Origin of the sequence: Phytohabitans aurantiacus, from assembly GCF_027923225.1 — a bacterium.
In the GTDB taxonomy this organism is placed as follows: Bacteria; Actinomycetota; Actinomycetes; order Mycobacteriales; family Micromonosporaceae; genus Phytohabitans; species Phytohabitans aurantiacus.
Map to the genome: position 1 here is coordinate 1 of NZ_BSDI01000071.1, position 57,671 is coordinate 57,671.

Genomic DNA, 57,671 nt, shown 5'->3' on the forward strand with positions numbered 1-57,671 from the left:
TCGCCCTCACCCGCCTACACCTCGGCGGCTACCAAACCCCACTACCCGGCCGCAACTCTCCCACCTGACCCACACATCAGACAGGAGAGCCAAAGGCACGTGGTTGGATCTCTTTTGCGTGTGCGTTCGGCCTTGATCGTTGCAAACCGCCTTGATCGGCGGATCGCCGCCGATCAACGCCGCCGTGCTCACGGCGCTTTCCACGCCGTGGCCGCACAGCGCGCTCTCCGCGCGTTCCCTGCGCTGTGGCCGCACAGCGCGCTTTCCCCGCCGATCAAGGGCGAATGCTCGTGGTTGGATCTCAAATCCGCGTGTATTCGGCCTTGATCGACGCGATTTCCCTTGATCGGCGGATCGCCGCCGATCAACATCGCCGCGCTCACCGCGCTTTCCACACCGTGCCCGTACGGCGCGTTCCCCGCGCCGTGCCCGCACGGCCCGCTCTCCCCGCCGATCAAGGGCGAGTGCACGCGGAAAAGAGATCCAACCACGTGCATTCGCCCTTGATCGATGCGATTTCCCTTGATCGGCGTCCCGCTGAGCCGCGTCCTGCCAGGGCACGTCAGGCGGGGCACGTCCGCCGGGGCCGGCGTCCGCTATGCCGGCGTCTGCTATGCCCGGCGTCCGCTGGGGACGGGGGCGGGCCCTGCCGGGCGGCCAGTCGCGGTTAAGGCGGCAATAACAGGGAAATCGTGGCCTCAGCGGGCGTCTGATGCCGCAAAATCCCCGAAAATGCTGGTACGAAAGATCTTGAGCTGCCGCGGCGTGCGTCGTGGGCTAGGCCGTTGCTCCCGCGGCCTCGCCCTCCGCGGCACACGACCGGTGGACCTTGGGGTGGGGTGGTCGTGGGACGGCGGCGGGTGAGGCCGCGGGAGCGACGGTATGGAGCGCGGCGGGCGTCGCGGCAGCTCATTTTGCTGTCATTTGCCAGCTAGTCGTCGTCACCACCGTCGTCATCGTCATCGTCGTCGTCCTGGTCGCCGCCGGGGCATCCGGCGAGCCCCATCAGGGCGGTCGTCGCGCCGGCCGCTAGAAGGAGCCGGCCGAAGAGGGCGCGCCGCGCGATCGCTGGGCCTGTGCTCGGGGTGCGTGGAGAGTCGTCCATGCCAGCATTCTGGCACTCGCGGCGGGTCACGTCAGTCGCTCTGTCCAATGAGTACGGTCGGCATCAGCTTGGCATGTCAAGCGCTTCTCGGTGAAGCCGAAATGAAAGCGGACGGTGGTCTACTTGGAGATTGGCCCGAACAGTGCAGTAAGGCGTAAGGGGGAGCCCATGGCACGTCACGTTCGCCAGCCCGCACAACTCCGCAGTGTGCGAAGAGTGGCCATCGTGGCCGCGTTCGCCCTGACCGTTCCGGTGGCGGTCGCGCCGGCCGCGAAGGCCGAGTCCGCGGCCGCGCCCAACGCGGTCATCACCTGGAACAGGCACGCACAGACCGCCATCTACGAGGTGGCACGGCAGTCGCCGACGACGACCGCTCGCAGCTTCGCGATGGTTCAGGGCGCCGTGTACGACGCGGTCAACGCGATCGCCGGTAAGCCCTACAAGCCGTACCTGATCGCGCCCCGTACCAGGCCCGGCGACTCCACCGCGGCGGCGGTCGCGGCCGCGGCGTACAACGTGTTGCTTTCGCTCTTCCCGGGGCAGGCGTCGTCGCTGCGCGCCCAGTATGACGAAGCGCTCGCCGCGATACCCGACGGCCGTGCCGAGCGCGGCGGCGTCGCCGTCGGTGAGGCCACGGCCGCTGCCATGGTCGCGGCTCGGCAGAACGACGGCGCGTTCTCGAACGCGACCTGGCGCGTCGGCACCGAGCCGGGCCAGTGGCGGCAGACGCCGCCCGATTTTCTGCAGGTGGGCGCCTGGGTCGCGACCCTGAAGCCGTTCGTGCTCGACGACCCAGGCGACTTCGACACCCCGGGACCGCCGGCGCTGGCCAGCGCCGGCTACGCGCGTGACCTGAACGAGGTACAGGCCGTCGGTTCGGCGACCAGCACGGTGCGCACGCCCGAGCAGACCGAGGCGGCGATCTGGTGGGACGACCCCCGCCTGGTGGAGTGGGAGATCAAGCGCAATCTCGCCACGACGTACCGGCTCGGCAACCTGCAGGCGGCCCGCATGTTCGCGATGGCCGACCTCGCCGCGATCGACACGCTGATCGCCTGCTACAAGGAGAAGTGGCGCTGGAGCTTCTGGCGTCCGGTGACGGCGATCCCGCTGGCTGACACCGACGGCAACCCGGCCACGACCGCCGATCCAGCTTGGACGCCGTTGCGGATCACGGCGCCGTCGACGGAGTACCCGTCCGGGCACGCCTGCTTCACGTCGGCGACCTTGGGAGCGGTGCGGAAGTTCTTTGGGCGCGACAACCTGTCGTTCAGCGCGTCCAGCGTCGACTCCGGCACGACCCGCCACTACGACAGCCTCGCCGTGGCCACGGCTGAGCTGCTCGAAGCCAGGATCTGGGCCGGCGTTCACTACCGCACGGCGGTCGTAGACGGTGACCGCCTCGGCAAGCAGGTAACCCGCGAAGTCCTGAGCCGCTTCTAACCAGCCGCCAGCCGGCGCCGCTGCGCTCGCGCGCCCCGCCCGCCCCTCTCCGCCGATCAAGGGCAAACGCACGCGGTTCGATCTCTTTTCCGCGTGCGTTTGCCCTTGATCGATGCGATTCCCCTTGATCGCCGGCCTGCGGGGCCGGGGCCGGGACGGCCTGCGGGGGCGGCGCCGGGCCGGCCTGCGGGGGCGGCGCCGGGCCGGCGCGAGCCTGGCCCACAGAGAGCCTTCAGGATCAAGTTCAGGATCTTTGAGCTACCGCGACGCCCGTCGTGCGCGAGACCGTTGCTCCCGCGGCCTCACCCTCCGCGGTTACACAACCAGTTCGCCGGCCCGGCATCGCCGCCGGCAGCAGATCGCCACAGTCGCCGCCGACCTCGCTCCACCAGCGCCGCATGGCCGCCGATCCGGCCAGCCGGCCACCTATGTGGACGGACGGACCCGCACCGCGAAAGCTTCTAGAAAGAAAGACGCGAGCTACCGCGACGCTCGCCGTGCTCCGTGCCGTTGCTCCCGCGGCCCCACCCGCCGCCGTCGCACGACCAACCCCGACGAGGGCAGGTCGTGGTGCCGCGGAGGGCGAGGCCGCGGGAGCAACGGGCATGGCGCACGGCGGACGTCGCGGTAGCTCAGAGCCTGGTCCTGAACCTGACCCTAAAAGGTCTAGGCCGGCTGGGAGCGGCGATGTCGTTGTCAGGCGTCGAGTGCTTGGTTTTCGGAACCAGCCCGACGCGGCCGTCCGGTACGGACCTGTCAACCATCACGGTGAAGAACAGGGACCATCCATCGCCCGGCTGAACGCGTTGATCGAGGCGAAGCTGCGGGCGGCCGGCATCGACATCCCGCGGGGATGACGGCGGCCCGGCGTAGGCTGGAGGCGCGAAAAGGGACGAAAGGGCGCGGTATGAGCTACCGGGACCGGATCGAGTCGATGATCGAGGCGCGGATCAAGGCGGCGCAGAGGGACGGCGAATTCGACGACCTGCCGGGTGCGGGCAAGCCCATCCCGGGCAAGGGCGAGCCGTACGACGAGAACTGGTGGGTCAAGGATTTCATCCGGCGCGAGGGCATCGGCGAGGTCATGCTTCCGGCGTCGATCAAGCTGGCCCGCGACGTCGAGCAGCTTCCCGAACGCATCCGCAAGCTGCCCTCGGAGCAGCGGGTCCGGGAGACGGTGGCCGAGCTCAACTCTCGCATCACCGACTACCACCTGCGCCCCAGCCACCCCTTCGTCAGTGTGCGGAGGGTCGACGCGGACGAGATGGCTGCGGCCTGGCGCGCGGCGAAGGGGCTTTGAGCTACCGCGATGCCCGTCGCGCGCGAGACCGTTGCTCCCGCGGCCTCACCCTCCGCGGCTACACAACCAGACCTCGCTCCACCAGCGCCCTCCCGAGCGCGCCTTTCGAACACTCTCTGAAAGGTTCCTGAAAGGCGTTACCGGCGACACTTGCGCTCGTCTGTCGCCGGCCGTCGACGAGAAGTCGTTGGCGTGCCGGCCGAGCGGGGGAGATGCGGATGCGACAGTTGTCGTTGCGGTACGCCTTGCGCCGGTGGTTGATGCCGGCGCTCGTCCTGGTTTTGGCGGCGTCGCTGCTGCCGGCGTCGGCCGTCGTGACCTCCGCACCGCCGCAGCGGCGGGCGGTGCCGATCCGCGAGGCGTCCGATCTGGACAGTGCGGTGCGCGCCGCCGCCGTCCAGGGCAGCCCGGTGCGGGTGGCCGAGCTGACGACCCAGACGCGGACCGTGGACGCGCAGCCGGACGGCACGATGAAGGCGCGGCTGAGCGCCCGGATCGAGCGGGTCCAGCGGGACGGCCGGTGGGTGGGCGTCGATACGACCCTGGTCCGGCGTCCCGATGGCAGCGTGGTGCCCCGCGCGGTCGACGTCGACCTGGTGCTGTCCGGCGGCGGTGCGAAGGTGCCGCTGGTGCGGTACGGCCGCGAGGGCAAGCACATCGGGCTGACCTGGCCGGGCCGGCTGCCCGCCCCGACGCTGTCCGGCCCGACGGCGACGTACGCGAACGTGCTGCCCGGCGTCGACCTGGTACTGCGCGCCAGCGTCTCCGGGTACGCGCAGTATCTGGTGGTCAAGGACGCGAAAGCGGCCCGCAACCCCGCGTTGCGGCAGGTCCGGCTGGGCCTGGCGAGCACCGGGCTGCGGTTGGCGGCCACCCGGACCGGGGCGCTGGAGGCGCGCGACACCCGCGGTGCGGTGCTGTTCGCCGCGCCGCCATCGGTGATGTGGGACTCGCGTCCCGGTACCCGGCGCGAGGCGCGGGTGGGCGTGGCGGTCGGCGGCGGCGCGCTGACGCTGCGACCGGACCGCGGCATGCTGGCCGATCCCGCGACGGTGTATCCGGTCACCATCGACCCGGTCACCGACTGGCTGCCCAAGAGCGCGTGGGCGACCATCCTGAGCGGTCTCCCGAACAACTCGTACTGGAACAGCAGCGCCGACCCGGGCGGCAACGCGCAGGTGGGTAGGTGCCACACCGGCCGGGGCAACTGCAACGGCATCGGCGTCGCGCGCTCGTACTTCCAGTTCGAGACCGGTTTCCTGGCAGGCAAGCAGCTGTTCGGCGCCGCGGTGAACATCACGGCCGTCCACAGTGCTCAGTGTGGTGGCCACGTGCACCAGCTCTTCCGTGCCAACAACACCATCAACCCGGGCACGACGTGGAACAACCACCCGCCGGGATGGCTGGTGCGGGACGTGGGCCAGAACGCCTGCACGTCACCGGCGTTGGGCTTCGACGCGATGGGATCGGTCAACACCTCGGGCGCGACGACGTACTTCATCAAGGCCGCCGACGAGAACAACATGGACGCCTGGCGGCGCTACGACGCGAACTCGGTGTCGCTGTACGTCCACTTCAACAGCCGGCCGGACGTGCCGTCGAACCTGCGCACCGACCCGCCCCTGCGCGCACCCTGCACCTGGTGCGGCGGCGTCTCCTATGTGGGCGACGCCAACATCCGGCTGATGGTGACGCTGACCGACCCGGACCGCGACATGCTCCGTCCGATGTGGAGGTACTCCACCGGCGTGGAGACGGCGTGGAACGGCGGGATGCAGGTCAACGGCGCGACACACGACGCCAACATCCCGCTGGACGACAAGGACGGCAAGTACGTCGGGTGGTGGGTGCACGGCTCGGACGACTCGTGGGGCAGCGACCCGGCGCACGGCACACCGTTCGTTGTGGACCGCAGGCCGCCGGCAACGAAGCCCGGCGTGACGGGCATCCTGTACCCGGCCGACAACCGGTGGCACGGCGGCGTGGACGTGCCGGGCGAGTTCACGTTCGACGCGGCCGGTGTGTCCGACATCGACCACTACCTGTACGGATGGCAGGACCCGCCGGCGACCAAGGCGGTGGCGTCCGCGCTGGGCGGGCCGGCCACGTTGAGCCTGACCCCGCCCGGCGACGGCCCCCGCACCCTGTACGTGCAGAGCGTGGACAGGGCCGGCCACAAGAGTCCGACGACGGCTCACCGCATCTACGTGCGCGCCGGCAACGGTCCGCTGGCGCAGTGGTCGCTGGACGGCAACGCCGAGGACACCGCGTTTCTCGGCGACCGGGACGGCACCCTGACCGGCGGCGGCGTCTACCAGCCGGGCGCGGTCGGTACGGCGCTGAAGCTCGACGGCGCCGGCCACGTGTACGCCCCCAACACGGTGCGCACCGACGCCAGCTTCACCGTCTCGGCGTGGGCCCGGCTCGACGCCCTGGACGACCAGCACCGCACGGTCGTCAGCCAGCACGGCGCCAACACGTGCTCCTTCTGCATCCAGTACCAGGGTGACAAGAAGGCCTGGGTGTTCGTGATGCCGCAGGCTGACTCGGCCAACCCGCCGGGATGGGACCAAGTGCTGTCGAAGGAGCCGGCGGTCGTGGGGGAGTGGACCCACCTGGCGGGCGTGTACGACGCGGCCAGGAAGGAGATCCGGCTGTACGTCAACGGCGTGCTGGCCGGTACGGCGCCGCGCGTGCGGAGCTGGCACGGTGCGGACGCGCTGCGGATCGGCGTGGGCCTGATCGGCGCCGTCGACGAGGTCAAGGTCTACGACCGTCTCCTCAGCGACGCGCAGATCCGCGCCGAGGTCAGCACCGACAATGTCCAGGTAGGACACTGGAAGCTGGACGAGACGGAGGGCGCCTCCGCCGTCAACGCGGTGCCGGACGGGCCGGCCGCGGTCCTGCACCAGGGCGCGACGTTCACGAAGACCGGTGGCGCGGTCGGCGGGGCGGTCCAGATCGAGGGCACCGGCCACGCGACGACCGCCGGGCCGGTGTTGCGCACCGACCGCGCCTACTCGGTCGCCGCCTGGGCGCGGCTGGGCGAGTTGCCGCCGGCCAACGACACGTTCACGGCGCTGTCCCAGGACGGCAACGTCGTCAGCGCGTTCCACCTCGGGTACCGCAACAGCAACGGCGGGCGCTGGGAGCTGTTCTCGAACCTGGCCGACACCCTCGACCGGCCGGCGGGCGTGCCGCTGCAGAGCAGCCAGGCGTACGTGCCGCGGCCGGACGAGTGGACGCACCTCGCCGCGGTGTACGACCCGGTGGCCAAGCAGGTGCGGCTCTATGTGGGCGGGCAACTGGCCGGCGTCGCCGCCCGGGCTACCGCGTTCCACGCCACCGGTCCGTTCGTGATCGGCCGGGGCAAGTGGGACGGTGTGGTCGGCAACTACTGGCGCGGCGCGATCGACGAGGTGCGGGCCTACAGCCGGGTGCTCTCCGACGCCGAGATCCAGGGCATCGTGGCCCAGAGCGGGGTCACGGCGGGCGCCTGGCGGCTCGACGGCGACGTCAAGGACGCGACCGGCGGCGTGGCCGGCGCGGTCTACGGCGGCGCCGACTGGACCGGCGGCCAGAGCAGCGTCCCGGACCCGTCCGACCTGGCCCTGCGGCTGGGCGGCGAAACCGCCTACGCCGAAGTGCCACGGCACGCGGTGAACACCAGCCGGAGCTTCTCGGCCACCGCGTGGGCGCGGCTGGACAAGGTCGGCGGCCACTACGGCGTGGTGTCCCAGGACGGCGCCACGACCAGCGCGTTCAAGATCGAGGCAGACCCGGGCGGCGCCTGGTCGTTCGCCATGTTCACCCAGGATGTGAACGGCGGCGGCGAGGCCCGCCGGGCGATCGGCGGCACCGCGCAGGTCGGCGTCTGGACCCATTTGACGGCCGTCTACGACGCCGGCAAAGGGCTGATGTCCCTGTACGTCAACGGGGTGCTGGCCGCCAGCCGCCCGCACACCAACGCCTGGGACCACCCCGCCGGCAAGCTGCAGATCGGGCGCAACAAGTGGCAGGGCGGCCCGGTCGACTACTTCCCCGGCGCGATCGACGACGTGTCCGTCTACAACAGACCGTTGTTCGTGGACGAGATCCGTACCCTGGCGGGCCGGGATCTGACCCTGGTGCACAACTGGGCGCTGGACGAGTCCAGCGGCACCAGCACCGCTGACGTCGTCGGCGGCCGGCGCGGCACCCTGTCCGGCGGTGCGTCCTTCGCTCCGGGCCGGGTCGGCAACGCGGTGCGGCTCGACGGCAGGGACGACGCGGTCTCGACGGCGGGTGTCGACCTGCGCACCGACGCCAGCTTCACCGTCACCGCGTGGGTCCACATCGGATCCGTCGGGTGCGACCTGGAGACGGTGTCGCAGTGCAAGTCGGACGCGGTGACGCTGGACGGCGAGCGGGCCAGCAAGTTCCGGATGGGCCACATCGTCGACGACAGCCAGCACCCGTCGGGCGCCTGGTTCTTCGAGATGCCCGAACCGGACGGCCGGGTCACCAAGGCCGTCGTCAGCAGCGACCCCGAGGAGCTGATCGGGTGGGCGCACCTGACCGGAGTCTATGACGCGCCGTCCAGGAAGATCTGGCTGTACGTCGACGGCAAGCGTATCGGCGACGGCACGCTGGACACGCCGTGGCATCCCGACGGTGGCCTGCAGATCGGGCGGGGCAAGGTCGCTGGCGCCGCCGCCGAGTTCTGGCCGGGTCTGGTCGACGACGTCCGGCTGTACACCGGCGTGCTGGACAAGGACCGCGTCCTGGCCCTGTACCGGTCGTACCCGGCCGAGGACGGCCCGGCGGAGCTGCCCGTCGCCGACGCCGGCCACTGGCGCTTCGACGAGGCGACCGGCACCACCGCCGCGGACGCCAGCGGCAAGGGCCGCACCGCGACGCTCAAGGGCGGCGCCGGTTGGAGCGTGGGCCGGCAGCTGCACGCCGCCTCGCTCAACGGCACCAGCGGGTACGCCGACACCGCCGGCCCGGTACTGGACACCAGCCGCGACTTCTCCGTCGCCGCCTGGGTCCACCTCACCAATGCCGGCACCGCCAACAAGACGGTGCTCGGCCAGGACGGCGCACGGGTCAGCTCCTTCCACCTGATGCACGAGGGCGGGACGAACACCTGGTCGGTCGCCGTGCCGGACCAGGACCGGGACAACCCGAACACCGTCGTCCTGCGCTCGTCCGAGCCGGCGGCGCTCGGCGACTGGACCCACCTGGCGGTGGTGTACCGGACCGCGACCCGCCAGCTTCGGCTGTACGTCAACGGAGTGCTGTCCGCGGCCCGGGTCGACGCCACGATCTGGTCGGCGACGGGCCCGCTGAGCATCGGCCGGAGCAAGTGGAACGGCGCCAACAGCGCGTTCTTCCCCGGCGGCGTCGACGAGCTGCGCGCGTACGGGCGGGCGCTGTCGGACGGTGAGGTGCGCCGGGTCCACGACGACGTCGCCGCGCCCCGGATGAACGCGTGGCGCTTCGACGACCGGACGGGCCGCGACTACACCGCGCAGCAGAACAACCTCACCGTCACCGGCGCCACCTACATGGCGGGCGTGGACGGCACGGCGCTCACGCTGGACGGCGTGGACGACGCGGCCGCCTCGGCGTCGGCGCCGCTGACCATGCGAGACAGCTTCACCGTCTCGGCGTGGGCGCGGCTGTCCCGCACCGACAAGGTGTCCACTGTGGTCGGCCAGGACGGCGCGCGGATGAGCGGGTTCGCCCTGCAGTACCGGCCGGGCCTGAAACGCTGGGTGTTCGCCGCGCCGCTGCAGGACGCGGACTCCGCGGAGCTTGTCTACGCGGCGTCCCTGGCGCCGGCGCAGCTGGGCCGGTGGACCCACCTGACCGGTGTGTACGACTATCCCGCACGCCAGTTGCGGCTCTATGTGGACGGCAAGCTCGCCGAGATCCAGGAGGGCGTGACGCTGTGGAGGGCCACCGGCTCGCTCACGGTCGGCCGGGGGCGGTTCAACGGGGCGCCGGCGGACTTCTTCCCCGGTGAGATCGACGAGGTGACCGTGGCGGTGGGCCGGGTCGCCGACGCTGAGATCGCGCGCCAGGCCGGCTGGCCGGCGCCGGTCGAGGGCCAGCTCGGCCGGTTCGTCAACGGCGCCGGCGAGCACTACACCGGCAGCACCAGCGCGCCGGTGCGCGACGGGTACCGGTTCGAGGGGACCCTGGGCACGCTGGTCACCGCCGAGCACCCCAACACCCTGGTCCTCTACTCGTGCCGCGTGCAGGAGGACTACTTCACCTCGCGCGACCCGGCGTGCGAGGGCCAGACGGTGGTGGGCGAGATCGGCCGGGTGTACACCCAGCAGCCGACGAACCTGCCCACGGTCGCGGTGTACCGCTGCTGGATCAACTACGACCACTTCGAGACCCGGCGCTCGGACTGCGAGGGCGGCACCAACGAGGGAGTCATCGGCTACACCCTCGCCTACGCCCCGCTGCCGCGCTACTACTACGACTACGCCGGGCCGGTCGACCACCTATCCACTGTGGATGGCGCACCGCCGGGGTACCAGCAGGAAGGACCCGCCGGCCTGGTGGCGCTGTCCACGCAGCCGGGCACGGTGACGCTGATGAGCTGCCTGGACGGCACCGACTTCTTCGTCTCCACCGATCCGGCGTGCGAGGGCAAGCAGGCGCTGGCCAGTACCGGCCGGATCTGGACGGCCGCGCCCGACGGGGTGCCCAGCCGGCCCGTCTACCGGTGCGTGTACGCCGGCCAGCGGTACGTGTCGCTGTCGGCCACGTGCGAGGGGTACACGATGGACCGCCTCATCGGCCACGTGCTCGTGGCCGCGCCCGACACCGCGCCGGTGTTCGGCTCCTGAGTTCCGGACGGGGAGGAACGATGAAGACGCTTCGCAGGCGGATCGCCGCGGCACTGACCGCGGTCCTGGCCGCCACACTGCTGACCACCGTGGCGGTGCCGGACGGCGCGCTCGCGGCCGGTGGGCCGTCACAGCCGCTGCCGGACACGCCGTCCACTCCGGTGACCCAGCAGGAGATGACGGCCCGCAACCAGGACCAGGCCAGCCGGAACGCGCTGACCGGTAACCAGCAGCCCGGCAGTACCCCCAAGAAGGCCGGCGGCGGCACGCCGACGGCGACCGCCCTGTCGCCGTCGGCGTCCTGGCAGGTGTCGCCGCAGACCGGCGACTTCACCTGGTCGTACCCGCTGCGCGTGCCGCCGGCGCCCGGCGGCCTGGAGCCGGACCTGGCTCTGTCGTACGCATCTTCGGCGGTGGACGGCCGGACCAGTGCCACGAACAACCAGGCCTCGTGGGTGGGGGACGGTTGGGACCTGTCACCCGGTTTCGTGGAGCGTGCCTACGGCGCGTGCGCCGAAGACGACATGGGCGGCACCACCCCGCCGAAGGTGGGCGACCTGTGCTGGCGCAGCGACAACGCGACCGCGTCGTACAACGGCGGCGGCGGCGAGCTGATCTGCTGTGACGGTGCTGGACGGTGGCGGGCACGCAGTGATGACGGGGCGCGGATCGAGCGGCTGACGGGCGCCGGCAACGGCGACGACAACGGCGAGTACTGGAAGATCACCACCACGGACGGCACCCAGTTCTTCTACGGATCCCGCCCGGAGGCCAAGTCGACGTGGACGGTGCCGGTCTTCGGCGACGACGCCGGCGAGCCGTGCCATGGCGCCGCTTTCGATTCCTCGCATTGTGTGCAGGCGTGGCGGTGGAACCTGGACAAGGTCGTCGACCGCAACGGCAACACCATCGTGTACGGGTACGAGCCGGAGACCAACTCCTACGGCATGAACCTCAAGGACGCGGCGGTGTCCTATGTGCGCGGCGGCACCCTGCGCGCGATCGAGTACGGGCTGCGGGACGGGCACGCGGCCAGCGGCCGGGTCGAGTTCACGGTCGCCGACCGGTGCGTGCCCGGCAGTAACTGCGTCGCCACTCAGCCGCTGAACTGGCCGGACGTGCCCTGGGACGAGAAGTGCGACACGGCCACCTGCAAGGACAAGCACTCACCGACGTTCTGGTCCACGAAGCGGCTGAGCAAGATCACCACGCAGGTACGCCGGCCGGCGGGCTTCGCCGACGTGGACTCGTGGACGCTCGACCAGCAGTTCCCGAAGACCGGTGACGGCGAGGACCCGACGCTCTGGCTCAAGGGCATCGTCCACACCGGACACGTCGGTGGCGCCGCCGCGATGCCACCGCTGACGTTCGAGGGCTCGCTGCTGCCCAACCGGGTATTCAAGATTGACGGCCTGTCGCCGCTGAACCGGTACCGCGTCACCGGCGTGATCTCGGAGACCGGCGGCTACCTGTCGGTGAAGTACGCCGGCGCGGAGTGCGTCGCGGGCGGCACCATGCCGGCCGACGCGCACAGCAACACGCTGCGCTGCTTCCCGGTGCGGTGGGCCAAGGACAACCAGCCCGAGCGCACCGACTACTTCCACAAGTACGTGGTGGAAAGCACCGTCCAGTCCGATCGGATCAGCGCCAACACCCAGCAGGTGACCGCGTACGAGTACGTTGGCGGGGCGGCCTGGCACTACGACACGTCCGAGTTCACCAAGGCCGACAAGAAGACCTGGGACGAGTTTCGTGGCTACGCCACGGTGCGGATCCGCACCGGCACGGTGAACGACCCCGCGGGACCCATCGGCAAGACCGAGCAACGCTTCTACCGCGGCATGCACGGCGACAAGCAGCCGTCAGGCAACCGGACCGTGGCCGTGCAGCCCAGCGAGGGCCCGGCCCGGGTCGACGAGGACTGGCTGCGCGGCCTTCCACTGGAGACGATCACGTACGACGGCGACACCGACCGGGTGGTCGGCAAGTCGATCCAGACGCCCACCTGGGGCGAGCCGACCGCCACTCGCGGCGACCGCAAGGCATACATCGTGCGCACCGGCGCCACCGAGTCGTGGACAGCGCTGTCGGGCGGCGGGTGGCGCACCACGCGCACCGAGTCCACATACGACGACCGCGGCCTGATCGAGAAGGTCAACGACCTCGGTGACAAGGCCGACGGGGCCGACGACCGCTGCACCCGCACCTGGTACGCGCGCAACACCGACCGGTGGCTGATCGCGTTCCCCGCCCGCGTCGAGACGGTCGCCGCCGGGTGCGGCGAGACCCCTTCGTTCCCGGACGACGCGATCAGCGACGTGCGCACCGGGTACGACGGCCAGCAGCCCGGCGCCGCGCCCACCCGCGGCAACATCACCCGCGGCGACGAGCTCAAGGCGCGCCCGGCGAGCGGTCCGGAGTACCTCACGACGACGACGTCCAGGTACGACCCGCACGGCCGCGCGGTCGAGATCGCCGACGCGCTCGGCCGGGTCACGACGACGTCGTTCACCCCCGAAATCGGCGGGCCGGTCACGCAGAGCGTGATGACCAACCCGCTCGGGCACGCCGTCACCCGCACGCTCGAACCGGCGTGGGGCCTCACCGTGGCCGAGGTGGACGCCAACCGGCGCCGCACCGAGACCGCGTACGACCCGCTGGGACGCACCGTCGAGGTGTGGCTGCCCAACCGTGAGCGGGCAAGCCAAGGCGGCAACGCGACGTTCACCTACCTGATCCGCGGTGACCGCCCCAGCGTCGTCACGACGAACCGGCTCAACCCCAACGGCAGGTACACCACCACCAAGGAGCTCTACGACGGGCTGCTGCGGCTGCGGCAGACCCAGGCGCCAGCGGTCGGCGGTGGCCGGCTGCTGACCGACACCCGCTACGACTCGCAAGGTCGCGCGTACAAGAGCACCCAGCCGTACTTCAACGACGCGGCCCTCGACGACGAGCTCTGGGTGGCCAGCGACGTCGAGGTGGCCGGCCTGACGGTCACCCGCTTCGACGGCGCCGGCCGCGCGGTCGCGCAGATCTACCAGGCCGGCGCGCAGGAGCGGTGGCGCACCACCACGGCGTACGGCGGCGACCGGGTGCACGTCACCCCACCGGCCGGCGGCACCGCCACCACCGCCATCAGCGACGCGCACGGCCGGGCGGTCGAGGTGCGCCAGTACCGGGGTGGTGCGCCGTCCGGCGCCTACGACGCGACCACCTACACCTACACCAAGGCCGGGCAGCGGGCGTCCACAAAGGACCCAGCTGGCAACGAGTGGCGCTTCCACTACAACCTGCGCGGCCATCAGGTGCGCGTCGAAGACCCCGACAAGGGCGCATCGACAATGACATACGACGCGTCCGGCCGGCCGCTGACCGCGACCGACGCCCGCGGCGTCACGCTCGACTACACCTACGACGGCCTGGGGCGGATGCGGACCGTGGCCTCCGGCGGCACGAAGCTGGCTGAGTGGACCTACGACACCGCGACCAAGGGCAAGGGGCAGCTCGCCTCGTCCACCCGGTACGTCGACGGCGCCGCCTTCACCCGGACGATCGCCAGCTACACCGCGCTCTACCACGCGTACGAGACTCGGGTCACCATCCCGGAAAGCCCGCGGACCCAGACGCTCGCCGGCACCTACACCACGTACAGCACCCTCAACGACGACGGCAGCCCCTACCTCACGACGCTGCCCGCCATCGGCGACCTGCCCAAGGAGACGATGCACCAGGAGTACGGCGATCTGTCCAACCCGCTCCGCCTCTCCGGCGGCCTGGACCAGGGCGGGACCGTCGAGTACGTCACCGGCACCGAGTACACCCGGTACGGGGAGGTGGCACGAGTCCAGCTCGGCGAGACCGGCAAGCGGGTCTGGTTGTCGTACTACTACGAGGACAGCACGCGCCGGCTCAGCCGATCCATTGTGGACGCCGAGGTGTCCCAGCCGATGCAGTCCGACGTCAACTACTCCTACGACCCGGCCGGCAACATCCTGTCCGTCGCCGACACGCCCAAGGACCTGCCGCACGACGTGCAGTGCTTCCGGTACGACCACCTGCGCCGGCTGACCGACGCGTGGACGCCCGCGTCGCAGTGCGCATCCGCCCCTGACACCGCCACGCTGGCCGGCGCCGCGCCGTACCGGCACTCCTACACGTACGACACGGTGGGCAACCGGCTCACCGAAACCCAGCACGCCGCCGCCGGCGACACCGTCCGCACGTACGCCTACCCGGCGGCCGGCGCGCACCAGCTCGCCTCGGTGACGACCACCGGCCCGTCCGGCCCGTCCGGCGTCCGCAAGGACGAGTTCACCTACGACGCCGCCGGCAACACGCTCACCCGGCCCGGCCAGAAGCTGGACTGGGACGCCGAGGGCAAGCTGGCCGCGGTCACCGCGGGCGACAAGACCAGCCGGTTCGTGTACGACGCCGATGGCGAGCGGCTGCTGCGGGAGGACCCGGCGAGCATCACCGCCTACTTCGACGGGCAGGAGCTGCGGCTGGACAAGGCCACCGGCAAGCTCACCGGCACCCGGTACTACCAGCACGGCGGATTGACGGTCGCCGTGCGTACCGGTGCCGGAGTGACCTGGCAGGCGGGCGACCATCAGGAGACCGCGCAGGTCGCGGTCGACGCGGCCAGCCAGCAGGTCACCAAGCGGCGGCAGGCGCCGTTCGGCGCACCGCGCGGCGCGCCGGTGCCCTGGGTTGGCGACAAGGGTTTCGTGGGCGGCACCACCGACGCGTCGACGGGCCTCACGCACCTGGGCGCCCGCCAGTACGATCCGCTGCTCGGGCGGTTCGTCTCGGTCGATCCCATCATGGACACCTCCGACGCCCAGCAGATGCACGGGTACACGTACAGCAACAACAACCCGGTCACCTTCGCCGACCCCACCGGCATGCTGTTCGGCTGGATCAAGAAGGCGGCCAGCGCCGTCGCCAACGCGGTGGTCAACACGGTCAAGGAGGCCATCAACCACCCGCTGGACTTCATCGCCAACGTGGCCGTCGGCGTCGCTATCGGCGCGCTCGTCGCCGGGGCGTGCGCCGTCACCGTGGGGGTCGGATGCGCGGTCGCCGGCGTCATCATCGGTGGCGCGGCCAGCGGCATGGTGGGTGCCAGCCAGAACGCCAACCGGCAGGGCCGCGCGGCCACTCCCGGCGAGCTGGCCACCGGCGCTGGCGTCGGGGCGGCGGTCGGCGGCGTCCTGCACGGTGCCGGCGCCGCGATCGGCAAGGTGGTCCAGAAGGCTCGCGGCGGCTCGGGCAGCGGATCCAGCGCCGCGGCACCCGCGTTCGCCACCCGGACGTACGCCCAGAACCGCGGCCTGGAGAAGGCGGCGGCGGCCCGCGACGCGGAGATGGACCGCTGGTACAACGAGAGCGGGCCAAACTGGCCGACCGAGCGCGAGAAGAACCGCACCTTCACGGCCGGCATCGACCCGAACAACCCGGACCGCATCGCGGTGGGCATCTCGTCCGGCGAACACGGCTGCGCGGAGTGCATGGTGGCGGAGAAGTTGAACCTCTCGACGGACCAGGTGCTGTTCACGCACGCCTACGGATACCGCCGGACCTACCCGGAGAAGGACGGCGCCAAGTACGGCATCGACCCGAGAGAGGGCGGGGGCGTCATCGACGCCTGGATGAAGCGGGAGATCCCGATCTGCGTCAAGTGCCAGGGCCGGTCGACCAAGGAGCAGTACCCGCGGGACGTGAAGTTCGAACCGGGTGGCGCGTGGAGCCAGACCTACACGACCCGCGACGGGCGCGTCTGTAACCGCGGCGGCGGGCTCTGCGCCATCTAGCGCACCAGCCCCTTCGTGATGGTGGCGTCCCCCAAGTCGTTCCGGCGACTTGGGGGACGCTTGCTTCATTGTCGCCAGTGGCACGGTAATGAGACGATGCAGGACATGTCCGCAACACCGCTTCGTCATCCGTTCTATGTGGACAACCTCGGCGTCAACCGGCCACCCGGCCCCGACAAGCACCCTTACTACAGCCAGTTCGCCGCCTCCGGCTCGAGCCTTGTACCGGTAGTGCGCACTGTTCACGGCCGCCCTGTCGACGCTTTCCTTGTCTGCCGATACATGGACGTGAAGGAAGTGTTCCGCAGGCAGGAAGTGTTCTCGCGCACGGCTGCGGCCCTCGCGGATCACATCGACGTGTCTGGGACCTTGCTCGGCTTGGACGGTGAGAAACACGCAACGGTACGGGGCACAGTCAAAGACGCGTTTACCGCGTCAGCCGTCACCGCGCTGCGCGACGTGGTCGACCACGCGGCCGCCGGCCAACTGGCCGCTATGACGAACAAGGGGCGTCCTGCTGACCTGGTCCAGGATTTCGCGCTCCCGTTCACCCTGCACGTGATCTGCGACATGCTGGGCCTGCCCGGCGAAGACCGGATGAAGTTCCGCAAGTGGGGTGACACCTTTCTCGCCACCGGTGGCCTCACCCGTGAGGAAGCGGCTCAGTCGGCCATGGAGATGGGCGCCTACCTGTGGCAGCAACTGGAGCAGCGACGCGGACAGGCGACCGGCGACGTACTGACACGGATCGCGACGGCCGCCGCCGACCAGCCAATGGACGTGCAGATCAAGCTGGCCATAGCCCTGGTTGTCGGAGGCTGGGAAACCACCGCCACCTCCATAGCCACCTTCGTCTTCGTGCTACACACGCGGCCATATCGCACGTACAAGACGGGATGGGACTACCTGCTCGACCACCCGGAGCAGCTCGGCTCCGCCGTCGCCGAACTGCAACGGCTGTATTCCACCGCTGCCGGTGACGAACTGCCGCGCCGGGTCATGGCCGATGTCGAACTGCCGAGCGGCGCGCGACTGTCCAAAGGCGACATCGTCATTCCATCGCCGGACGCCGCCAACCGCGATCCCAGTGTCTTCCCCCGCCCGGACGAGATGGACTTCGAGCGGAATCCCAACCCCCACCTGACCTTCGGCCATGGCCCGCACTACTGCGTCGGAGCCCACCTGGGCGCGTTGGAGTTGCGCACGGCCATCGGCGTACTGCTGCGGGAACTCCCTCAACTGCGGCTCGCGGTGCCCGCTAGCCAGGTTCCTTGGAAGGCGGGACATAGCCTCCTTGGTCCCGAAGAGCTGCCCGTCGAGTGGTGAATGCTCAGAGTCGATAAACGGCGAAAGGGGCGTCCGGGTGTATGCCGGTCCGGCCCTCGACAAGTCCGTCACGCCGGATGATCCCCGCGGCGAGCGCCGCCCGGCCAAGCTCCGTGACGTAACCGCCGCCCGTTCGTGCGTCGCGCACCGCCCAGCCAAGCTCGAGCATCCAGCCCGGTCCAATACGCGACTAACGGATCGCTGTACAACAGGGCCAGGTCATCGACATCGTCGCGACCAACCGGTGTCAGGACGAGCCGCCGCGTCAAAACCGGATCGATCCGCTTCGCACGCGTCGACTCAGCTTCGTCCCCCCAGCCGTTATCCACGTTTGATCGGATGGGTGCGTCGCTCGGCGGCGTCGAACGCGGGTGCGAGCGGGGCCAGCGCCGCGCGGAGCTGGTCGGGTAGTGAGCCGGAGGGCACGACCAATCCTCCGGCGGCCTCCGCGCTTCCGGCCGGCCGGAGCCAGCCTTCCAACGCGATGCGGATGGCCGCGGCCACGCTCGCCGCGAGAACGCGGGCCGTGTGCGCTCCGGCGTCACCTATGCGTTCGGCGATCACCGTCGTGAGAGGAGGCCCGATACTGGCGGTGGTATCGAGGAACGCGTCGCGCAGCGCGGTCCGGGTGGTGATCAGCAGCAGCGCCTCCTGTTCGCGTTCACCGGCGTTCGTGTACTGCTCGACCACTGCTTCGGTGACGGCGTCGGCCAGGCGTGCCCCTGCGGGCCGGGCCGCGACCGCCGCTGCGATCCGCGCCTCCCGGTCCGCGGTAACAGCGGACACGATCGCCTGCTCACGGCTGGCGAAGTAGTTGTTGTAGGTGCGCGGCGATACCCCGGCCGCCTCGGCGATGTCCTCGACCCGCACCTGGTCCGCTCCGCGCTCCACGGCCAGGCGCAGGGCCGCCTCGCGTAGCGCCTCTCGCGTGGCCTGCTTCTTCCGCTCCCGCAGCCCAGGCGATGGTGTCGTCACGGTGCCAGCGTGCCACATAATGATGCGTGCGCGCAAACTTGCGTGCACGCACTTTTTCTGTCAGCCTCGACCCGACCGAGACCGACAGAGAGGACGTCACCATGCGAGCACGAGGAATGACCTACGACACCGGATTCGTCGTACACGGCCAGCTGTCCCGCGAGCACCTCGACCCCGCGGTGGTCCGGCGCGAGCTCGCCATCATCCGCGACGACCTGCACTGCAACGCGGTCCAGATCATCGGCGGCGACCCGGACCGACTGGAGCTGGCCGCCGGTGCCGCCGCCGAACTCGGCTTGGAGGTCTGGTTCTCGCCCTATCCGCTGGAGCTGGATCCGGAGCAGATCCTCACGCTCTTCCGCGACTGCGCCGAGCGAGCCGAACGGCTCCGGCGGCAGGGGGCCACAGTCGTGTTCGTCGCAGGGGTCGAGCTGAGCGTGATGAACCGCGGGTTCCTGCCCGGAGAAAGCCCCGAGGAACGAGCCGAGCAGCTGATGAGCCAACCCGAGCGGCGCGCCGAAGCGATGCGTGAACTCGGCGTGCGCGTCAACGCGTTCCTCCGCGACGCCGCGGCCACCGTCCGCGAGTGCTTCCAAGGCAGGCTCACCTACGCGGCCATCCAGTTCGAGCAGGTCGACTGGACCCCCTTCGACATCGTGACGTTCGAGCTGATCCGCTCCGCCGAGGTCGCCGACCGGTTCCGGGACGCGGTGCGCACCCTGGCCCAAGGCCCGAAGCCGCTCGCCATCACCGGGTTCGGCACCGCGGCCTACCGCGGCGCGGGAGACCGCGGTGGGCGAGTGCTGGAAGTCGTCGAGCACGACCCAAAGACCAAGGCCCCCGTACGGCTCAACGGCGTATACGAGCGCGACGAGGCCGGCCAGGCCGCATACCTGAGCGAACTGCTGGAGATCTTCGAGACCGAGGGCGTCGACAGCGCCTTCGTGTTCCTGTTTGCCCTGCCTGGCTACCCCCACCGCCCGGACGGCGACCCCAGGGACGACTTGGACCGGGCCGGCCTGGGCATCGTCAAACTCCTCGAAGGGCGCCGGGGGCAGACCTACCCCGACATGGAATGGGAGCCCAAGGCCGCCTTCGCGGCGGTGGCGCAGCGGTATCGGAGGTGACAGGCCCCCAAGAAAGACGCGAGCTACCGCGATGCCCGTCGCGCTCCATGCCCGCTGCTCCCGCGGCCTCACCCTCCGCGACTACACAACCAGTTCGCCGGCCCGGCATCGCCGCCGGCTGTAGATCGTGGCGGACGACCCGCACCGCGAAACCTATCTAGCCTGGCTCACGGAGTGAAATACTGCTCGGCAAGGTCGCGGATCACCAGGGAGCCCCAGACTCTGGCGACGGCTCCGATGTGGACGCCGTCGTACCGGATCGGCACCAAGTCGTCGAGTTCGAGCGGCCTGTTCCCGAGCACTTCGCCACCCGTGCGGGTGATCGCGTCGAACCGGGATTTGGCCTGCTCGAGAATCTGGTGACCGGCGATCCGGTCAGACGTGGGCGGCTCGTCGCCGACCCAATCCATCAATCCAATGACGACACCGACCCGGTCCTTCTCGCCGAAGGCCGGCACCGCCATGACTCGCCCGCATCCGAACCGTCCGTTCGACAGCGGTATCGCCCAGTACTGGCCGGCCGCGAGAAGCCTGTTCGATCGCGGAGCAAAGGGGTAGCGCCTCTCATTGGCCATGACGCCGATGGTGCCAGTTCGCACGCTGTCTCCTAGCGCCGTTCGAGGACGGAGTCGGTGAAGTCTTCGACCGCCCATGCCACCTCGGTGGGTGCGGTCAGATGTGCGGCGTGTCCATGGCGGCGAAGTACCACGACCGACCGCACGCGGGGTAGCACCTTCGCCAGCGCCTCCCAGCGCTGGCGGAGGTTGGCGGGGCTGCGGTCGCCGCCGAGCAGGCACGTGGGCACCTCTACGGCGGCGTAGCGGGCAAGTCCCACGCCGAGTGCCTCGATCGCTTCGTCGTCGCTGATCTGTGCCGGTGCGAACGCCCGCAGCCGGCGCCACACCGACGGAGCCAACCGGACGCAGGTGACCAGCCACCGGGGCGCCTGGACGATCTCCCGCAGATGGATGGCCATGGCTCGGCCCGGCAGCCTACTGGCACCGAGCTCCCGCACCGGCGGCCCGACCTGTTCTTCGACAAACGCCACACCTCTTCTGCCGCTGCCAGCGGCTGGCTCGCCCCGTCGCGCTTGTGGGTTAACGTGTGCGCCGTGCGTGCCCGCCTACTTGCCGAGTTCCAGCTGTCATCGCAGACGTCGATGGAGTGGACGGGCACCGGCTGGCTCAACACTGACGCGGAGGCTGGGCTACTGCGATCGTTCGATACCCGGTTACGGCCGTGTTGCCAGATACCGGTGCCCGACCTCGATGGTGACGTGCATGCCTCGGCAGCATCGGATGGTTCTCGGTTCGCGCTGGTCGGCGTCGACGGCGTCACCGTCATCAACGAGGCCGGCAGGCCGCTGTGGCACCGGCCGGAGCGGATCGCCGCGCCGTATCAACGACGTCAACCCAGTGGCCACTTCGACTCCCAAGGCCGGCTATGGGCATACCTGCCTGGCCGCGACGATGAACTGGCTGTCCTCGACCCGGTCGACGGCTCCCTGATAGCCAGAACGCGGCTGGACACGTACCAGGGCGCCGCCACGTTCCTGAATCATCCTGACGGCTGGCACATCGGTGTGACGGTGGCGATGGGCCAGGACGGCACGACCAGCTTCTGGGCCCGCCTGGACGGTGACCGCATCCACCTGCGCTCCGTGTCGGGTGAGATCCTGGCCGATATCGCCAGCACCGGCGACTGGTACATCGACCTGCCCCACCGCGGCGACCAGATCGCCGTACGAGACGTCGCTGACGGCACGGCGCGGATCAGCTGCTTCGCCCGAGATGTTCCCAGGTTCGTACACCCGGTGGGCTACATCCTCAACAGCGCTGCCACCCTTGTCACCGACGAATACCTGCTGGTCGGCGTTGAACCCGACGACTGCGACGGCGACGAACAGCATCTATTGCTGGCCACCGACACCCTCACCCATCTGGCGACGATCGACTACCCGCAGCCCATGTTCCTCAATTCGATCACGCACGCCGGCGGCAACGGACGCTGGCTGACCCACAACTGGACAACCGGTACCAGCCAACTTTGGTCCCTGCCCGCCACAAACACTGCGCGATAGACGCGTCCACCACGACCCGAGCCTGCCCGAGCGCGACCCGCAGCACTCAGTCGAACCCCGCGACCTGCCGGATGGCGCCCCAACCGATGCAACGAGCCTGCTCGGTCGATGAACCAACATGCCGCTGACAGAGTTTTGGCCAGGGTGGACAGCTGGGCCTGGGGCGGCTCAGACTTCCGAGGTGGACTCCGTATCCCGGCGCGAGCAGCTTCGGGACGCCTTTGCCAACCTGGACGGGCTTGTCAATGCGGAGGGATACGTAGCAACACCGTGGATCCTGCGGATCAGGACCGCCCTGGAGTACTTACGCGACGTCGAGACTGGCGACTCCGAGGCGGTAGGTCATGCTCGCCGGATCTTCCTCGACATGCACTTGGGAGGACGGAACTTCGGCGACTTCTTCTTATGGCGTGTAGGCGAGCCGAGCCTCCGCCTTGCAAACCAGGAGCTCGAGAGCGCGAAGAATCGAGTATGGGCACTGTTGGAAGACTGAGCTGTTCCAGATAGGCACCCTGCCGGACTACCTACCTGATTCGCGGTCCGCGTGGGCCCGTCGCGTGCGTCGCTAAGGTGTAGCGAGGTGCCACGTCGCTTCGATGACGTTGTAGACCGCCGTACGGTGGACCTTTTCCGGGAGCGGCTGGGCGAGCCGCCATTCCTGCGTGGTGGCGGACAGGCTTACGGTTACCGCGTCCGGGGACACGGCAGCAAGCATTCCGACCCAGTGACGACTCTCTTCGATCAGGGCTTCAACCAGGGCGTGTGGTGGATCCGACACCTCTACCGGTGCGGCATCGGCCAAGGCTGAGCCTGCTATCAGGGCTAGCAGGCGGCCCAGGATGGCCGGGGGAACTCCTCGATCGGCGGATTCCACCCAGACATAGCAATCGTCGTGCCCGGAGTACCACAGACAGCAGCCGGGAAGCGTAGGCAGGATCGGCTGGCCATGATGCGCGGTTGCGATGGCAAGCGCGATCTCGTCCAACTGCTGCGCGTTCGGCTTGTTCGGAAGGCCGACAAACGTCAGTTCGTATGGGTGCCAGCCGGCCAGGAAGCCGGGCACGTCGTCGCGCCGCATCACCAGTGCCTCGTCGCTGAGACCGACAACGCCCGCGGCCAGTGCAGCCCAATCGTGCGCCGAGCAGTCGATGCCCTGCGCTGCGGCAACCTGCGACGGCTTCCACTGAACGTACTGCTCGTCCAGGAAGCTGTTCGTCGCGACGTCTGCCACGACGACGGTATCGCTCGCCGCTTTCACCAGGACATCTGCTAGCTCTGAAGCCCGGGCCGCGGTCGCCTGGACTGACCAGCCGCCGGCGGCCTCGCGGACGCTGAAGCTCAGCGGAAACGGCGCGCAGTTGAGGCCAATGCCGTTGACCGAGAACGCGCCGTCATGCCGGACCTCGACCACCACCGCCCCTTTCAACAGAGCATGACCACAGTGCAGCGTGAAGGATCGCCGCGACCGACATCGTAGATCCAAAGCACTTGCGACAAGACCTCGACGAACGTCCTGATCTGGCTGCGGTCACACCAGGAGCGGCTTGATGGCGAGCCAGGCGCGGAGCCGGTGGGCCAGGTCTGGATCCTCGAGTTCGTTCAGGTGCGGTCCGGCGGCGTTGATCAGGTTCTTGGCGCGTCGCGAATCAAGCATCTCCTGGTGTCCCAAAACGAACAGGCTCTTTCGGTCGGTGAGCGTGGCGACCTGCTCCAGTGCGACGGGTATGGCGTCCAAGCACTCCCGGACGACAGTGTCCGCCGATGGCAGGAGCGCAGCTTCGATGCCCGCGCCTCGCATCCGCGACACGAAGTACGCGACGCGCTCTGCGACGTCGTCCCGACTGAGCGTGGAGCGCTCACGCGCCTGCGCCAGCAGCCATATTTTCAGCTGGGCCCAGGCCACCAGGTTCGCCGGCTGATGCGCCAATCGGTGATCGAGCAGGGTCAGCAGGTGCAGCCACCAGTTCCCCTCCGGGAGCGCCGGCTGATGGCGGTCGAGCCATTGCCGCCGTGCACCGTCGCTCAACGCCAGCAGCTCATCGAGCTCCTCGACCGTTACTGTCTCGCCTCGCACCCCACCAAGAGTGACGTCGCCGGCGACGACGAACAAGAAGGCAACGACGTCCAGAATCCGCACACGACCGCTGCCGGGACGAGCGCTGTCCGGTCCGAAAAATGAGCAGAGCCGGGCCACCCCAGTGCGGTTGGATGGCTACCAGCGGCCGTCACGCGGGCCCGCGGATATGGATGAAGAGGAGTGGACGATGCCGATCGCCATGCTGCGAGGCGTGACCCTGGACTGCGCCGATCCGCAGGCGCTGGCCCGGTTCTACCAAGAGATGACAGGCATGGACCTCGGGTACGACGCCGACGGGTTCGTCGTCCTGACCGGCGGGTCCGGCAGTGACCTGGGTTTCCAGCGGGTCGACAGATACCGAGCGCCGCAATGGCCCGGCCAGATTGTGCCGCAGCAGTTCCACCTGGATCTCGGGGTCGAAGACCTCGACGCGGCGGAGAAGCTGGCGCTGAGCCTCGGCGCGGTCAGGCCGGATCACCAGCCCGGCGGTGACCAGTGGCGGGTGCTCCTGGACCCGGCCGGTCACCCTTTCTGCCTGGTCACCGGCTGACCACCGAACCGGCCCGAGGTCGCCTCGGTAGATCTGGACCGCCTGCACCAGCAGTTCGGCCGCCCGGACGACAACCAACGCACGCAGTCACGCTGGTCGGTACAGTCGCGCGGTGACCCAGGCAAGACGGTACGGCTATGTCGGTCCGGTCGAGATTCGCGACCATGCGATCGCATCGGACGCTGTGGCTGGCGCCGCGTCGCAGCGAACATGTCGCACTTGCCGGCGGTCAGGACGTCCTCGCCGCCGGGGAGATCACCTTCGCCTCAGCCGAATCCGGCTGGTGTGTCGTCGCGGTACCAACCAGTCAACGGGGTACTGCCCCGATCCGGACAGCTGGCCCGCCGTGGCGCGGGCACTGGACCGCGTGGGCGTCCCGCATCCGGGTGCCTTCACCGACGCCGTCATTTTCCGTCGTTGTCCCACGTGCGGCGAGCGCAACGTCGTGCGGGGCGACGATTTCGTCTGCGCCGTATGTGACAGCGCATTGCCGACGCGGTGGAACTTCGCGCCTGACTGACCAAACAGTTGACGGAGTAAGGAGCTGTTCGTGCGCCGGGTAGGTTCCGCTGGATGAGCACGGAGATCAGGTTCACGAAGTGGGGCGGTCGCAGGCATTGGCGGTACCCGATGCAGCCCTTGGGTGAAGACCGGCACGGGCGCTGGTTTGGTGCGCGGGCGGGCATCCTGCTGCGGCGGGGCTTCGAGGAACCGATCGTGCAGCCACATGATTTCGTCGTGTTGGTTCCAGCCGACGGATGTTGGATCGCGAGATGGAACGGCCCTGGTGAGTCCGACATCTCGATCTACGTCGACGTGACGAGTAAGCCGACGTTTCAGCCGGGCGTGGTGTCCGCTGTCGACCTGGACCTGGATGTCGTGCAGCATCGCGACGGCACCGTCCGGGTCCTTGACGAGGACGAGTTCGCCGAACATCAGGTGCGTTACCACTACCCGGCCGCAGTGGTGGCGCAGGCACAGGCCACGACCGACGATCTGGTCGCACGGCTCACGGCCGGAGCGGAGCCGTTCGGCAAGGCTGGGTCGGCCTGGCTGCAAAGGTTCGTCGAGAACGGCTGAGCCCGGTGACTGGCGAGCTCTAGCATCACGGTGACCTCGGAGACGAGCGACCGGCTTGGCGCTGCCGCCGGGTACGAATACCTAGTCCGGCGGGCACGCCGACTCATTCGCCGGTCCGGGAGGGGTTCGTATGATCGAGCCGTGAACGCGATAGTGCCCGGCGGGCGTCGGTTGCGCGGCACCATGGCGGGACGCCACACCGCGGCTGCGCTCGTAGGCGTCGTCGCGGTGGCGGTCGCGGCGATCGCGGTGGCGGCTTTGCTAAACCGGCAGAGGTACGTGCTGCTTCTGCCGATGGCGACGTGGCGGGCAAGGGCCATCCTGGTCGTCGTCGCGCCGGGGTTGCTTGGGCTCGCATGGTGGCTGCTGGCCCGGACTCGCAGATCCGCCATAGCCGCCGCGTCTGCGACCGTGCTGGCGCAGGCGGTGGCCTGCGTTGGCGGATACTGGCTGCTGGCCTGGTCCGCTCTCATCGAGGAGATTCCGAACGAAGGGCCTGAGACCATCGCGGTTTCGCCGGCCGGCGACTTCGAACTCGTCCGAACCGTCTACCGAGATGGGCTCGGCGAGGGATCGTACGAGGTGGTGCGTGTCAGGTCACGGGACGGGGCGGCCAGCAGGGAATCGGCGGCCGCCGTCGTTCGCTGCCGCACCTCGTACTACGAGTCGCCGGAGATGGTCACGTGGCACGTCGTCACCGCGCGCGACGTCGTTTTCGTCGACGAGACGACCATCGACACGAGCCATACCGATCGGCTTGTCCGCTTCGATCCGGACACGCTTCGGGTGGACGGCGCCGTCCAGCTACCCGTCTGCCCGACCGAGCGACAGCGTCCGACTACCGGTGGATAGCCAATGGTGAATCGGCGTCCATCGTGACTGACGGGGGAGCCAGCACTGGCACAGGACAAAGAAATACGCGAGCTACCGCGACGCTCGCCGCGCTCCATACCGTAGCTCCCGCGGCCTCACCCGCCGCCGTCACACGACCAACCCCGACGAGGGCAGGTTGTGTGGCCGCGGACGGTGAGGCCGCGGGAGCAACGGGCATCGCGCACGGCGAACGCCGCGGTAGCTCGAAACCCGATCCTGAACCTGACCCCAAAAGGTAGCCCTGGCCAGGGTAGTCCACTGTGGCCTGGCAAGCGGCGAGACCAACCTATCCTGGCGCGGCGCCCAGCCGGGCTGGGAGTACGAGCCGGACGTGCACAACGGGTTGCGGCATCCGTGCAACGGGATGGGCCCGTAGCTTCGTGTAGGGAGGTGATGGGGGAGGGGTCGGTTGACATTCGAGGAGTACGTCGCGGCGCGGTTGCCGGCGTTGTTGCGGCAGGCGACCGCGCTGGCCGGTGATCCGCACGTGGCCGAAGACGTCGTGCAGGACGTGCTGATCAAGGCACAGCCGAGGTGGTCGCGGATCCGCGAATACGACATCCCGGACGCCTACCTGCGCAAAATGATTGTGAACGAGTTGCTGTCGGCGCGCAGGCGGGTCGCCGCCGCCCTGCGCCGGGAAAGGGTGCAGTACGCCGCGCCGCAACCGGACGGCGCCGACGAGGTGGTGGTGCGGCGTGAGGCGCTCCTCCAGGTGATACGCACGCTTCCGGCCCGCCAGCGCGTCGTGATCGCGCTGCGGTACTTCGAGGATATGGCCGACGCCGACATCGCCGGTGTACTTGGCTGCACCGAGGGGACGGTGCGCAGCCAGGCGTCCCGGGCGCTCGCCAAGCTGCGCGAGGTTGCCGCGCTGCAACCGGTACTGGAGGAAGAATGATCGACGCCGAAGCGATCCGCGACGCTTTCGCGGCTTTGGCCGACGAGGCTCCGGACGCGGACCGCATCCGTGCCGCGCTGGCCGGTCGCACGCGGCGGCATCGCCAGCGCCGGTTGGTCCTGCGGCTCGCCGGTGCCGGTACCCTCGCGGCCACCACGGGGGTGGCCGCGGCCGGCGTGTGGCGCCTGACCCGCCCGTCAGATCCGGATTTTCCCGCCGTCGACGGCGGTCCCGGCGGCGGCTGGCTGGAGGTGCCTCTCCGTTTCCGCCCGACGTGGCTGCCGCACCGGTACGGCGAGGCCGCGCGCTCGTTCATTGTGGACGGTGGCCAGGTGCCGGTGCTCTCGCGGGAGTACCAGAAGGGCTCCGCCGAAGAGGTGATTTCGCTGCTGATTGGCCAGCATGAGTCGATCGAGGCGGACCGGCCCAACGGTGAAACGTCCATAGTAGATATCAACGGCTCGCCGGGTCGGCTCGTGCGGGTGACGGATATCGGGCTTGCCACCCACGTCAGTTGGCAGCGGCCGGGCGAGCCGCCGCTGATCGTCAGCGTGCTGACCGCGGGTGGCGCGGACGTCCAGCGAGACGTGGCGCTGCGCGTCGCGCGATCGGTGCGGCCCGATCCCGGGCTGACGTGGGTCGGCCCGCGCCTCGGCTGGCGGCCGCCCGATCTCGCGACCGCGCCGTGGCGGCTGCGTCAGGGATTCTATGGCGCCGACTGGACGCAGGACGTGACGGTCGACGGCGCCGACGGGCGGCAACTCATCATCGGCATGGGGCCCGGTGTGTCCCAGCGGTTCGAGACCACCTTCGCTAGCGAGCCGATCCGGATCCGCGAGTGGAGCGGCCTGCTGATCCGGGAGAACGGGCAGCTCTTCCTGAGTCAGCCCGACGGCGTCGAGGCGTTCGTCCAACTGGACAGCGAGTCCGTCGACGAGATGGTCCAGATCATGGAGGCGTTCGACAGTGGACCGTGGCCGGACATGAGCTGGGTCGGCGGGCGGTGAGCCTCGCATGATCGGTGACGAGTATTCCACCTTCGTCTATCTTGACGAGCATCGATGAGTGGCGGAGTGTTCGGAGCATGACACGTCGCCAGCTCGTCGTGGCACTGCTCGCCACCGTGGTCGCTTCGCTGACGGTGATCGGTGCCGTCGCGCTGGTCGTGCCGCGCGCCGACGCGGGGATGGTGTCGCCGACGCTCACCGTGACGCCGCCCAGCACGACGCCGTTCCCGCCGGGCGCGACGACCAACCTCGTCGCCTCCGTCGTGCGCACCGGATCGGTCACCCTGACGTGGACGGCCGCCCCGCGCGGCTGCTGCGTGATCGCGGCCTACGACATCACGTACACGCAGGCGTTCAACGACATCGTGTGGCAGACGAGCGTCGCCGGCACCGCCACCACCGCCACGATTTCCACCCTGTCGCGGGCGTCGGAGTACCGGTTCTCCGTGTCGGCGCGCGACGACCAGGGGCGCCGGGGCGGAGCGGCGTCGGTCACGTTCGTCACGCCGGCCACCGACACCGGCCCGGACACCACACCGCCCAGCAAGCCGGCGGACTTCGCCGCCAGCAACGTCACCGCGGCGAGCGCCACGCTGAGCTGGTCGCCGTCGACCGACGACGTGGGCGTCACCGGTTACCAGGTCTACAAGTTCGACGGGCTGTGGGCCTCGACGCTGGTCGCCACGGTGACCGGCACCAGCTACACGGCGCTGCTGTCGCCCGGGCGCAACCTCTTCTACATAAGGGCGCGGGACGCCGCCGGCAACGTGTCGCTCGCGGCCGGCACGATCAGCGTCAACGGCACGGGTACGCCCACGACGGGCCCGACACCGTGTCGGGTCGTCTACACCGTCCAGTCACAGTGGACGGGTGGCTTCGTGGCCGCGGTGACCGTGCACAACCAGTCGTCGGTGGCGTTGAACGGCTGGACGCTCGGCTTCCGGTTCACCGGTGACCAGCGGATCACCTCCGCGTGGGGCGTCTCGGTGTTCCAGAACGGCGCGGTCGTGACGGCCGACAGCGCGGCGTGGAACGGCGCGATCCCGGTCGGTGGCAGTGCGTCGTTCGGCTTCCAGGGCTCGTGGGTGGGCGGCAATCCCGCGCCCACCGCCTTCACCCTGAACGGCGGCCCCTGCACCGCGTGATCAGATAAGGCTCCTCGCCACCTGTAGGTCGGTGATGAGCACGTTGACCCAGCCACCAGACAGCGCCGCCCGGATGGCGGTGGACTTGCGAGCCCCGCCGGCGACGGCGACCCGGCGGGGCACCGCGCGCAGCTTCGCCGCGCTGATGCCGAGCACGCGATCGTCGAATGTGGACTCGATGTGCTGTCCCTTCTCGTCGAAGAACCGCACGCACACGTCGCCGACCGCGCCCGCCTCCCGCAGCGCCGGCAACTCGCTTTCGGCGAAGGCGTTGCCGCTCTCCCGCAGCAGCGGCGACGGCTCGATGCTGCCGACGCCGACCAGCGCCATCGTGAGGCCGTCGCAGGCGCGCAGCGCCGGCTCGATGTTGGGGTCGCTGACGAACATCTGCCGCATGTCGCCGGAGGCCAGCAGGCCAGGCGCGGGCAGGTACACCGCTTGCGCGCCGGTTACGGCGGCCAGGCGGCCGGCGATCCGGGTGGCGTGGTTCTGAGCGGTCACGTTGCCCACGCCGCCGAGCATCTGCACCACCTGCTCGGCGACCCGGGTCGGCCGGGGGCGCATGGCCTCCACGGTCGCGAGGATGGTGGCGCTCCACGAGGAGACGCCGATGCGCTCGCCGCCCATGAGGGTGGTCTCCAGGTAGACGGCGGCCGCCGCGCCGAGCGCGCGCAGGATCTGGTTTTCGTCCGCGTGGTCGTCGGTGTCGGCGACGATGACCTCTGTGAGGCCGTACTCCTCCTCGATCCGCTCCTCCAGTTCGGCGTACACCCCGCGCGGGGTGACGACGGTGGTGCGCACGATGCCCAGCTCGACGGCGCGCTTGAGCAGGCGTGACACGCGTGGCTGCGAGATGTGCAGCTGCTGTGCGATCTGCGGCTGCCGGACGCCGCGCTCGTGGTACATCCGGGCGACCTTCGTCAGCAGCCGGATGTGGTCGGTAGCGAGCTCATCCACGTCCGCAGAATAGCCATTCAATCCTTGAATGTGTAGTCAGAGCTGCCTACGGTGGTGTTATGTCAGATCAGCGGCGAATAGATATGCAGACCCCGGTGTTCGGGGCCGGCATCTGGCACTTCGGTCGGTACGTCGACCGGTACGCCACCGACGGCTACGGGCCGCCGGTGAACACCCTGGCGGCGATCGGCCTGGCGGGCCAGGTCGAGGACCTGTCGGTGGTCGACATGACGTACCCGTTCGACCCGGCCGGGTTGACCGTCGAGGAGGTCGGCGCCGCGCTCAAGCAGCACGATCTTCGGGCCATCGCGGTGACGCCGGAGATCTACACCCGCCGGTTCAGTCGCGGCGCGTTCACCAACCCGGACGCCGCCGTGCGCAGGGCCGCGATCGACCTGGTCTCGCAGGCGGCCGAGGCCGCCCGTGTGCTCGGCTGCGACTACGTCAAGCTCTGGCCCGGGCAGGACGGCTGGGACTATCCGTTCCAGGCCGACCACCAGCAGCTCTGGCGGTACTCGCTGGAGGCCGTCGGGGAGTTGGCGTCCACGTTCCCCGACCTGAGGTTCGCCATCGAGTACAAGCCGCGCGAGCCCCGCAACGCGATGGTCTTCTCGTCGGTGGCCAAGACGCTGCTCGGCATCGAGGAGATCGGCCTGCCCAATGTGGGCATCCTGCTCGACTTCGGCCATTCGCTGTACGGCGGCGAGTCACCGGCCGACGCCGCCCGGCTGGCCATCTCCCGTGGCCGGCTGTTCGCCATCGACGTCAACGACAACTACCGCGGCTGGGACGACGACATGGTGACCGGGTCGATGCACCCGATCGAGACGTTCGAGTTCTTCCATGCCCTGCACGACGCCGGCTGGGACGGGGTCTGGCAGCTCGACCAGTTCCCGTTCCGGGAAGACAGCGTCCAGGCCGCCCGCGACGGCATCGCGGTGATGAAGCGGATCCACCGCGCCCTCGGCCGGCTCGACCGCGACGCGCTCGCCGCCGCCCAGCAGGCCCAGGACGCCCTCGCCGCGCAGCGGATCATCCAGGCCGCCCTGTACGGGGACGCCTGATGCTGCCCGCTGATCCCGACCGCGCCATCCGGTACCGCGACGCGGTCGCCCGGATCCGGGGCGCCGGCGCCGAGGCGGCGGCCACCGAGCTGGCCGGTATCGCCCGCGAGGTGCGCCGCAGCATCGTCCGGATGATCGACCGCGCCCAGCTGGGGCACATCGGCGGCGACCTGTCGGTGACCGACATCCTGGTGACCTGCTTCTGGGGCGCCCTCACGCTCGACCCGCAGCGCCCCACCTGGGAGCAGCGCGACCGGTTCATCCTCAGCAAGGGGCACTGCGCCGCTGCGCTCTACTCCACGCTGGCGCACTCCGGTTTCTTCCACACCGCCGAGCTGGACACGTTCATGGCGCCGCTGTCCGCGCTGAACGGCCACCCCAACAAGATCAAGGTGCCCGGCGTCGAGACCAACACCGGCGCCCTCGGCCACGGCTTCCCGGTGGCGACCGGCTGCGCCATCGCCGCCCGCCTGGCGGGGCAGACCTGGCGCACCGTCGTCGTCCTCGGCGACGGCGAGATGCAGGAGGGCAGCAACTGGGAGGCGGCGATGACGGCGGCACACTACGGCTTGTCCTCGCTCACCGCGATCGTCGACCGTAACCGGCTGCAGCAGGGCGCCCGCACCGAGCAGACCAAGAGCCTGGAACCGCTCGGCGACAAGTGGCGCAGCTTCGGCTGGGAGGTGCGCGAGGTCGACGGGCACGACCATCTGGCTGTACTGGAAGCACTGGCACCGTCGACGAATGGTCAGCCCGTCGCCGTCATCGCCAACACCGTCAAAGGCAAGGGTGTGTCCTTCATGGAGGATCGGGTCGAGTGGCACCACAAGGTGCCCACCCGCGAACAGGTCGCCCTCGCGCTCGGGGAGCTGGGAGCATGACCGTCGTCGACGAGGTGGTGACGTACGACTGCCGGCAGGCGTTCGCGGAGGAGCTGCGGGCGCTGGCCCGGGCCGACGACCGGATCGTGGCCGTGTGCAACGACTCGGTCGGCTCCAGCAACCTGGTCGGGTTCCGGGAGGAGTTCCCCGAGCGACTGATCAACGTCGGCATCGCCGAGCAGGACCTGGTCGGCGTGGCCGCTGGGCTGGCCAACGCCGGCAGGATACCGTTCGTGTGCGCGGCCGCGCCGTTTCTGACCGGGCGGGCGCTGGAGCAGATCAAGGCAGACGTGGCATACAGCGAGGCGCATGTTGTCCTGTGTGGACAGAGTCCGGGGATGGCGTACGGTGAGCTGGGCCCGACGCACCACTCCATCGAAGACCTTTCCTGGATACGGGCGGTGGCGAACCTCGACGTCATCGTCCCCGCAGACCCGGCCCAGACCCGGGCCGCGGTGCGCTGGGCGGCCTCTTCCGGACGCCCGGCGTACCTGCGGACCCCCCGGTTCAAGGTGCCGGCGGTCACCCCGGCAGACGCCCCGTTCGCACCCGGCCGGGCTGTCCGCCTCACCGACGGCGACGACGTGACCGTCATCGCGATCGGATCGCTCACCTCCCGCGCGCTGGAGGCGGCCGCACGGCTGCGCGCCGAGGGGATCGGCGTGCGGGTGCTCAACATGCCGTTCGTCGACCCGATCGACACCGGCGCGGTGCTCGCCGCCGCCCGTGAGACGCGCGGCATCGTCACCGCCGAAGAGGCGACCACCAGCGGGGGACTGGGGGCCGCGGTCGCCGCGACCGTGGTGACCGGGCACCCGACCGCGATGCGCATCCTGGGCATCCCGCGGGTGTTCGCGCCGACCGGCAGCGCGGCCTTCCTGCTCGACCACTTCGGACTGTCGGCCGATGGCATCGTCGACGCCGTCCGCGATCTGTTAGCGGGCAATGGATAGCGGGCCGCTCGTCCTCGCCGTCGACCAGGGGACCAGCTCCACCAAGGCGCTGCTCGTCGACGCCGAGGGCCGGGTCGTGGCGCGGGCGACGGCGCCGCTGTCGGAGGCACAGCCGCAACCGGGCTGGGTCGAGCAGGACGCCGAGGAGCTGTGGCAGAGCGTACGGGCGGCCGTGGAGGGCTGCGTCGACGCGGGCGTGGCGCACCGGATCGAGGCGGTCGGCCTGAGCACCCAGCGGGAGTCGCTGGCGCTGTGGGACCGCCGTACCGGCCAGCCGCTGGGACCGCTGGTGAGCTGGCAGGACCAGCGCACGGCCGGCCAGTGCCGGGAGCTCGCGGCGGCCGGCGCCGGCCCGCTCGTCCGTGAGCTCAGCGGGATGCCGCTGGACCCGATGTTCTCGGCGCTGAAGGCCCGCTGGCTGCTGGACGCGTACGACCCGTCCCGGCGGCGCGCCGAGGCGGGGGAGCTGTGCCTCGGCACCGTCGACTCGTGGCTGCTGAGCCGGTTCGGCGGCGACCACGTGACGGAGGTCGGCAACGCCTCCCGCACCCAACTGCTCAATGTGGACACCCAGCGGTGGGACGAGCGGCTGCTCGACCTGTTCGGCGTACCCGTCGAGGTGCTGCCCCGCGTGCTGGCCTCATGCGCCGAATTCCCCGCGGCGCGCGGACTCGGGCCCGTGCCGGACGGTACGCCGGTGCGGGCCGTGCTCGGCGACTCGCACGCGGCCATGTTCGCCCACGCCGGCTGGCGGCCCGGCGTCGTCAAGGCCACCTACGGCACCGGCTCGTCGGTGATGGCGCTCGGCGACCCCGGCGGCAGCACCGCCCTGTGCCGCAGCATCGCCTGGGACCTGAGTGGAGCCGGGGACATGGGGGAAGCCGGGCACATGAGGGGAGCCGGGGACGTCACCGGTCCCGTGCACGCCGTCGAAGGCAACATCCGCGCGACCGGCCGCGCCCTGAGCTGGCTCGCGGAGCTGTTCGGCACCGACGAGCAGACGCTGCTCGACGAGGCGCCGCCTAGCGCCGGCCGGATACAGTTCGTGCCCGCCTTCGGTGGCCTCGGCGCGCCGTGGTGGAATCCCGACGCGGTCGCCGTCCTGAGTGGACTGACACTGGGCACCCGCCGGGGCGATCTGGTCGCCGCGGCGCTGGACGCGATCGTCCACCAGGTCGAAGATGTCGTGAGCGCGATCGACGCGAGCGTCGGCAAGGTACAGGTGCTGCTTGCCGACGGCGGCCTGACCCGCAGCGCGCGCCTCATGCGGGCGCAGGCCGATCTGAGCGGGCGGCGCGTGGCGCGGTCCGCCGAGCCCGACCTGTCGTGCCTCGGCGCCGCCGACGCGGCTGGCCTGGCCGCCGGCCTGTGGAGCCTGACCGACCTGGAGGAGCGCCTCCGCCCGTCCACCGACTTCTACCCGGAGATGGACGAGCGGACCCGCGCCGAGTCGCGCGAGCGCTGGCTGGCCGCGATCGACCGCACCCTCTCATGATCAGGGCGTCCCCGACGCCGTTCTAGCGACTTGAGGGACGCCCTGATCACGGTGGAGGGTTACGGACTGGTGCAGGTCACGTTGGTCACCGCGGCGGCGGAGTTGCCGTTGGCGACGTATCCGAACGTGGTGGAGGCGTTCGCGGCGAGTGACCCGTTGTAGGGCGCGTTCCGCACGCTGACCGGGCCGCTGGTGCCGGTGTTCACGCCGTTCCACAGGTTGGTGATGCTCTGCCCGCTGGCCAGCGTCATGCGCACCGTCCAGCCGTTGAGCGTCGAGGTGCCGCTGTTGCGCACGCTCACCTCGGCCTGGAACCCGCCGCCCCAACTGTTGACCACCCGGTACGTCGGGGTGCACCCGGCCGGGCCCGGCGGCGGCGTGGTGACCGGTGGCGTGGTGACTGGCGGAGTGGTCACCGGCGGCGTGCTCACGGGCGGTGTCGTGGGCGGCGTGGTCGTGGTGGGATCGGTGATGCTGCGCGGTACCTGCCGCAGCGCGTTGAACCAGACCGTCGCCATCTTGCCGTACCCGCCGGCGTTCGGGTGCACGCCGTCTGCCAGGTCACCCGCGGCCAGCGCGGGGTACATGTCGACGAAGTGCACCCGCTTGCCGGCGCTGACCTTGCTCTGCACGATGCCGGGAATCGCCGCGTTGTAGGTGCGCACCTGGGTGTCCGCACCGTTCAAGCGGATGATCGACGCGACGAAGACCTCAGCGTCCGGCGCGGTGTTGGTGATCTTGTCTATCAATGTGGACAGTCGCTGCGGTGCGCCCGCCGAGGCGCTGAACATGTCGTTGGTGCCGATGTGCAGCAGCACGGTGCGTGGTGTGGTGGCACGGAGCCAGTTGACGACGTTGGCGTCGATCTGTGCGATCGTCCATCCCGAGTGGCCCTGGTGGTCGTGGTCACCGAGGCTCGCCGGCCCGTTGAACTGCGAGCCGACAAAGTCGATCTTGTATCCACCGGACACGAACTTCTGCCACAGGTCGATCCGGTACCCGCCGGGCACGTTGAACCCGTCGGTGATGGAATCGCCCAGCGGCATGACGCGTACGCCGCCGTTGGACTCGGCGCTCGCGGGGCCGACGGCCAGTAGTGCCGCCCCGGCGGCCAGAACCCCGACCGTCGCCGCGGTGAGCAGTGCGTTCATCCTGCGCATGGAGACCTCCTTACGGACTGGTGCAGGTCGGGACTGGGCTGGACGGCCCGCCGCTGCCGATGAAACCGAACGTGGTCGAGCCGCCTGCGCCGAGTGAGCCGTTCCACGCGGCGTTGCGGACGGCGCCGCCGCTGAGTACGCCGCTCCAGACCTGGGTGAAGGACGGAGCGGTGGTCCACCGCACGGTCCAGCCGTTGATGGGTGCGGAGCCGGCGGTCACGGTGACCTCACCCTGGTAGCCGCCCTGCCAGGAGTTCACCGTGCGGTACGTAGCGGTGCACGCACCAACCGGCGGCGGTGTCGACGGCGGTGGCGTAGAAGGCGGCGGAGTCGAGGGCGGGGGAGTCGAGGGCGGTGGGGTGGACGGCGGGGGCGTGGTGGGTCCGCCCCCGCTGGGGATCGTCCAGGGGATCGCCGCCGTGCTCGGCGCGTACGGCACGTTGTTGAACGTGCGAGACACGTTCAGCCCGCGCAGGTACTTGTCAGCGAAGTCCATGATCGCGTTGTAGTCGGCCATGTCGATCTGGTGACCGCCCGGCCGGTACGCGATGCCGATCCGGTCCGGCACGCCCAGGTACTCGTACACCATCCGCGCCCCGCGATACGAATAGCTCGTGCCGATCGGGTTGGTGCGGATGTCGCTGCCCTCGGTGCCGTTGGTGGTCAACAGCAACCGGGGCGCCACCAGCGCGCCCAGCTCGTGCTGGTCGATCGGCAGCCGGTTGGCCTGGCCGCGGAAGGTGGCGAACCGCGGCGTGAACCAGTACGCGGCGCCGAGGATGTCGTCGAGTGTCTCGTTGTTGCTGCCGGTGGAGGAGAAGAAGCGGTAGTTGCCCATCCCCGCGGTACCGGCCGATCCTGGCACGGTCAACGCGATCCGGTCATCGAAGGCGCCCGCCACGACGGATGCCTTCCCGTACCGCGAGTAACCCGACACGCCCACCTTGGCCGTGTCGATCTGCGGCACCGAGCGCAGCGCGTCCAGGGTCCGGTGCACGCCCCACGCCCACGCCATCAGCACACCGGCGTCGGAGCTGGGGTACAGCGTCCAGAACGCGCCGGTCTTGCTGGTGCTGTCGGCGGCGATGCTGTTGGGGTTGATGTGCACTTCGGCGTAGCCGCGCGAGGTGGTGCTCGCCGCGAGCGGGTTGAGCATGATGATGGCCGGGTGCGGGCCGTTGCCGGCGGGCAGGCTCAGGGTCGCGTTGAACGACGCGCTGCGCCCGTTCGCCTGCACGGTGACGGTCAGCGTGTTTCCGTTGCGGGTGCCGGTGACGCTGGTCGGCGCGGGCGGCAGGTGCCCGTACTCGTAGTACTGCAACAGTTCGCGCAACTGGTCGCGGCGGCACGACCAGTCGGCCGAACTGGTCATGCGGGTGCCGTCCCAGTACTTGAACGGGTCGGGAAGCTCGCTGATGGCGGGTAGCGCGTTCGCCGCTGGCAGTGAGGCGGGCAGCGGTGAACAGGCGGCGGCACCAGCCGTGCTCGGTCGCAGGGCGAGCAGCGCGCCGGCGCACACCAGTGCGGCTATGGCGAACGCGCTCACCAGGCGACTCCGGCCGGGCCGGGTCAGGGGCGGTGACACTCATGAACCTCCGTTTCAGAAACCGCCAATTCGTTTGCCCAGGACGAAGGCGGCGCCAAGTGGTGAACGTTAACATCGCGCCCGCGCGCTACGAGCAGCGAGTATCGATGCTTATGAGTATCAGACGATAGGTTATAGCCTCGACGGTCGTCAATGGATAGCTCCACGACGCGCGTGTTGTGCGCGTGTCGCTCGTCCTAAACGTTCCTCAAAACTCCCTTAGAAACCGATCTGCTCCGGATGTCAGTCCGTACCTACTGCAGACTGAGAGGAGTGGATTGAATGATCGCGCGACGTTTGACCACGCGCAAAACCGTCATAGCGGCGGCCGTCCTGGCCACCGTGGGTGCCGGAACGGCGATCACCCTCAGCGCCAACGCCGGCACCAACGCTGACGGTGACGCCCCCGCGGCCAGTACGCCACGCGTATCGGAGGAGATGCGCGCCGCACTGCGGCGCGACCTGAACCTGACCGACGCGCAGCTCGACGCCCGCCTGAGCCGCGAGGCGTGGGCGGCGCGGACCGCTCGGGCACTGCGCGGGACACTCGGCGACGAGTACGCCGGCGCCTGGCTCACCGGCCAGCAGCTCAACGTGGCGGTCACCGATCGCTCCCTCACCGACGAGATACGCGCGGCCGGTGCGCAGGCGGCCGTGGTGGACCGCAGCGCCCGCGAGCTCAGCACGGTCAAGCGGACCCTGGACCGCCGATCCGGCACCGCCTCGGCGAGCGTCACCGGCTGGTACATCGACCCCGCGACCAACACGGTCGTGGTCCGCGCCGCTTCCGGGCGCACGTCCGCCGCCCGCACCTTCGTCCGCAAGGCGGGCGTCGACGCCAGCGACGTGCGCGTGGTCGCCGACGGGACCGCGGCGCGCCTGCTGAACCGCCCCAAGCCGGACCCCACCGAGGATCCGGAGGAAACAGCGCCGCCGGAGGACCCAGACGAGACGGCGCCGCCGGAGGAGACAGCACCGCCGGAGGAGACCGGAGCCCCGGAGGAGCCAGCCGACCCGAACGCGCAGGCCGTGCGCGGCGGCGCGTCGTACGTCATCGAGGGCCAGGCGGTCTGCTCCGTCGGGTTCGCGGTACAGGGCGGCTTCGTCAGCGCCGGCCACTGCGGCAACGAGGGCGACGCCACTGCGGTACAGGATGGCCAGCAACTGGTCGCGCTGGGTGACTTCCAGGCATCATCCTTCCCGGGCAACGACTTCTCCTTCGTCGCCACCGGCGACGGCTTCGCGCCGGTCGGCGAGGTCAACAGCTTCGGCGGCGAAAACGCCGGCGCGGCCAACCTCGGCGCGCCCCTGCCGGTCGCCGGCTCGGAAGAGGCGGTCGTGGGCACCGCGGTCTGCAAGTTCGGCCAGACCACCGGCGCGAGCTGCGGCGAGGTCCAGGCGCTCAACGTCACCGTCAACTTCGCGGACCCCATCGACGGCGAGGGCACGGTCGCGGTCGGCGGCCTGATCGGCACCGACGTGTGCGCCGAGCCCGGCGACTCCGGCGGCTCCCTGCTCGCCGGCGACCAGGCCCAGGGCGTCGTCTCGGGCGGTTCCGGAAACTGCCAGCAGGGCGGCGAGACGTTCTTCCAGCCGGTGAACGAGATCCTCCAGACCCTGAACCTCACCCTGCTCACCGCGGCCGGCGCCGGCGCTGGCGCCGAAGACCCGGGCGCGGGTGCGGGCGCGGGCGCTGACGAGGAAGCGGGCGCCGACGAGGAAGCCGGCGCCGACGGCGAGGCCGGCGACGGCGAGGCCGGCCAGGAGCAGGCGGGTCAGAAGGCCCACCGCTAAACCGAGTACGGCGCTTCGGCCCCCGGGTGTCGCCCGGGGGCCGACGCCTGCGTCCGTCCACATAGGCCAGACCCCAACACCCATGGATTCGAGCTACCGCGACGTTCGCGGTGCTCCATGCCGTTGCTCCCGCGGCCTCACCGTCCGCGCTTCACGATCAACCCCGGTCGGGGGTTGGGCCGTGGGACGACGGCGGGTGAGGCCGCGGGAGCAACGGCCTCGCCCGCGACGGACATCGCGGCAGCTCATCTCCTCGCTCTGCCTCCTCGGCATCCGGCCGGCGCGCCCCTCAACCTCCGTCCGGCACCGCCGACGTCCCCTCGCGCATCGCCGATCAAGGGCATTCGCGTCGATCAAGGGCGAATGCACGCGGTTCGATCTCATTTCCGCGTGCATTCGCCCTTGATCGGCGCAAGCGGCGTGGCGACACGCCGTGCTGCGCTGGCTGGGCGGGCCGCGGGGGCCGTGGGGAGCGCGGGTGGCGCGGCCTGAGGGTCTGATCGGCGACAGTCTCGGGCTCAGCGGGGCTCTCGGCGCGCACTATCGGGCAACACGGGATCTGGACGGGAGTTCGAGGATGGACATTGGCGTTCCTGCCGGCCTCGTGGGTGGGCTGTTCTGCCTGCTCGCGGTGGTTGTCGTCGGGTGGGCGTTGGTCACGTACAACCGGCTGGTGCGCCAGCGCAACCAGGTGCAGGCGTCCTGGGCTCAGATCGATGTGCAGCTCAAGCGGCGCTACGATCTCATACCCAACCTGGTGGAGACGGTGAAGGGGTACGCGGCGCACGAGCGGGGCACGCTCGATGCCGTGGTCACGGCCCGGAACGGCGCGATCAACTCCGCGCAGGCCCGCGTGGGCGAGCGCGCCGCCGCCGAAGACATGCTGAGCCAGGCGTTGGGCCGGCTGTTCGCGCTCGCTGAGGCGTATCCGGACCTCAAGGCAAACCAGAACTTCGCCGCCCTGCAGGCCGAGCTGGCCAACACCGAAGACAAGATCGCCTACGCCCGGCAGTTCTACAACAGTGCTGTGCAGACGCTCAACACGAGCGTGCAGACGCTGCCCACGAACGTCATCGCGGGCATCGGTGGGTTCCGGACGACGGAGTACTTCGAGGCGGCCGGGGGCGAGCGCGGCCCGGTCCAGGTTCGCTTCTAGCGGGGGCTGGCGATGGACTCGCGCGCGGTACTCGACCTCGCGGTGGCGGGGGCGGCCCTCAGCGGCTGGTTCGGTGCGTACGGGGTCGCGCGGCTGCTCACCCGGCCCGCGAGCCCGGCGCCGGACCCGGCGACCCAGGACCTCGGCGACGAGTCGCCGGCCGTGGTCAGCCTGCTGGTAAACCGGTGGAGCCTGACCGAAGACGCGGCCGAGTCGACGCTGCTCGACCTGGCGGCCCGCCGCTTCGTGGAGCTGCGCCAGCCCGGCAACGACCCGATGCAGACCACCCTGCACCTGCCGGCGAGACCGCCGGACACCGCGGGGCTGCGGCCGTACGAGCGGCGGGTCCTGGACCGGGTACGCGGCCTCGCCGTCGACGGCGTCGTCCCGTTGACCGCCTTGACGTTCAGGGACGAGGGGCAGGCCAAGGGGTGGAACAAGCGCCTGCACGCCGAGGTCGTCGCCGAGGCGCGCGCGGCCGGGCTGTCCCAGCGCCGCTTCGGCCCGGTGCTGACCGGCGCGCTGACCGCCGCCGCGGTGCTCGTGGCGCTCGTGGTCGCCGGCGCGGCGTTCCACTATGGAACGTGGAGCGGCGACGATGACGACAACCCCGGCGTCGCCGCCGGGATCCTGACGTTCTTCTTGCTGGGCGCCGTGATCGGCGTGACCCGGGGCGAGCGCGACACCCCGCTGGGCCGCCAGGTCGCGGCGCGCTGGCTGGGCGTACGCGACTGGTTGCGCGGGCACGAGGAGTTCGCCGACCTGCCGCCGGCGTCCGTGACCGTGTGGGATCGGTACCTGGGCTACGGCGCGGCCACCGGCGCCACCCACCTCGCCAGCGCGATCCTCGACCTCGGCATGGGCAACCGCAAACTTGTCTGGTCGTCGTTCGGCGGCACCTGGCACCGGGTACGCGTGCGCTATCCGCGCCTGTTCTGGCGGTACGGCCACAGCGCACCGAAGCTGTCGCTGCGCGCGGTGGTGGCCGGCGCCGCCGGCGTTCTCCTGCTGTTCGGGTTCACCGGCGACGGGCTCGACTTCCTCGAAACCCAGACCGGCGTCGCGCCGACGCTGGACCGGGTCGCCGTCGGCGTCGGCGCCGTCGGCCTGCTGCTGATGCTGTACGGCGCCTATACGCTCGCCCGCGCGCTGGTCGACCTCGCCACGGTCCGCACGATCACCGGTGAGGTGCTGTGGGCGGAGGTCTGGCGGTCGACCGCGCACCACGAGAACCGTCCGTCCCGGCCTTGGCTGCACTACCTGGCCGTGGACGACGGCACCGACGACCGCACCACGGCGTGGGCGCTGCCCAGCGAGCGGGCCGGCCGCTGCCACGACGGCGACACCGTCACGATCCGGGTACGGCCGTGGAGCCGCCTCGTCGTCGGGCTGGACGTCGTCGGCCATGGCCGGTCGCGGGCCCTCGCCTTCGCCGAGCCGATGACCACTGTGGACATCGACTCCCCGGTCGAGGCGGGGCCGGCTCGGCTCGCTCCCGAAGACGTGTTCACTGTGGACCAGATCGCGCAGGCGCTGGGGATGCCCGTGCGGCCCGGGGATCCGGTGCCGGCGCTCGGGCCGGTCGGCAGCGCGCAGTACGTGTCGGCTGACCGGGGCAAGGCCGTGCTGCTGGTGCAGAGCGCGGACGGTACGGCGGGCCGGTGGGCCTGGCGGGGCAACTCGCGCGGCGAGGCGCTCGCGGGCATCGGGGAAGGCGCCTACGTCAACGGCGATCGGGCCGCGCTGCGCGCCGGCGAGACCACCGTGGTGCTGACCCTGCTCGGCCCCGCCCGCGGCCGCCGCACATACCTGCCGTGGCTCCTGCAGCAGGCCGCCGCGCGGATGGCCACCCGGCCGGCTCCACCGTCCACTCGATAGTGGCATGTGACCGGTACCCGATAGCGCCATCGACGTGCCTGCCTGACGATGTGCGTCATGCCAGGTGGTGGTCTAGATGTTGGACACGACAATTGACATCGGCATCGCGGGTGCGGCGTTCTTCCTGGCCTATCTGGCCGTACGGGTGCGGACCCGGCCGGCCTGTCCCGCCGGCGGCGTCGAGCCCGGATCTGGGAGCCGAGCCCCCAGCGGTGGTCAGCCTGCTGGCCAGCGGATGGTCGCCGCCCGAGGAAGCGGCGCCCGCGACCGTCCTGGACCTGGCCGCCCGCGGTCACCTGTAGTTGCGCCAACCGGGTAACGATCCGCGGCAGACGACCGTGCACCCGCTGGACCGGCCCGCCGGCGCCCTGCTGCCGTTCGAACGCCGGGTCCTCGACCGGGTCCGCACGCTGGCCCGGCACGGAGTCGTACCGGTGAGCGCGCTGACCTTCCGGGACGCGGGCGAGGCCGCGCGGTGGAACGATCGGCTACACGCCGAGGTCGTCGCCGAGGCCCGCCGGCTCGGCCTGTCGCGTGCCCGGTTCAGCAGGGCGGCCGTCACCGGGCTGTCGGCCGGCGCGCTCGGCGTCGGTGCCGCGGTGTTCTGGGCCGTCCTGCGCTTCTGCCTCACGCACACCCAGCCGCCCAGCCTCGTCGCCGGACTGGTCCTCGGTGGACTCGCGGCGCTGCTGGTGCTCGGCCCGCTGGGCCGCCTCAGCGCCGGCGACCTGGGCGAGCGCGACACGGACGCCGGCCGCGAGGTCGCGGCGCGGTGGCTGGGTGTACGCCGGTGGCTGCGGGCACATGAGACGTTCTCCGGCCTGCCGCCCGCCGCTGTCGCGGTGTGGGACCGGTACCTGGCCTACGGTGCGGCTCTGGGCGCGGCTCGGCTCCGCGTACCACGGCTTGGGCACTGCCGGCCGGTCTGGCGTGCGAGATCGGAGAAACCGTGACCATCAAGGTCCGCCGGTGGAGCCGGCGCGTCATCGATCTCCGGGTCCGGTACGACAATGTCCAAGGTGGAGCGTCCACCGTGGATCGCGAAACGCCGCTCGAAGGACTCCCACGATGAGGCGGCCGCTGTCGCGGGTCGCCTGCCTGCTCGCCGCTGTCGCCGTGCTGGCGGCGGGCTGCGAACAGCCGCTCCCGGACGACGATTCGGCCGCCACGCCGGGCCAACCCGCCGCCGAAGGCAGCGGCCCCGAACCGCCCGCGCCTAAGAGTGGAACCAAGCCCGCCATCAAGGTACCGGACCTGCCGATCGGCCACGCGTACAACGACGGTACGGCGATGAGGCGGTGCCTTACCGTCGCGTGGCTCCCGCCGCCCGACATACCCGACGGCGTCACCATCGAGGTCACCGACGTGTGGTTCGATCCCCGGGACATCTTCACACGGAGAAGGCCTTCGACGGATGCCAGAACCGGCTCTGCGAGAAGAAGTTCGTCTTCCGCGCCGGCACGTACAAGACCAAGGCGGGCCAGTGCTTCGTACCGGCCATCGCGCGGCGGCAGGCCTGGTCAGCCGAGCTGAAGATGTCGGGAAAGATCCGCTGTCCGGCCGTTGAGAGCCGGCTGTGTACCCGTTTCGCCGCCGCGGTCAAGCAGGAGGTCACCGACGAGGACAGGAACCGGTTCACCGTCGATACGCCCGACGAGTTTCCGTCGAGCGACCCGCCGGCGACCGGGGAGTCCACCGGCCCGCCACCCGGCGGTGGGGGTTGACGCCGGTGCCCGACGAGGAAGCCACCGGCGGCCACCTGCCGGGCTGGGTCAGCGCCTGGGCCACCGTCATCGCACCGGTCACCGTCCTGAGTGGACTGCTGTTCTACTTCGGGTACGTCTCCTCGCGGGCGCAGTACGAGTACTTCGGCATCGACGTGGACACCGTGGGCCTGGGCACCCAGGACTACATCATGCGCAGCCCGCAGCCACTGCTGGCCCCGCTGCTGACCTTCGTGCTGCTCGGCGCCGGGATGCTGACCGCGCATCTGAGCATCCGCCGCCGCATCGCCACCGCGAAGGACTCCGGGCAGCCACGCGCACTGCTCCCGCTCCGGCGCCTCGTCCGCGTGGCGACCGGCGCTGGGCTCGCCATCCTCGGCGGCGGGATCGCCCTACTGTTCGCCTTTCCGCTCATCGGCGAATGGCCTGGGTACGACCTGTTTACACCGCTGCTGCTGGCCGTCGGCGCCGGGCTGCTCGCGTACCGGTGGCGCCTGCGTGACCTGCTCGGTTCCGCCGCCGAGCGGCAGACCGACGACACCCTCCTGCTGCGCCGGATGATCATCGTGATGCTCTACGCGCTCGTCGCCGTGGGAGTCTTCTGGGCGACCGCGACCGTCGCCGGGTGGTCGGGGCGCGGACTCGCCCGCAACCAGGCGCGCCACCTGGACAGCCTGCCCCGCGTCATCCTCGACACCAAGGAACGGCTGCACCTGCGCTCGCCGGGCGTCGAGGAGCGCGTCCTGCCGGCGTCGCCGGAGCAGACCTTTCACTACCGGTACCGGCGTTTGCGTCTGCTCATCGTCGGCCGCGACCGGATGTTCCTCGTACCGGAGACCTGGTCAGCCAGCAACTCCACGCTCGTCGTCCCCCTCGACGAATCGGTGCGCGTCCAGTTCCAGTTCCAGAACAGCCCACCGTGACGGTTGAGTGTCGGACCTGGGCAATACAGTGCTCCGGTGCCGATTGAACGGTGGAGCACGACACAGGTTCTCGCGCTCGCCCCGGATGCCAGCTCGGCGCGGGGCGCGCAAGGGGTCAGCGGTGCCGCGAAGTGGGAGGCGTCCGGGCGGGCCGGCGACCTGATCTGGGGGCTGTGCCGTGGCAGCGGCAAGCAGCCCTACCAGGTCTGTGTCGACCTGAGCGAGCCGGCCTACCGCTGCTCCTGCCCGAGCCGGAAGTTCCCGTGCAAGCACGCGCTCGGCCTCATGCTCATGTGGTCCGCGGGCGGCGCGCTCGAGGGCGAGGAGCCCGGCTGGGTCGGCGAGTGGCGGGCGTCCCGTGCCGCGCGCGCCTCTCGCCCGGCGCCGGCCAAGCGGGCCCAGCCGAGCGAGGCGACCACGCAGCGGCGCGCCGACCGCATCGCCTCCGGCCTCGAAGATCTCGACCGCTGGCTGCTCGACCAGGTCGCGCACGGGCTGGCGGCCGCCGAGCGCTCCGGCTACGGGCCCTACGAGGCGGTGGCCGCCCGGCTGGTCGACGCCCAGGCGCCCGGCGCCGCCAACGCGGTCCGGCGGCTGGGGCGGGTCGCCGGTGTCGGCCAGCACTGGGCCGACCGGCTCCTCGGCGAGCTCGCGCTGCTGCGGCTGCTGGTGTCGGCGTACGGCCGGGTCGGCGAGCTGCCGGAGCCGCTGGCCGCCACCGTGCGCTCCCGGGTCGGCATCCCGGTGTCCACCGAAGAGGTCCTTCGCACGCCCCGGCTGCGCGACCATTGGCATGTGCTGGGCCACGCCGACGTGGCCGACGACCGGCTCGTCACGCGGCGCACCTGGCTTCGAGGCGCCGCGTCGGGGCGGTTCGCGCTGCTCCTGGCGTTCGCGCCGCCCGGGCAGGCGCTTCCCGCCGACACCGTCCCGGGCACCGTCATCGACGCCGAGCTGTGCTGGTACCCGGGCGCCCTCCCCCTGCGCGCCGTGATCGCTGAGCGACACGGGACGAGCGAGGGAGTTGGCGCGGCGGCGCCTTCTGGCGCCTCACGACCGAGCGAGCCGGGAAACACAGTTCGGGAGGCGCTGGCGGGGTGGGCAGCCGCGGTGGCCGCCGATCCGTGGTGCGAGCGGGTGCCGATGCTGCTGTCCGGTGTCGCGCTCACCGACGACCGGCACCTGGTCGACGCGGCCGGCGACGCGCTGCCGCTGACGGCGGGGCACGACGAGCCGTGGTGGCTGCTCGCGGCCAGCGGCGGCCACCCCGTCACGGTCGCCGGTGAGTACGGTCCGGCCGGGTTCCGCCCGCTCGCCGCCTGGCCGGAAGGGCAGTACGTGCCGGCGACGCCCGGCCCGAGCGGCGACCGCCGCGGTCCCGCGCTGCCCGCCGAGCTGCTGTCCACGGCGCTGGTCGGCACCGAGCGGCGCCCGTTCACCGGCGCGACCGTCGACGGGCTGCGGCTCGACGGTGGCGGCCCGGGCGCGCTGCTGGAGGGCGCCGCGGTCGCACTGGCCTACCGCCGGGCCGGCACGCTGCCCGCCGCCGGCCGGGTGCCCATCGAGCCGGCCCCGGAGGAGAGCGCCACGGTGATACCTCGTGCGGCGGCGCACCGCCTCGCGCTGCTGGTCACCGACGGCGCCGTGCCGGGTGGCACCGAGATGGCCCTCGGCCTGCTCGGCGACTGGCTGGCGCGGGCCGCCGAGCGCGGCTACCGGGTGCCGGCCGAGCTGCTGCCCGCCCTGCTCGACGCGGGCCGCCGGCGCGCCGCCCTGCGCCCCGCGCTCGCCGCCGTCGCCGGCCGCCGGGGCGCCTGGCTCGCCGAGCGCCGCTCCGACTGGCGATACCTGCTGGCCGAGAGTGGCGGCCAATGGGTCGCCGCCCCGAACCCCGACGACTGGGCCACCGGCACCCCGGGCCAGCGGCTCGCCTACCTCACCGCGGTCCGCGCCGGTGATGCCGCGGCTGGGCTCGACCTGCTCACCGCGACCTTCGACAGCGAAGATCCAGACGACCGCGCCCGCCTACTCGGCGCGCTGGCCACCGGCCTGTCGCTGGCCGACGAGCCGCTGCTGGAGCGGGCCCTCGACGACCGCCGCAAGGAGGTCCGCATCACCGCGTGCGACCTGCTGTCGGCGCTGCCCGGCTCGGCTCTGCGCCAGCGGATGGCCGAGCGGGCGCTGGCCTGCGTGCGCCTGGAGCGGCGGCCGCTCGGCCGCGACCGGCTCGTCGTGACCCCGCCCGCCGAGTTCGACGCCGGCATGCGCCGCGACGGCGTACAGCCTCGGGCGCCGCAGGGTGTCGGCCCGCAGGCGTGGCTGCTGGAAGAGGTAGTCGCGCGCACCCCGCTTGACACCTGGACCACCGCGTTCGGCATGCCGCCGGCCGACGTGCTGGCGCTGCCGGCCAACGACGACTGGTCCCTGACCGTCCACAAGGGAATGGCGCGGGCGGCCGCCGCCCAGCACGACCCGGCGTGGGCGGTCCTGCTGGCCGACACGGTCTCCGACGACGTGCTGGCCGCCCAGCTCTACGAGGCCCTGCCGCCGCCCGAGCTGGCCCGGCACGCGGCTCGGGCGCTGCGCAGCGACCCCATCCGGGCGCACCGGCTGATCTCCCTGCACACCGGTGCCTGGCCCGACGAGTTGGCCGCCGCCGTCCTGGAGGCGGTCGGGACCCTCGCCGAAGGGCAGCGGCACGCCTGGCACATCGGCGAGCTGTGCCGCAGCGCCGCCCCGTTGATGCCGGTGCACTTCGCCGAGCCCGCCGCCGCCCTGGCCGAACGGCTGCACGCAGACCACCCCGACGGCCGCCAGGCGATGCTCGTCGCCCAACTGGCCGCCGCCCTGCACTTCCGCCAAGAGATGTACGAGGAGCTCTCGTGAGTACTGAGCCAGCCGGCACGCCGGCCATCCGACCGCACGCCGAGCAGCAGTTCGCCGACGAACTGGCCGAGCTCGCCGGCGTCGACGACCGGCCGCGACCGCCGGGTTGGCGGCTGTCCCCGCAGGCCGTGGTCACGTACCTCCTCGGCGACGGCGGCAAGATCACCCCCAAGTACGTCGGCCCGCGCCGGCTCATGGAGGTCGCGGTGGCCACGCTCGCCACCGACCGGGCGCTGCTGCTGCTCGGTGTGCCCGGCACCGCCAAGACCTGGGTCTCCGAGCACCTCGCGGCGGCCATCTCCGGCGACTCCACGCTGCTGGTCCAGGGCACCGCCGGCACCGCCGAAGAGGCCGTCCGGTACGGCTGGAACTACGCCCGGCTGCTCGCCGAGGGCCCGTCCAGCAAGGCCATCGTGGCCAGCCCGGTCATGCGTGCGATGGAGACCGGCGCGATCGCCCGGGTCGAAGAGCTGACCCGCATGCCCTCCGACGTGCAAGACACGCTCATCACGATCCTGTCGGAGAAGACGCTGCCGGTCCCCGAGCTGGCCAGCGAGGTGCAGGCCGTCAAGGGCTTCAACGTCATCGCCACCGCCAACGATCGCGACCGCGGCGTCAACGAGCTGTCCAGCGCGCTGCGCCGCCGCTTCAACACGGTCGTCCTGCCGGTGCCGGCCAGCGCCGACGAAGAGGTCGACATCGTCGCCCGCCGGGTGGCGCAGCTCGGCCGCTCGCTGGAGCTGCCCGACGTCCCGCCGGCCCTCGACGAGATCCGCCGCGTGGTCACCGTCTTCCGCGAGCTGCGCAACGGCCTCACCGAAGACGGCCGCACCAAGCTCAAGTCGCCGACCGGCACGCTCTCCACCGCCGAGGCGATCTCCGTGGTCACCAACGGCTGGGCGCTCGCCGCCCACTTCGGCGACGGCACGCTGCGCCCCCGCGACGTCGCGGGCGGCATCGTCGGTGCCGTCATCAAGGACCCGGGGACCGACGCCGTGGTGTGGCGGGAGTATCTGGAGACCGTGGTGCGCGAGCGCGACGGCTGGACCGCGTTCTACCGAGCCGCCCGCGATGCCTGAGCGGTTCTACGGCATCCGCCACCACGGCCCCGGCTCGGCGCGGGCGGTCGTGGCGGCGCTCGACGAGCAGCGGCCCGACATCCTGCTCGTCGAGGGGCCGCCCGAGGCGGACACGCTGGTCAAATGGGTCGCCGACGAGCGGCTCGTGCCGCCGGTCGCCTTGCTCGGCTACGTCGCCGACGATCCACGCCAGGCCGCGTACTGGCCGTTCGCGGTGTTCTCGCCGGAGTGGCAGGCGATCCGCTGGGCCGCCGACCACGGCGTACCCGTGCGGTTCTTCGATCTGCCGTACGCCTACCGCCTCGCGGTGGAGGACGAGCCCGCGGACCGGCCGGAACGGCCGGCCGACCCCATCGGCGAGCTGGCCGCCGCGGCCGGCTACGACGACCCCGAACGCTGGTGGGAAGACGTGGTCGAGCACCGCGGGGCGCCGGCGTTCGAGGCCATCGGTGAGGCGATGGCCGCGATCCGTGCCGAGTCCGCGGAGGATCCGGCCGATCTGGTACGCGAGGCGCACATGCGCGGTGTCCTGCGTGAGGTCCGCAAGACGCACGCCAATCCGGCGGTGGTCTGCGGCGCGTGGCACGTGCCGGCGCTGACCGCCAAGGTGACAGCGGCCCACGACACCGCCCTGCTCAAGGGGCGTAAGAAGGCCAAGGTCACCTTCACCTGGGTGCCGTGGACGTACGGGCGGCTGGCGTCGTGGCAGGGCTACGGCGCCGGGGTGCGCTCGCCCGGCTGGTACCACCACCTGTTCACGACACCCGACGAGGTCGTGACCCGGTGGCTGGTCGCCGCCGCCGGAGTACTGCGCGAAGAAGGCGTCCCGACGTCATCGGCGCACGTGATCGAGGCGATCCGGCTGGCGGAGGCGCTCGCCACCCTGCGCGGCCGGCCCCTCGCCGGGCTCGCCGAGCTGACCGAGGCCACCCGGTCGGTGCTGTGCGAAGGCGACGAGCTGCGGGTCGACCTGATCGGGCGGCAGCTGGTGGTGAGCGAGCGGCTCGGTTCGATACCCGATGACATGCCCGCGGTGCCGCTGGCGCGCGACCTGGCCGCGCAACAGCGGACCTTGCGCCTCAAGCCGGAGGCCCTCGAACGCGCGCTCGACCTCGACCTGCGCCGCGACCTCGACCTGGGGCGCAGCCGGCTGCTGCACCGGCTGCGGCTGCTCGGCGTCGCGTGGGGCGAGCCGGCCGACCGCGCTGGCGGCAAGGGCACGTTCCGCGAGTCGTGGCGGCTGCGCTGGGTGCCCGAGTTCGCGATCAGCCTGGTCGAGGCCGGCGGATACGGCACGACCGTCGTCACGGCGGCCACCGCCAAGGTCGCCGAGCAGGCGCGGGCCGCCGAGAGCCTCGCCGAGGTGACACCGCTCGTCGAGGCGTGCCTACTGGCCGACCTGCCCGACGCGTACCCGGCCGTGCTGCACGCCCTCGACACCCGTGCCGCGCTCGACGCCGACGTCGCCCACCTCATGGGTGCCGTGCCGCCGCTGGCCCGCACGCTGCGCTACGGCGACGTGCGCGGCAGCGACGTTGCCGGGCTGCGCACGGTGACCAGCGGGCTCGTCGCCCGGATCTGCGCCGGCCTGCCCGGCGCCGTCACCTCGCTCGCCGACGAGGCCGCGCAGCCGTTGCGCAACCACGTCGACGCCGTCCACGCCGCGCTGGCCATGCTCGACGACGAACCGGGCGCCGTTGCGGCCCAGGAGCCCGCGCAGGCGGAGCGAGCGCCAAGATCGCTGCGCGACCGGTGGTTGGAGGCGCTCGACGGGCTCGCCGGCTCCGACCGGACCCACCCGCTGATCGCCGGCCGCGTGACCCGCCTGCTGTACGACGGTGACCGCCTCGACGCCGCCGAGACCCGCCGCCGGATGGGCCTCGTGCTCACCGCCGGCACGCCTCCGTCCGACGCCGCCCAGTGGGTCGAAGGGTTCCTGGCCGGCGGCGGGCTCCTGCTCGTGCACGACACCGCGCTGCTGTCCCTTGTGGACGAATGGTTGGCGGGCGTGGCCGCAGACTCGTTCACCGACGTGCTGCCGTTGCTGCGGCGCACGTTCGGCACGTTCGCCGAGCCGGAACGGCGGTCGATCGGCGAGCGGGTGCGCGGCGGAGCGGTCGCCGCGTCGCCCGCCCCGATTGGGCTTGACCACGAACGTGCCGCATCGGTGCTGCCCACGCTAGGCATCCTGCTCGGACGGGAGATCCACCATGTCAGTGAGTGAGCGCGGCGGCGCGGCGGCGGAACCGGATCAGCCGTCCGGCGATGACCGGTTGCGCCGGTGGCGACTGGTGCTCGGTGGCGCCGCCGAAGAGTCGCTGGGCGGGCTCAGCGGGGCGGAGTCGGCGATGGACACGGCGCTCGCGGCGCTGTACGACGGCGGGGGACAGGGCGGCCAGCGCTCCCGCTCGGCGGGCTTGGGCGCGTCCGCACCGCAGGTGGCCCGCTGGCTCGGCGACATCCGGGAGTACTTCCCCAGCACCGTCGTGCAGATCATGCAGAGCGACGCGATCGACCGGCTCAACCTCACCAGCCTGCTGCTGGAGCCCGAGATGCTGTCCGCCGTCGAGCCCGACGTGCACCTGGTCGGCACGCTGCTGTCGCTGGGTCAGGTCATGCCCGACAAGACCAAAGACATCGCGCGGCAGGTCGTCCGCCAGGTCGTCGACGAGCTCGAACGCCGGATCGCCAACAAGACCAAGGCCGCCGTTACCGGCGCCCTCAACCGCGCCACCAGGATCAACCGGCCGCGCCACGCCGACATCGACTGGCGGCGGACCATCCACGCGAACCTCAAGCACTACCAGCCCGACTACCGCACCGTCGTGCCGGAGCGCCTCATCGGGTACGGCCGGCGCACCACCGCCGTGCAGCGAGACGTGATCCTGTGCGTCGACCAGTCCGGCTCGATGGCCGCCTCGGTCGTCTACTCCGGGGTGTTCGCGGCGGTACTGGCGTCGATGCGGTCCCTGCGCACCTCGCTCGTCGTCTTCGACACCGCCGTCGTCGACCTCACCGACCAGCTCCACGATCCCGTCGAGGTGCTCTTCGGCACTCAGCTCGGCGGCGGCACCGACATCAACCGCGCGATCGCGTACTGCCAGGAGCTGGTCACCCGGCCGCGCGACAGCATCTTCGTACTGATCAGCGACCTGTACGAGGGCGGCATCCGCGCCGAGATGCTGCGGCGGGTGGCGGCGCTCGTCGACTCTGGCGTGCAGGTCGTGGTGCTGCTGGCGCTGTCAGACGAGGGTGCGCCGGCGTACGACCACGACAACGCGGCGGCGCTGGCTGCGCTGGGCGTGCCCGCGTTCGCCTGTACGCCGGACGCGTTCCCGGATCTGATGGCCGCCGCGATCGAACGCCGTGACCTGCGCGCGTTCGCGGCCCAGCAGTCGACGTGATCGGCCGCCGACCTGATCCGGCCGCGCTCTGATCCGGCCGCGGGCTGATCCGGCCGCGGGCTGATCCATCCGCGCTCTGATCAGAACAGCGTGGGTGGCTCGGCGGCCACGGGCTCGGGGAGCGGCTCCAGCTCCGGCACCCGGGTCCGCACCTCGTCGTGAAAGCGGCGGGCCAGCATCGGGGCGTCGGCGTTGTCGGGCGTGTGGATGAACACGGTGGGGGAGCGGCCCTCGCCCAGCCATTCGGCGACGGTCTCCACCCACGGCTGCCAGCCCTCGACGGTCTGCTCGACGGCGTCCCGGCCCAGGTACCGCACGATCGGCCGGTCGGTCAGCGCCACCGACCGGCGCGGCATGCGCGGCTTCTTCGTCCACGCGTCCCGCTCGGCGTCACTGGTCGGGCGGCTCCGGAAAAATACGCTGGTGTCGAACGGGATCCACTCCGCGTCCACGCTCGCCAACGCGGCTTCGAGCAGCCGGGTGGCGCGCGGATCGTCGAAGAACTCCCGGTGGCGCACCTCGACCGCGTACCGGTGCGAGGTGGGCAGCCGGCGCAGAAAGCCGGCCAGGGCGGCGACGTCGTCCGGAGCGAACGACCCCGGCAGTTGCAGCCAGAGGGCGTGAGCACGCGGTCCAAGCGGCTCGATCGCGTACAGGAACTGCCGCAGCTCGTCTTCGGCGCCGGTCAGGCGGTGTTCGTGCGTGATGGTCTTCGGCAGCTTGACGACGAGCCGGAAGCTGGGGTCGGTCTGCTTCGCCCACGACGCCACCGTGCTCCGTGCGGGCGTCGCGTAGAACGTCGTGTTGCCCTCGACCGCGTCACACCAGCTCGCGTACGCCCGCAGGCGCTCCTCGGGCGGCAGCGGGTGCGGCACGAAGCGTCCCTGCCACGGCTTGAGCGTCCACATCGCACAGCCAACATGAAGGCGCATGGTGTCGTCGTCAGCCTTTCACCCGTAGGCTACCGCCGTCATTTTGGGTAGCCCCAACGCCGCCAGGAGCGTAAAGAACTGGTCTTCGACGAGCACGGCACCGCCACCGAGAGCCGCCTCGACCGCCGCCACGCTCGGTGCGTAACCCGCTTCGGCCGCCCACGCCACGGCGTGCGGCGCGGCGATGTCGCTGGGCGGCGCCAACTCGTACAGCGGGCGGCAGGCTTCGCGGTAGCGGTTCTTCCAGAACTCGTCGAGATCCTCGGGGAGCTCCTCGTCGTCATCCACGTCGAGACGGTCGGAGTACTGCGAGTCGAGGTAGTCGACGATCGCCTCCAGGCTCAACCATGAGCTCCACCGGCCGGCCCGTGGGCTGTACCCGATGAGTTGGGCGCCGTCACTGTCCAGTACGACCGCCGCCAGCACCGGCTGGCCGGTCTGCTCCACCAGCGACTCCAGCAGGCTCTCCCGGCCGTCCTCCGCGGTCATGGGTGGGCGCCAGTCGTCGGGCGCGCGGTGCAACTGAACCGCCTGCCAGCCGTCTTGACCCGCGCCGTGCCACACAATGTGGTCGGCGAGCTCCCGCACGCCGGCGAGGGTCGGGAGCGGGCGAGCGTCGCGCGCCACAACAAAGGTTCCCCAGAATCCCACAACGGGATTATCGGATATGCGTGGGCGAGTCGTACGGGTAGGTGTCCCAGTCCCAGTCAAGCCTTTCGGGTGGGACGAGGTAGGTGTGGCCGAGGGCGGTGCGCCACTGGTACACGCCGGGTGCGATCTGGCGGTATTTCCAGTGTCCGTGGTGTTTGACTCCGTGGTCGTGGCGGCAGAGGGTGCCGAGGTTGCGTTCCTCGGTGGGGCCGCCGTGTGCCCAGTCCTTGATGTGGTCGATGTCGGCTCGGTGGGCGGGGACGCGGCAGCCGGGTGCTCGGCAGGTGCGGTCTCGTGCGCTGATGTGGTCGGCCATTTCGGCGGTTGGTCTGCGGCGGGTGACGCCGGTGTAGAGGGTGTTGCCGTCGTGGACGGTGAATCGCCATCGTCCGCGTCGTTGCTGCTCGGCGACTTGGCGTGCGATGTCGGCGATGACCGGTCCCCAGCCGGCGAGGTCTCCGGGTAGTTCGGTGAGCCACATGAGGGTGGACAGCGGCACGGTGAGCTCGACGCCGCCGCGCACCGGCCCGGTCGTGGTGCTGGCTGGGCCGGCGGTGCCAGGCGCGGTGTCCCCGCAGGCCGTTTCGCTCGACCTGGGCTGGCTGGCGGCCTCTGCCGCGCCGGGCGCATGGGCAGCCTCGGCCGTGTCGGGCGTGTGGGCGGTCTCGGCCGTGCCGGGCGTGTCGGCGGCCTTGGCTGTGCCGGGCGCGTGGGCGGCCTTGGCTGTGCCGGGCCGCTCGGTCGTGCCGTGTGCCTGGCCGGTGCCGAGCGGGTTGGCTATGCCGGGTGCCTGGCCGACGCCGGGCTGCCGGTTCGTGCCGTCGGCCTGGCCGGGGTCGAAGGGTGCGGCCATCGTCGGGGTCTTCGCCATGTTGGAGGGCGCGGCGGACAACGCGGTCGCGGTGTTCAGGCCTTCGAGTAGGTCCAGGAATGTGTCGGCGCGTAGTTGGTCCAGGGTGCGTTCGTCGTCGCCGCGGCGGGCGGCGCGGGCGATCGCGTCGATCCGCGCGGAGGCTGCCGCGGCGCGTTCGGCGGGTAGGTTGGTGCCGCCCAGGAACGCGGTGCCCTCCGGCAGCAGCCCGTGATCCAGACGCCGATCCACGACACTCTTGTCGCGGCGTATGCGGGCGGCGTCGGGGTCGATGGTGATGACCAGCCGCTGCAACCGCACCCGCAACTGCCCCGTCGTCAGACCATCCGCGACAGGCAACAACCGCGCCGCCGCCTGTCGTGCCACATCTTCCGCCAGCACGGAGAGCACGTCGCAGAACACCCGAGCCCGCGGAATGTCAATGTGCCCGGCCCGCAAAGCCGCGTACACATCAGGGAGGCGTTCGACCACATCCACAGCGAGGGTAAGTTGCTCGCCGGCGGCGCGGCGGGTCCAGCACAACGCGACCCGCACCTCATCATCCGGATACCGGCTCAACCCTTTGAGTCGCTCGACCGGGCTGTTGAAGGTGCCGGGTGGGCAGTGCGCGACTTCCACGATATCGGCCAGCAGTTCGGCTTGATCGTGGGCGACCTGACGGGCCCTGGCCTGCATGACGGTGACCATGTCGTGGCCGTTGACACACGACCGGTCGATACGCGCGAGGATCGCGGCCAACCCCGGACCGGGCGGCATCTCCGCCAGATCTTCAGGAATGACCAGCCTCTCGATCACATGTTCAATTCTATCGAAATCCACCGACATCCGTTGCCCCGCCGGCAACCCGGCCGGCGTCAGAACGGCCGTGTGTCCACAGTGGTCGGTGTCGCTGATCGTGGAAGCCTGCTGCCCCCATAGGGGCAGCTATTCGACACAGGCGCCGCAGATGTAGCGATCTTGGACCTCCCGCCTCGCAGTGTCGACGGCGTTGCCCCTTATTTAGCGCTGAGCTGTTCCATCGATCAAGGGCGTTTCCATGGATCAAGGGCAATAACACGCGGAAAAGAGATCGAACCACGTGCATTCGCCCTTGATCGACGAGAGAAGCGCACCGGCAGCGGAGCGGGGACGGGCGTGGCCGGCACGGGCGGAGCGAGGGGAGCGGGTGGAGCGAGGGGAGCGGAGTGAGGGGTGTCACCGGCTATGGGTCCATTGTGGATCGTAAGGCGGCGGCTAGCTCGGCTAGGATCTCGCGGTCGGTAGGGCGGTGCGGTTCGTATTCGGCTACGCACAGGCCGGCGAGCGTGAAGCGGGCGGCGAGTGCGCGCACCGCGGCGACGAGTTGGTCGAGTGCCAGACCGCCGGCCTCGGGTGTGCCGACGGAGCCGAATACTCCCGGATCCAGCACGTCGAGGTCAATGTGGACGTACACCGCGCCGGCGCCGGTGGCCGCGACCTCGTCGGCTACCGTGCCCGGATCGGCGAGCGCGGCCACGGGCACGTGACGGATCGACTGGGCCTCGATGAACGCTCGCTCGCCCGCGTCCAGCGCGCGTACTCCCGCCAGCACTACCTGCTCGGGGCGCAGGGCACGCGTCGGGGCCAGTTCGGAGGGGCCGTCGCCGAGGAGGGTGCGCAGAACCATGCCGTGGAAGGCGCCGGAGGGTGACGAGGCGGGCGTGTTGAGGTCGCCGTGCGCGTCGAACCAGACCACGGCCAGCCGGTCGCCGTGCCGGGTCAGGGCCGCCTCGATGGGTGCCAGGTCGACCGCGCAGTCGCCGCCGACGGTGATGACGGTCGAGCCGTGCGCGCGAGCGAGGGTGGCGCGGATCGCGTGCAGGTTGGTCGCGAGCGTGTCGAGGGCGGCGACCCCGTCGCGCGCGCCGGTGGGTTGGCGTTCCGTGTCGGCGCGCAGCCGTTCGTCGCTGGGAAAGAAGTCAGCCAGCTCCGCCGCGCCCCGCCGCAACCGGTACGCCGTGCGCGATCCCGACGCCTGCCACTGCGGTACCTCCACCACCGTCACACCCTGCATGACCCGATCCTAAATCAAGTCTTGACATCGACGCCTATTGTTGGTTGGCTGCCAAAACATCATCGATGTCCCTGTTTGCCGCCGCTTGTGTGGTCGGGCAGCAAGTCCCTTGGGCCGGGTGCGGGCGCGGCAGTGGGGCTGTTGCCAGCCGGGTGGCGCGGCGGGGCGCATCGCCACTTCCCGCGTCCACCGGGCGGCGCGCGGGTTCTCGTGAAGGGAAACCGCGACATGCTCCATCGTGTTCGTTATCGGCTTGCCGCTGGCGCCTGCGCCATGGCGGTCGCCGTCGGGCTGCTGGCCGGCAGCGCGTTCGCGGGCGAGGAGTCCAGCCGGGCAGGGCTGCCCGCCGACGACGCCGCGCAAGGCATGATCTACGGCGGCTTGACGGCCGCCAAGTCCGGCCCGTGTGCCGGCCTGTTCCAGGTCAAGGGTGTCAGCCCGGCGATGTGCACTCACGGTCCGGACGCCGCCCCGGCGGGCCTGTCGGTCAAGAGCCGTGTCCAGCCGCTCACCACCGCGCCGCTGGCCGCGAGCGCGCTGGCGGTGTGCGAGGGTGACGGCACCTCCGGCCGCCGCGTCGAGGTGCTCTACAT

42 protein-coding genes (1 of these 42 running past the window's edge) are annotated in these 57,671 nt (G+C 70.8%); 29 read left to right on the plus strand and 13 right to left on the minus strand.

Features of this window, described 5'->3' with window-relative positions; genetic code table 11:
• Positions 1 to 931: 931 nt before the first annotated feature.
• A complete protein-coding gene (locus tag QMG73_RS40485; protein WP_281904603.1) occupies positions 932 to 1,105 on the minus strand; it encodes a hypothetical protein in 174 nt (57 codons plus the stop codon).
• 168 nt (positions 1,106 to 1,273) lie between these two features.
• Here QMG73_RS40485 and QMG73_RS40490 point away from each other — a divergent pair, with 168 nt between their 5' ends.
• The 5 genes from QMG73_RS40490 (at position 1,274) to QMG73_RS40510 (ending at position 17,838) form a co-directional block, all read left to right on the plus strand.
• Positions 1,274 to 2,548: a vanadium-dependent haloperoxidase gene (locus tag QMG73_RS40490; protein ID WP_281904604.1), complete on the plus strand. Its 1,275-nt coding sequence runs from the start codon at positions 1,274 to 1,276 to the stop codon at positions 2,546 to 2,548.
• Between the two features lie 907 nt (positions 2,549 to 3,455).
• Positions 3,456 to 3,848, plus strand: a complete 393-nt coding sequence (locus QMG73_RS40495; RefSeq protein WP_281904606.1) for a DnaJ family domain-containing protein — start codon at positions 3,456 to 3,458, stop codon at positions 3,846 to 3,848.
• 218 nt (positions 3,849 to 4,066) lie between these two features.
• Complete coding sequence (locus QMG73_RS40500; protein ID WP_281904608.1) at positions 4,067 to 10,696, plus strand: LamG-like jellyroll fold domain-containing protein; 6,630 nt, start codon at positions 4,067 to 4,069, stop codon at positions 10,694 to 10,696.
• 20 nt (positions 10,697 to 10,716) lie between these two features.
• Entirely contained in the window at positions 10,717 to 16,512 is a 5,796-nt protein-coding gene (locus tag QMG73_RS40505; protein ID WP_281904610.1) for an RHS repeat-associated core domain-containing protein, read from the plus strand.
• A 96-nt stretch (positions 16,513 to 16,608) separates the two neighbouring features.
• Complete coding sequence (locus QMG73_RS40510; protein ID WP_281904611.1) at positions 16,609 to 17,838, plus strand: cytochrome P450; 1,230 nt, start codon at positions 16,609 to 16,611, stop codon at positions 17,836 to 17,838.
• Positions 17,839 to 18,159: 321 nt separating this feature from the next.
• Here the strand turns inward: QMG73_RS40510 and QMG73_RS40515 are convergent, their stop codons facing one another.
• Positions 18,160 to 18,813, minus strand: a complete 654-nt coding sequence (locus tag QMG73_RS40515) for a TetR/AcrR family transcriptional regulator (protein WP_281904613.1) — start codon at positions 18,811 to 18,813, stop codon at positions 18,160 to 18,162.
• Positions 18,814 to 18,914: 101 nt separating this feature from the next.
• Here QMG73_RS40515 and QMG73_RS40520 point away from each other — a divergent pair, with 101 nt between their 5' ends.
• Positions 18,915 to 19,940, plus strand: a complete 1,026-nt coding sequence (locus QMG73_RS40520; protein ID WP_281904614.1) for a hypothetical protein — start codon at positions 18,915 to 18,917, stop codon at positions 19,938 to 19,940.
• A 167-nt stretch (positions 19,941 to 20,107) separates the two neighbouring features.
• On the opposite strand, the gene QMG73_RS40525 is transcribed toward QMG73_RS40520, so the two are convergent.
• Positions 20,108 to 20,515, minus strand: a complete 408-nt coding sequence (locus QMG73_RS40525) for an Imm26 family immunity protein (RefSeq protein ID WP_281904616.1) — start codon at positions 20,513 to 20,515, stop codon at positions 20,108 to 20,110.
• 32 nt (positions 20,516 to 20,547) lie between these two features.
• Complete coding sequence (locus tag QMG73_RS40530; protein WP_281904618.1) at positions 20,548 to 20,988, minus strand: alpha/beta fold hydrolase; 441 nt, start codon at positions 20,986 to 20,988, stop codon at positions 20,548 to 20,550.
• A 63-nt stretch (positions 20,989 to 21,051) separates the two neighbouring features.
• On the opposite strand from QMG73_RS40530, the gene QMG73_RS40535 reads away from it, so the two are divergent.
• Together QMG73_RS40535 and QMG73_RS40540 are read left to right on the plus strand one after the other, a co-directional pair.
• Positions 21,052 to 22,020: a hypothetical protein gene (locus QMG73_RS40535; protein ID WP_281904619.1), complete on the plus strand. Its 969-nt coding sequence runs from the start codon at positions 21,052 to 21,054 to the stop codon at positions 22,018 to 22,020.
• A gap of 181 nt (positions 22,021 to 22,201) precedes the next feature.
• Entirely contained in the window at positions 22,202 to 22,513 is a 312-nt protein-coding gene (locus tag QMG73_RS40540) for a hypothetical protein (protein WP_281904621.1), read from the plus strand.
• Between the two features lie 72 nt (positions 22,514 to 22,585).
• Here QMG73_RS40540 and QMG73_RS40545 read toward each other — a convergent pair whose 3' ends face one another.
• Both QMG73_RS40545 and QMG73_RS40550 read right to left on the minus strand, forming a co-directional pair.
• On the minus strand, positions 22,586 to 23,434 hold the full coding sequence (locus tag QMG73_RS40545; protein ID WP_281904622.1) for a hypothetical protein: 849 nt from the start codon (positions 23,432 to 23,434) through the stop codon (positions 22,586 to 22,588).
• 114 nt (positions 23,435 to 23,548) lie between these two features.
• A complete protein-coding gene (locus QMG73_RS40550) occupies positions 23,549 to 24,157 on the minus strand; it encodes a hypothetical protein (RefSeq protein ID WP_281904624.1) in 609 nt (202 codons plus the stop codon).
• Positions 24,158 to 24,284: 127 nt separating this feature from the next.
• Here QMG73_RS40550 and QMG73_RS40555 point away from each other — a divergent pair, with 127 nt between their 5' ends.
• From QMG73_RS40555 to QMG73_RS40580, 6 genes are all read left to right on the plus strand, one after another.
• The gene (locus tag QMG73_RS40555; protein ID WP_281904626.1) at positions 24,285 to 24,647 is read left to right on the plus strand and encodes a VOC family protein; all 363 of its coding nucleotides are present in this window, start codon (positions 24,285 to 24,287) and stop codon (positions 24,645 to 24,647) included.
• A 573-nt stretch (positions 24,648 to 25,220) separates the two neighbouring features.
• Complete coding sequence (locus QMG73_RS40560; RefSeq protein ID WP_281904629.1) at positions 25,221 to 25,727, plus strand: DUF402 domain-containing protein; 507 nt, start codon at positions 25,221 to 25,223, stop codon at positions 25,725 to 25,727.
• Between the two features lie 30 nt (positions 25,728 to 25,757).
• Entirely contained in the window at positions 25,758 to 26,579 is an 822-nt protein-coding gene (locus tag QMG73_RS40565) for a hypothetical protein (RefSeq protein ID WP_281904632.1), read from the plus strand.
• A gap of 430 nt (positions 26,580 to 27,009) precedes the next feature.
• Positions 27,010 to 27,501 (plus strand): SigE family RNA polymerase sigma factor, encoded by a 492-nt coding sequence (locus tag QMG73_RS40570; RefSeq protein ID WP_281904635.1) that lies wholly within the window; start codon positions 27,010 to 27,012, stop codon positions 27,499 to 27,501.
• Complete coding sequence (locus QMG73_RS40575) at positions 27,498 to 28,508, plus strand: hypothetical protein (RefSeq protein WP_281904637.1); 1,011 nt, start codon at positions 27,498 to 27,500, stop codon at positions 28,506 to 28,508. The genes QMG73_RS40570 and QMG73_RS40575 overlap by 4 nt, the downstream gene beginning before the upstream one ends.
• A gap of 77 nt (positions 28,509 to 28,585) precedes the next feature.
• Complete coding sequence (locus tag QMG73_RS40580) at positions 28,586 to 29,653, plus strand: cellulose binding domain-containing protein (protein WP_281904638.1); 1,068 nt, start codon at positions 28,586 to 28,588, stop codon at positions 29,651 to 29,653.
• Here the strand turns inward: QMG73_RS40580 and QMG73_RS40585 are convergent, their stop codons facing one another.
• On the minus strand, positions 29,654 to 30,610 hold the full coding sequence (locus tag QMG73_RS40585; RefSeq protein ID WP_281904639.1) for a sugar-binding transcriptional regulator: 957 nt from the start codon (positions 30,608 to 30,610) through the stop codon (positions 29,654 to 29,656). It lies immediately after the preceding gene.
• Positions 30,611 to 30,669: 59 nt separating this feature from the next.
• Here QMG73_RS40585 and QMG73_RS40590 point away from each other — a divergent pair, with 59 nt between their 5' ends.
• Genes QMG73_RS40590 through QMG73_RS40605 form a run of 4 tightly spaced genes read left to right on the plus strand, consistent with a single transcriptional unit; the run spans position 30,670 to position 35,003 of the window.
• Positions 30,670 to 31,674, plus strand: a complete 1,005-nt coding sequence (locus QMG73_RS40590; RefSeq protein ID WP_281904640.1) for a sugar phosphate isomerase/epimerase family protein — start codon at positions 30,670 to 30,672, stop codon at positions 31,672 to 31,674.
• Complete coding sequence (locus QMG73_RS40595; RefSeq protein ID WP_281904642.1) at positions 31,674 to 32,555, plus strand: transketolase; 882 nt, start codon at positions 31,674 to 31,676, stop codon at positions 32,553 to 32,555. Before QMG73_RS40590 ends, QMG73_RS40595 begins: the two co-directional genes overlap by 1 nt.
• Entirely contained in the window at positions 32,552 to 33,508 is a 957-nt protein-coding gene (locus tag QMG73_RS40600; RefSeq protein ID WP_281904645.1) for a transketolase family protein, read from the plus strand. Before QMG73_RS40595 ends, QMG73_RS40600 begins: the two co-directional genes overlap by 4 nt.
• Positions 33,501 to 35,003 carry an FGGY family carbohydrate kinase gene (locus tag QMG73_RS40605; protein ID WP_281904648.1) on the plus strand — a complete coding sequence of 501 codons (1,503 nt, stop codon included), beginning with the start codon at positions 33,501 to 33,503 and terminating at the stop codon, positions 35,001 to 35,003. Before QMG73_RS40600 ends, QMG73_RS40605 begins: the two co-directional genes overlap by 8 nt.
• Before the next feature lie 59 nt (positions 35,004 to 35,062).
• Here QMG73_RS40605 and QMG73_RS40610 read toward each other — a convergent pair whose 3' ends face one another.
• Both QMG73_RS40610 and QMG73_RS40615 read right to left on the minus strand, forming a co-directional pair.
• The gene (locus QMG73_RS40610) at positions 35,063 to 36,163 is read right to left on the minus strand and encodes a cellulose binding domain-containing protein (protein ID WP_281904650.1); all 1,101 of its coding nucleotides are present in this window, start codon (positions 36,161 to 36,163) and stop codon (positions 35,063 to 35,065) included.
• A 10-nt stretch (positions 36,164 to 36,173) separates the two neighbouring features.
• Positions 36,174 to 37,748, minus strand: coding sequence for a glucuronyl esterase domain-containing protein (locus QMG73_RS40615; RefSeq protein ID WP_281904652.1), 1,575 nt, complete (start codon positions 37,746 to 37,748; stop codon positions 36,174 to 36,176).
• A gap of 282 nt (positions 37,749 to 38,030) precedes the next feature.
• Here QMG73_RS40615 and QMG73_RS40620 point away from each other — a divergent pair, with 282 nt between their 5' ends.
• From QMG73_RS40620 to QMG73_RS40665, 10 genes are all read left to right on the plus strand, one after another.
• Positions 38,031 to 39,542, plus strand: coding sequence for a S1 family peptidase (locus QMG73_RS40620; protein WP_281904654.1), 1,512 nt, complete (start codon positions 38,031 to 38,033; stop codon positions 39,540 to 39,542).
• 577 nt (positions 39,543 to 40,119) lie between these two features.
• Positions 40,120 to 40,698 carry a LemA family protein gene (locus QMG73_RS40625; RefSeq protein WP_281904655.1) on the plus strand — a complete coding sequence of 193 codons (579 nt, stop codon included), beginning with the start codon at positions 40,120 to 40,122 and terminating at the stop codon, positions 40,696 to 40,698.
• A 12-nt stretch (positions 40,699 to 40,710) separates the two neighbouring features.
• Positions 40,711 to 42,576 (plus strand): DUF2207 family protein, encoded by a 1,866-nt coding sequence (locus QMG73_RS40630; RefSeq protein WP_281904657.1) that lies wholly within the window; start codon positions 40,711 to 40,713, stop codon positions 42,574 to 42,576.
• A 338-nt stretch (positions 42,577 to 42,914) separates the two neighbouring features.
• A complete protein-coding gene (locus QMG73_RS40635) occupies positions 42,915 to 43,529 on the plus strand; it encodes a DUF2207 family protein (RefSeq protein ID WP_281904658.1) in 615 nt (204 codons plus the stop codon).
• Positions 43,530 to 43,943: 414 nt separating this feature from the next.
• Positions 43,944 to 44,300: a hypothetical protein gene (locus QMG73_RS40640; protein WP_281904659.1), complete on the plus strand. Its 357-nt coding sequence runs from the start codon at positions 43,944 to 43,946 to the stop codon at positions 44,298 to 44,300.
• Positions 44,301 to 44,305: 5 nt separating this feature from the next.
• Complete coding sequence (locus QMG73_RS40645; RefSeq protein WP_281904661.1) at positions 44,306 to 45,223, plus strand: hypothetical protein; 918 nt, start codon at positions 44,306 to 44,308, stop codon at positions 45,221 to 45,223.
• Between the two features lie 36 nt (positions 45,224 to 45,259).
• Entirely contained in the window at positions 45,260 to 48,109 is a 2,850-nt protein-coding gene (locus tag QMG73_RS40650; RefSeq protein ID WP_281904662.1) for an SWIM zinc finger family protein, read from the plus strand.
• Entirely contained in the window at positions 48,106 to 49,188 is a 1,083-nt protein-coding gene (locus QMG73_RS40655; protein ID WP_281904663.1) for an ATP-binding protein, read from the plus strand. The genes QMG73_RS40650 and QMG73_RS40655 overlap by 4 nt, the downstream gene beginning before the upstream one ends.
• Positions 49,181 to 51,412, plus strand: a complete 2,232-nt coding sequence (locus tag QMG73_RS40660; RefSeq protein WP_281904665.1) for a DUF5682 family protein — start codon at positions 49,181 to 49,183, stop codon at positions 51,410 to 51,412. The genes QMG73_RS40655 and QMG73_RS40660 overlap by 8 nt, the downstream gene beginning before the upstream one ends.
• Entirely contained in the window at positions 51,399 to 52,592 is a 1,194-nt protein-coding gene (locus QMG73_RS40665) for a VWA domain-containing protein (RefSeq protein ID WP_281904666.1), read from the plus strand. The genes QMG73_RS40660 and QMG73_RS40665 overlap by 14 nt, the downstream gene beginning before the upstream one ends.
• Before the next feature lie 80 nt (positions 52,593 to 52,672).
• Here QMG73_RS40665 and QMG73_RS40670 read toward each other — a convergent pair whose 3' ends face one another.
• From QMG73_RS40670 to QMG73_RS40685, 4 genes are all read right to left on the minus strand, one after another.
• Positions 52,673 to 53,500 (minus strand): DUF72 domain-containing protein, encoded by an 828-nt coding sequence (locus QMG73_RS40670; RefSeq protein ID WP_281904695.1) that lies wholly within the window; start codon positions 53,498 to 53,500, stop codon positions 52,673 to 52,675.
• A gap of 42 nt (positions 53,501 to 53,542) precedes the next feature.
• Entirely contained in the window at positions 53,543 to 54,112 is a 570-nt protein-coding gene (locus QMG73_RS40675) for a hypothetical protein (protein ID WP_281904668.1), read from the minus strand.
• 70 nt (positions 54,113 to 54,182) lie between these two features.
• Entirely contained in the window at positions 54,183 to 55,841 is a 1,659-nt protein-coding gene (locus QMG73_RS40680) for an HNH endonuclease signature motif containing protein (RefSeq protein WP_281904670.1), read from the minus strand.
• A gap of 406 nt (positions 55,842 to 56,247) precedes the next feature.
• Positions 56,248 to 57,078, minus strand: a complete 831-nt coding sequence (locus tag QMG73_RS40685) for an arginase family protein (protein WP_281904672.1) — start codon at positions 57,076 to 57,078, stop codon at positions 56,248 to 56,250.
• A 228-nt stretch (positions 57,079 to 57,306) separates the two neighbouring features.
• On the opposite strand from QMG73_RS40685, the gene QMG73_RS40690 reads away from it, so the two are divergent.
• Positions 57,307 to 57,671, plus strand: the start of a protein-coding gene (locus QMG73_RS40690; protein WP_281904674.1) for a hypothetical protein. Its footprint extends 1,114 nt past the window's final position; 365 of the gene's 1,479 nt are visible here — the first part of the coding sequence; its start codon is at positions 57,307 to 57,309; its stop codon lies beyond the right edge, outside the window.

What these genes read in the sequence shown, in the direction of transcription:
- QMG73_RS40485 (WP_281904603.1), bottom strand. Translation starts at nt 1,105, where the DNA reads ATGGACGACTCTCCACGCACCCCGAGCACAGGCCCAGCGATCGCGCGG.
- QMG73_RS40490 (WP_281904604.1), top strand. Translation starts at nt 1,274, where the DNA reads ATGGCACGTCACGTTCGCCAGCCCGCACAACTCCGCAGTGTGCGAAGA.
- QMG73_RS40495 (WP_281904606.1), top strand. Translation starts at nt 3,456, where the DNA reads ATGAGCTACCGGGACCGGATCGAGTCGATGATCGAGGCGCGGATCAAG.
- QMG73_RS40500 (WP_281904608.1), top strand. Translation starts at nt 4,067, where the DNA reads ATGCGACAGTTGTCGTTGCGGTACGCCTTGCGCCGGTGGTTGATGCCG.
- QMG73_RS40505 (WP_281904610.1), top strand. Translation starts at nt 10,717, where the DNA reads ATGAAGACGCTTCGCAGGCGGATCGCCGCGGCACTGACCGCGGTCCTG.
- QMG73_RS40510 (WP_281904611.1), top strand. Translation starts at nt 16,609, where the DNA reads ATGCAGGACATGTCCGCAACACCGCTTCGTCATCCGTTCTATGTGGAC.
- QMG73_RS40520 (WP_281904614.1), top strand. Translation starts at nt 18,915, where the DNA reads ATGCGAGCACGAGGAATGACCTACGACACCGGATTCGTCGTACACGGC.
- QMG73_RS40525 (WP_281904616.1), bottom strand. Translation starts at nt 20,515, where the DNA reads ATGGCCAATGAGAGGCGCTACCCCTTTGCTCCGCGATCGAACAGGCTT.
- QMG73_RS40555 (WP_281904626.1), top strand. Translation starts at nt 24,285, where the DNA reads ATGCCGATCGCCATGCTGCGAGGCGTGACCCTGGACTGCGCCGATCCG.
- QMG73_RS40560 (WP_281904629.1), top strand. Translation starts at nt 25,221, where the DNA reads ATGAGCACGGAGATCAGGTTCACGAAGTGGGGCGGTCGCAGGCATTGG.
- QMG73_RS40575 (WP_281904637.1), top strand. Translation starts at nt 27,498, where the DNA reads ATGATCGACGCCGAAGCGATCCGCGACGCTTTCGCGGCTTTGGCCGAC.
- QMG73_RS40580 (WP_281904638.1), top strand. Translation starts at nt 28,586, where the DNA reads ATGACACGTCGCCAGCTCGTCGTGGCACTGCTCGCCACCGTGGTCGCT.
- QMG73_RS40590 (WP_281904640.1), top strand. Translation starts at nt 30,670, where the DNA reads ATGTCAGATCAGCGGCGAATAGATATGCAGACCCCGGTGTTCGGGGCC.
- QMG73_RS40595 (WP_281904642.1), top strand. Translation starts at nt 31,674, where the DNA reads ATGCTGCCCGCTGATCCCGACCGCGCCATCCGGTACCGCGACGCGGTC.
- QMG73_RS40600 (WP_281904645.1), top strand. Translation starts at nt 32,552, where the DNA reads ATGACCGTCGTCGACGAGGTGGTGACGTACGACTGCCGGCAGGCGTTC.
- QMG73_RS40605 (WP_281904648.1), top strand. Translation starts at nt 33,501, where the DNA reads ATGGATAGCGGGCCGCTCGTCCTCGCCGTCGACCAGGGGACCAGCTCC.
- QMG73_RS40610 (WP_281904650.1), bottom strand. Translation starts at nt 36,163, where the DNA reads ATGCGCAGGATGAACGCACTGCTCACCGCGGCGACGGTCGGGGTTCTG.
- QMG73_RS40620 (WP_281904654.1), top strand. Translation starts at nt 38,031, where the DNA reads ATGATCGCGCGACGTTTGACCACGCGCAAAACCGTCATAGCGGCGGCC.
- QMG73_RS40625 (WP_281904655.1), top strand. Translation starts at nt 40,120, where the DNA reads ATGGACATTGGCGTTCCTGCCGGCCTCGTGGGTGGGCTGTTCTGCCTG.
- QMG73_RS40630 (WP_281904657.1), top strand. Translation starts at nt 40,711, where the DNA reads ATGGACTCGCGCGCGGTACTCGACCTCGCGGTGGCGGGGGCGGCCCTC.
- QMG73_RS40660 (WP_281904665.1), top strand. Translation starts at nt 49,181, where the DNA reads ATGCCTGAGCGGTTCTACGGCATCCGCCACCACGGCCCCGGCTCGGCG.
- QMG73_RS40665 (WP_281904666.1), top strand. Translation starts at nt 51,399, where the DNA reads ATGTCAGTGAGTGAGCGCGGCGGCGCGGCGGCGGAACCGGATCAGCCG.
- QMG73_RS40670 (WP_281904695.1), bottom strand. Translation starts at nt 53,500, where the DNA reads ATGTGGACGCTCAAGCCGTGGCAGGGACGCTTCGTGCCGCACCCGCTG.
- QMG73_RS40685 (WP_281904672.1), bottom strand. Translation starts at nt 57,078, where the DNA reads ATGCAGGGTGTGACGGTGGTGGAGGTACCGCAGTGGCAGGCGTCGGGA.